Source organism: Serratia sp. JSRIV004 (assembly GCF_019968705.1).
Classification (GTDB): Bacteria; Pseudomonadota; Gammaproteobacteria; order Enterobacterales; family Enterobacteriaceae; genus Chania; species Chania fonticola_B.
Map to the genome: position 1 here is coordinate 3,275,230 of NZ_CP074140.1, position 57,671 is coordinate 3,332,900.

Genomic DNA, 57,671 nt, shown 5'->3' on the forward strand with positions numbered 1-57,671 from the left:
GATGAAGTGGCGATCCACACCACCACTCACGTCGCCGAGCTGAATGACGGCGAAATTGAAAGTTATCAGCTGACACCTAAATCTTTTGGCTTGGACAGCTACCCGCTGGGCTCCCTGCTGGGAGGGTCGCCGGAAGAAAACCGTGACATTCTGGCAAGGTTGTTACAAGGTAAAGGTGAGCCAGCGCACGCCGCGGCGGTCGCCGCCAACGTCGCACTGTTGCTGAAACTATTCGGACAGGAAGACCTGCGCCAGAACGCGCAGCAGGCATTGGAAATGATCCACAGTGGGCAGGCTTACCAGCGTGTCACTGCTTTGGCAGCAAGAGGATAAATGATGCAGGAAACCGTGCTCAACAAGATTGTTCGTGACAAGGCGCAGTGGGTCGCGGCACGTAAGCAACAACAGCCATTAGCCAGCTTTCAAAACGAAATCGTGCCAAGCGAGCGTAGCTTTTATCATGCGCTACAAGGCGCCAGAACGGCATTTATTCTCGAATGCAAAAAAGCCTCTCCTTCCAAGGGGCTGATCCGCGAGAATTTTGACCCGGTGGAAATCGCCTCGGTGTATAAGGACTTCGCCTCGGCGATCTCGGTGCTGACCGATGAGCAATACTTCCAGGGCAGCTTCGATTTTCTGCCGCTGGTGAGTAAAACCGTGACCCAGCCGGTGCTGTGTAAGGACTTTATGATCGACCCTTACCAAATCTATCTGGCACGTCACTACCAGGCCGACGCCATTCTGTTGATGCTGTCAGTGCTCGATGACGAACAGTACCGCCAACTTGCTGCGGTGGCACACAGCCTGAATATGGGCGTGCTGACCGAGGTGATAAGCGAAGAAGAATTACAGCGTGCGGTACAGCTGGAAGCCAAAGTGATTGGCATCAACAACCGCGATCTGCGCGATCTGTCTATCGATCTGGATCGCACCCGCACCCTGGCTCCAAAAGTGCCACATGGCGTGACGGTGATCAGCGAGTCCGGCATCAATAACTATCGCCAGATCCGTGAACTCAGCCGCTATGCCAACGGTTTTCTGATCGGTAGCGCATTGATGTCGGAGGCCAACCTGCGCAGCGCGGTACGCCGCGTGATCCTCGGTGACAACAAAGTCTGTGGCCTGACCCGGCCGCAAGATGCCGCCGCCGCTTATCAGGCAGGTGCCAACTACGGCGGTCTGATCTTCGTTGGCCGTTCCCCACGTAACGTGGACATTGCCCGCGCCAGGGAAGTGATCGCCGGAGCGCCGTTGAAATACGTGGGTGTTTTCTGTGATGCGCCCATCGCTACGGTAGCGCAAACTGCTGAGCGCCTTGGTCTGTATGCGGTGCAACTGCACGGAGCGGAAGACCAAGCTTATATTAACGCCCTGCGCGCCGAGCTGCCTGCCACCTGTCAGATCTGGAAAGCCTTGAGCGTAAAAGACAGCCTGCCCGCTCGCGATCTGCAACAGGTCGATCGTTACCTGCTGGATAACGGCGCTGGCGGTACCGGAGTTCGCTTTGACTGGTCGGTGTTGCAGGGCCAAACGCTGGACAACGTGATGCTGGCTGGCGGCCTGAGTGCAGACAACTGCCTAGATGCGGCCCAACTGGGCTGTGCGGGCCTCGATTTCAACTCTGGCGTAGAGAGCCAACCCGGCATCAAAGATGCCGGGCGTCTGGCAGCGGTGTTCCAAACCCTGCGCGCCTACTGATTGCGAACCTCATTTAACGGATAATAACGGGAAAAATAATGACGCTGCTTAACCCTTACTTCGGCGAATTTGGCGGTCAGTACGTGCCGCAAATTTTGATGCCAGCCCTGAAACAACTGGAAGAAGCCTTCGTCAGCGCCCAGCGTGACCCTGAGTTCCAGGCAGAGTTTATCGATCTGCTGAAAAACTATGCGGGCCGCCCAACGGCACTGACGCTGTGCAAAAACCTGACTGCCGGTAGCAAAACCAAACTCTACCTAAAGCGTGAAGATCTGCTGCACGGCGGTGCCCATAAGACCAACCAGGTATTGGGCCAGGCGCTGCTTGCCAAACGCATGGGCAAAACCGAGATCATCGCGGAAACCGGCGCTGGCCAACACGGTGTGGCCTCTGCGCTGGCATGCGCCCTGCTCGGTCTGAAATGCCGCATCTACATGGGTGCCAAGGACATTGAACGCCAGTCACCTAATGTATTCCGTATGCGCCTGATGGGGGCTGAAGTGATCCCGGTGCACAGCGGTTCTTCCACGCTGAAAGATGCCTGTAACGAAGCGCTGCGCGACTGGTCTGGCTCTTACGATAAGGCCCACTACATGCTGGGCACTGCCGCAGGCCCACACCCGTTCCCGACCATAGTGCGTGAATTCCAACGCATGATCGGTGAAGAAACCAAAGCTCAGGTGCTGGAGCGTGAAGGCCGTCTGCCGGATGCCGTATTGGCCTGCGTTGGCGGTGGTTCCAACGCCATCGGCATGTTTGCCGACTTTATCGATGATGACAGCGTTGGCCTGATCGGCGTTGAACCCGCTGGCCTGGGGATCGAAACCGGCCAGCATGGTGCGCCGCTGAAACATGGCAAGGTGGGGATTTACTTCGGGATGAAATCGCCGATGATGCAAACCTCTGAAGGCCAGATCGAGGAGTCTTACTCGATTTCCGCCGGTTTGGACTTCCCTTCCGTTGGCCCGCAACACGCCTATCTGAACAGCATCGGCCGCGCAGAATACGTGTCTATCAGCGATGATGAAGCGCTGGAGGCTTTCAAAGCGCTTTCCCGCCACGAAGGAATTATCCCGGCGTTGGAGTCTTCCCATGCCCTCGCACACGCGCTGAAAATGATCCGTGAAGAGCCGCAGAAAGAACAGATCCTGGTGGTTAACCTGTCCGGCCGCGGCGACAAAGACATATTTACCGTTCACGACATTCTGAAAGCACGGGGAGAAATCTGATGGAACGTTATCAGCAACTGTTCAAACGGTTGGAAAATAATAAAGAAGGCGCCTTCGTGCCGTTTGTCACCCTCGGCGACCCAAACCCGACGCTATCGTTACAGATTATCGATACGCTGGTGGAGAACGGTGCAGATGGCTTGGAGTTAGGGATCCCCTTCTCGGATCCGTTGGCCGATGGCCCAACCATTCAAAGTGCAGCACTGCGTGCTTTCGCTTCTGGCGTTACGCCAACGCACTGTTTTGAAATGCTGACGGCAATCCGCCAGAAGCACCCTGATATTCCGATTGGCCTGCTGATGTACGCCAACCTGGTGTTCCACGGCGGCATTGACGCATTTTATCAGCGCTGTGCGCAGGCCGGTGTTGATTCGGTGTTGATCGCGGACGTACCTTTCGAGGAGTCCGCACCTTTCCGCGCGGCAGCAACTCGCCACGGCATCGCGCCAATCTATATCTGCCCACCAAATGCGGATGAGGATTTACTGCGTGAAATCTCGTCCCACGGCCGGGGTTACACTTACCTGCTGTCACGCGCCGGGGTAACCGGGACGGAAAGCCGGGCGCAGTTACCGCTGCACCACCTGGTCAATAAGCTGCGCGAGTATCATGCGGCGCCACCGCTGCAAGGCTTTGGCATCTCTGAACCTTCACAGGTCAAGGATGCGTTGCAAGCCGGGGCCGCCGGGGCAATCTCCGGTTCGGCAATTGTTAAGATCATCGAACAGAATCAGGCACAACCGGCAGAAATGCTGGCCAAGCTGGGCAAATTTGTACGTGAAATGAAAGCCGCTACCCGCGTTTAATCTCCCGCTCTCAATCACCGGATACTACGAAAGTATCCGGTGATAACACATTGTTTAGCCTCATTCTTGCCAAAGATATTTTTGCAAACAATTTGAACAAACCAGCAACCTGCCCCACAATCATATTTGCCGCTAAATATTCAGTGGCTCAGTGCATACGATTTCGTTAGCTGATTGAAATCAGCATTTAATTTCAACAATAACATTTGCAAGGAGAGTCATTTATGAAGCTATTTAAAACCCTTTCGGCGCTGTGCATGGCAGCTATTTTGGCGATGGCAGTTTCTGCCTGTGCTCCAACGGCAAAATCAGAGGGGACTGGCGGTTATATTGACGATACGGTCATCACTACCAAGGTGAAGTCAGCACTGCTGGCGGATAAAACCATCAAATCCACCGAGATTAGCGTCGAGACCTTTAAAGGCAAGGTTCAGTTAAGCGGTTTCGTCAGCTCTAGCGCCGATGCCAATCGCGCCGTTCAGGTGACTCGCGGCGTGGCAGGGGTTAAATCTGTCGAAAACGATATGCGCATTAAATAACTGAAGAGGGAGGCGCCGAACAGCGCCTCCTTTACTGCTGGCTTAGAAGCGGTAGCCTGCACCAAACATAAAGACAAATGGGTCCAGACGAGTGTCAATACTCTGATGTTGATCGCCAGCGTCGAAGCGTACCTTGGTTTCGATATTCATCCACCAAAGCGACATGTTCAACATCCAGTGCTCATCCAGGTTGTAATCCAGACCCGCCTGCCCGGCTACGCCCCAGGAATTTTTCAGATCCAGGTTGCTTAAACCCGCATCCTTGCCGTTGTCGTTGAATTTCTCGTCGAAGAACATGGTGTAGTTCACACCGATGCCCAGGTATGGACGCAGCTTGTCTTGCTTGTCGCCAAAGTAGTACTGCGCCATCAGCGTTGGTGGCAGTTGACGAACGGTTGCAATATCCCCGTTGACCGCTGGGCCACCCAGAGAAACTTTATGGCGGAACGGCGTTGCAGCCAGTAACTCGACGCCGATATTGTCCGTCACCATATAGCCAAAAGTCAGACCCAATTGGGTGTTGTTATTGGCGTTGAACGATCCTTGGCCTAAAACGTTGTCCGAACCTGCATTAGGACGAACTGTTGCAGTCCCTGCACGGAACAGGAAATCACCCGCTTGATGCGCGCTTGCTACCATAGGAGCCATCAGAGCCCCTAACACCACCAGAGTTGTCTTTTTCATTATCCATTCCATTTGTGTGGTTTACAGTCCCGATGAATATACCTATTAACAGGTATTTATGATCCCATCGAGATCACATCTTAAGTGTAAAAATTTAAAATCCCACCAAAAACAAAGCCACCTAAGGTGTTAATAAATCGATAATTGATCTGAATCAATAAACGCCTTTTGTTGCAAATATGATGCATGTTTGAATTTCTGTTACCGAAAAAAAGTTGCTAAAAAAAATGCCACTGCGTAATTTCATTATTCCTGTTGGTTTTGGTTGGGCCGGTAAGGAGTCGGTGGCAATCAAGATGAGCGAAATTCAAAATCCCTGCACCAGCTGCGGCGCCTGCTGCGGTTATTTTCGAGTATCATTCTATTGGGCCGAAGCGGAAGATGGCGGCGGCGTGGTACCTATATCCTTAACTGAACCCTTGAGCCCCTTTCTGCGCTGTATGCAAGGGACCAACAGCAAGTCACCACGCTGCACCTCGCTGGTAGGTGAGATTGGTCAGGCGGTTTCCTGTTCGATCTACCTCAATCGCCCCAGCCCCTGCCGCGAATTCGATCAATCCGGGGAAAACGGCCTACGCAATGAAGCCTGCGATCGGGCCCGTGAGCGCTACGGCCTGCCGCCCTTGCCGGTTCCCCTGCCATTATCATTGTCAGAGACCATAATCGCCCAAGAAATCAGCACAGTGCCATTCGCGGGGTGCCACAGCGGCGCGGAACAGGGTACAATCGCCCACTGATTTAACTACGTTCCCGACGCCAAGGAGTCTGCATGCCAAGCATGCCAATTACGGCCAACACGTTGTACCGTGACAGTTTTAACTTTTTCCGTAATCAGGTTGCCAGCATTGTGCTGTTGGCACTGCTGACCGCATTCATTTCTGTGCTGCTTAATCAGGCGTTTAGCCCCGATATTGAGCAGTTGAAGATCCTGACCGCGACGGAAAGTGATCTGGCCTCCAACGCCGGTGCCGGCATGGGGATCCAGGAAATCATTCAGCAAATGACGCCTGAACAGCAGATGGTGCTGTTGAAAGTGTCCGCCGCCGCGACGATTTCCGCTTTAGTGGGTAACGTGCTGCTGGTGGGGGGCATGTTGACGCTGATCCGCCTGGTTTCTGAAGGCCAGCGTACCAGTGCGCTGCGGGCTATCGGGATATCTGCCCCGCTATTGCCGCGTTTACTGCTGCTGCTGTTTGTCTGCACCTTGCTGACCCAGCTTGGCCTGACGCTGTTTGTCGTGCCCGGTGTGATCATGGCGATCTCGTTCTCGTTGGCCCCGGTGATTTCCGTGGCCGATGGGAAAGGCATGTTTGCCTCACTGAAACTGAGCTGCAAGCTGGCCTTTGCTAACGCGCGGGTGATCGTACCGGCGATGATGCTGTGGTTGGCGGCCAAACTACTGGTGCTGTTTATGGTCAGCCACTTGTCGGTGTTGACGCCACACGTTGCCAGCATCGTTCTGACTGCATTAAGCAACCTGGTTTCTGCCTTACTGCTGATTTATCTGTTCCGGCTGTATATGCTGCTGCGGGACACAGCGCCCACTTCTGGCGTGTCCTTAGATAAAAGATAAATAGGGTCGGTTGACGTTTAAGGGCACGCTTTTAGCGTGCCCTTTTTATTTACTGTGCCGTGCCCGGTTCGGCCTGTTCCTTACTTTGTATCAGCTTGAGTGCCAGATAAAGGTCGGGCACCAGGATCAAATCCTTATCACGCCCCACCTGATTGATACGGAACCAGCGCGTTAACTCGGTGCGCCGTCCGGCCAACACCAGCTTAACGTTACGCTGTAACAAGTCACGCTTTAACTCGTCAATGGCCGCCAGCACGCTGATATCCGCATGGGTAAAACTGGCCACCGCATCCACTACCACCCAACGTGGTTGGAACGGCGTACTGTCGACCAGATTGAGGATGCGCCGTTTGAAGTAAGCCACGTTAAAATAGGTCAGCGGGGAGTTAAAGCGGTACATCATCACGCCCTGCACCGCCTTCACCCCGTTGTTGTTGCCCATTGAGTGGATCATGCCTTCCTCATTGACCCCCAGCAGTTGCTCCGTGGGGCGGAACACGGTGCGCAGAAACTGCATCAGGCCAAGCAATACCGCTAAGCCAATGCCGCTGATCACCCCCACCAGCAGCACGCTGACGAAGGTGAAGGCTGCCAGCCTGAACGCCTGGGCATTGCGCTTGCGCAGGATCCAGATGCCGCGAATGTCGATCAACGACCAGGCGGCGTACATCAGCACCACGCCTAATCCGGCCACCGGAATAAATTGCAGCGGTGAAGTCAGGAACAGCAGCACAATGCCAATGACGATGGCGGCAATAATTGATACCAATTGGCTCTTGCCGCCGTTGGCATCGTTTACCGCCGTACGCGAATCGGCTCCGCTGATGGCAAACCCTTGCGACAGCGCAGAAACAATGTTGACCAGCCCCAGCGCACGGAACTCCGCATCGGCATTGACCTCGTAGCCATTTTTCGCCGCAAAGCTGCGCGCCGTTAGCATCATGCTGACAAAGCTGACCACCGCCAGGTTGAGCGCCGGTATCACCATGTCACGCAGTAAGCCCGGCTGAAAATCCGGCCACTGAACGATAGGCAGCATGCCGCTGAAGCCCCCTACGGTAATAATACCGTGCTGCTGCAAATTAGCCGCCCAGGTGATGAAGGCGACCAGCACGATGGCAAACAACGGCGCAGGCCAGTTAGGCCGCAATTTTTTAACCCCCACCAGCATTGTCAGCGTAAGCAATGAAATGCCCATCGTCGGCCAATCGCTATGCAGAATGTTACCGGGCAAGGCATAAATACGTTCAATCAGCTGCGCCGGTGGCGTACCGAACCCCAGCACTTTGCCGATCTGATCGACAATGATGGTCACCGCTACGCCATTCAGCAATCCGCTGAGGATCGGGCGCGAAAGCAGGTCTGCCAAGGCCCCGAGCCGGAAGCGGCTAGCCAGCAGACACCAAGCCCCCGTCATGGCGGTCATCATGATGGTGAGCTGCCAGTGCAGCTCCATACTTCCTGCGGCCAGCGGAGTCACCACGGCGGCGATCACCGCACAGGTGGCCGCATCCGGCCCAACAATCAGCTGCCGCGACGAGCCAAAAATGGCATAGGCGATCATCGGTAAAATACAGGAGTAAAGCCCGACCACCGGGCTGACACCGGCCAATTCGGCATAGGCGATCGCCACCGGTAAAGCTACCGCTGCGACCGATAACCCCGCACGAATATCCGGCTTCAACCAACTGCGTTCATATCCTAACAAATGCGTCAAACCGGGCGTCCACGCCCGCAGAGACTTCCACTGCATAGCTATTTTCCAGGGTAAATTATGCGGCTATTATTATGCTTAATATGCGTGGTACACCCAGCGCTTGCAAATAACCGAGGGTAACAATCGTAAGTTTATGCAAATTCTGGCGTTTACAGCAGCAATCTACCGGACGAACACCGATAATCTGCCCTTTAGTGCGATACACAGAGCGCGCCAAATCCGGTATAGTCGCCCGATGAACCTATGATGGATTGATTTATGAAGCAGTTTCTTGATTTTTTACCCCTGATTGTCTTTTTTGCCTTTTATAAGCTTTACGATATCTACGTCGCCTCGGGTGCCTTGATCGTCGCCACCGCCCTGGCACTGGTCTTTACCTGGCTGAAATATCGCAAGGTTGAGAAGATGACGCTGATCACCTTTGCCATGGTCGCCGTATTCGGCACCTTGACTCTGGTGTTTCACAACGACCTGTTTATCAAATGGAAGGTCACTGTCATCTACACCCTGTTCGCCCTGGCGCTGCTGATCAGCCAGCTGATCCTGAAAAAGCCGCTGATCCAACGCATGCTGGGTAAAGAGCTGACCCTGCCGGACAGCGTCTGGAACCACCTTAACATTGCCTGGGCCCTGTTCTTCCTGGCCTGCGGCTTGGCCAATATCTATGTGGCATTCTGGATGCCGCAGGACGTTTGGGTTAACTTCAAGGTATTCGGCCTGACCGTGCTGACGCTGGTCTTCACCCTGTTGAGCGGTATCTATATTTACCGTCATATGCCAGAAGAGCAGAAGAAATAATGACCGAACAACGACCTTTGCCTAGCGGTGAGCTGGTGCTGCGCACGCTGGCCATGCCGGCAGATACCAATGCCAACGGCGATATCTTTGGCGGCTGGCTGATGTCGCAAATGGACATCGGCGGCGCGATCCTGGCCAAAGAGATTGCCGAAGGGCGCGTGGTTACCGTGCGGGTAGACGGCATGACCTTTCTCAAGCCGGTCGCGGTGGGTGACGTGGTGTGCTGCTATGCCAACTGTATCCGCAGTGGCCGCAGCTCCATTACCATCAATGTGGAAGTTTGGGTCAAGAAGGTGTCTTCTGCCCCGATCGGCCAGCGCTACCGTGCCACGGAAGCGGTCTTTACCTATGTAGCGGTAGATGACGCAGGCAGCCCTCGCGCCCTGCCAGACGGTAAGATGAACTTCCGCGTTGGCGAATAAGCCTACGCCAGATAGCAAAAAGGTCGCAAATGCGACCTTTTTTATTGCTTACTCAACTGTCGAGCCTTCCATTTTGAAGACGATGGTCTTCGTCAGGTTCTGCGCGGTTTTGGCTTCATAGCGCCATTTACGCATTGCCTGCTTCACTTCACGTTCGAACATATTACGTGGTTCCGCAGACAGAATACGCACGTTAGTAACCCGCCCGTCGCTATCGACATCGAACTGAACCTTGACATTGCCTTCAATCTGCAATGCCCGGGCGCGCGGTGGATACATCGGCTTGCCGATACTCAGAGCTTTCGGCCCCAACTCACGGGAAGTTCCCGGCGCGGGTGCTGATGGTGCCTGTTTAACCGGTGCCTTGTCGATCGGCTTGGCTTCGGATTGATTGTCGAACGGCGAAGGTTCACGCGGCTCGGTCTTCTTCACTTCACGCTTGACCGGCTTCTCTACCTTCGGCTTAGGTTTTGGCTTCGGCTTGGGTTTCTCCGGCTCCGGTTTAGGGATGGCTACCGGTACCGGCGGTGGCGGCTCTGGCTCCGGGATTGGTTCTGGCTCAGGCTCAGGTTCTACCTGTGGCTCCGGTTCCGCCGCAGCCGGCGGTGGCGGTTCTGCCAACGCGGTCATATTCACCATCATGACGCTGATAGGGGCATCTTCCTGCTTCGGCAGCTCCAACACTTCGTTGACGGAAGCGTAGAGCAAGGCGGCCACCAGGGCACTGTGCAAACCAACGGAGAGGACAATTGGCACGGAAATTCGGCGAATAAGGAACATTTTGTTTAGCGGCATAATGATTCTGTTTCCTCTGGTGCGCCAAGTTTAAATGCAAATAGCAATCATATTCAATAACGAAAGACAAACTATCGCTTTAATCGGCATCATTAGGCGCTAAAACCAGCAAACTCATAGGGATATTAACGTTTAATTAGCCTTTTATTGCGCTTTGCATACGGATTGTTAACCAATGTGTTCCCTCACTCGTCAATCGCAGCACACGCAGCTATCCTCAACACGGTAATGAATTTTTATCTGGATTGGCATTCCCTTGTCACAGGTTTTGCGCTACTTTGTGATTACCGTTGTATGGCAATGATTTTAAAGGTGAAATATGCTTTATCTGATCTACGCACAAGACGTACCTGGCACGCTGGAACAGCGTATGGCGGTTCGCCCCGCCCATCTGGCTCGCCTGCAGGCACTGCGTGATGAAGGCCGGTTGGTGGTCGCTGGCCCTAACCCGGCTATCGATAGCAACGATCCTGGCCAGGCTGGATTTACCGGTTCTACCGTGATCGCCGAGTTCCCTTCGCTGGAGGCGGCAAAATCCTGGGCAGCACAAGACCCGTACGTGGACGCTGGAGTATACGGCGAAGTCACGGTGAAACCCTTCAAGCAGGTATTTTAAGCAAAAAAAAAGCCAGCACGGAGGTGGCTGGCTAAAAGTGGGTTCTTCGAGGGAATATCTTTATTCGCTAAACATACTCGCCACCCGGAGCGATCGCCATCTATCAGTGTGATAGGTCAACCATTGCGAGCCGTATCGTTAAGAACCCACTTTTGCAGATCGGTAAACATCGCTTCCCATTCCTGCTGAGTGATATCCATAAAGCCGAAGAAGCGCAGCATGAAGGCACCCTCGGTGGCCAGGAAGGCCAATCGCGCCTTTCTCCCCGCCTCAGTAGTCAGATCCAAACCTGCTATGCGGCTGCGATACCATTCTCGCGTACTGTCCAGGTGTTCTGGCGTCTGAATTAACGTCGCCATCAACCCGGCCGCCTTGGCGCTGGAAGCCTGATCGGAACTGCGGGTAGCCTGCATATGCGCCTGGACAATGGTTAATGGGTCCGGATCGCTGCCTGCGATATCGTCAAAAACCTGCTCATAAACCTTACCCCAACGGTCAAACATCGCATCGATGAGCGCATCTTTGCTACCAAAGCAATATTGTACTCCCCCCTTGGAGATCCCCATGGCTTTAGCCACCGAATCGATGGTCAACCCTGCCGCACCTTGGGTCGCCACAATCTCTTCTGCGGTATCCAGCACCTTGTCACGATCGATACTCCGTTGACGCCCCATTGAGAAAGCCCCTTTTCAATACGTACGTATGGATTTATATTATAGCAGTATACCACCGGTACTACCGGGTGGTTACCGTAAGGTGACGCAGCCGCGTCATCGGTTTACTAGGATACTCTTTATGCACGCCCAAAACCGCTGGCTGATCCTGGCAATGATCTCCAGTGCGCTATTTTTAATCATTACCGATATGACGGTGCTTTACACCGCGTTGCCGCGCCTGACCCAGGCATTGGATGCCACAGCCTCACAAAAGCTATGGATCGTTAACGCCTACCCGTTGGTGGTTGCTGGCCTGCTGCCCGGCGCTGGCATGTTAAGCGACCGTCTTGGCCACAAGAAAATGTTTATCGCCGGTTTGCCGGTCTTTGCCTTGGCCTCACTGTGCGCCGCGTTCTCCCCCAGTGCCGAGCTGCTCATTGCGTCACGGGCTTTCCTGGCCATCGGGGCTGCGATGATGATGCCAGCCACGCTATCCATTGTGCGCCACGTCTTTACCGATGAGCGTGAACGTGCGCTGGCGATTGGCATCTGGGCCGCCGTGGCCTCCGGCGCCGCCGCACTTGGCCCGGTGGTAGGCGGCGTTCTGCTGTCCTATTTCTGGTGGGGCTCGGTATTTCTGATCAACGTGCCGGTGGTGATGCTGGTTCTGCCGCTGGCGGTCTATCTGATCCCTCGTTGCGGTGGAGACAGTCAACGCCCCTGCGACTTTATCAGTTCGCTACAGATCATGTTCGGCCTGGTGGCGTCGATCTATGCGCTGAAAGAGCTGAGCAAACCCGCGTTCTCCCTGAGTGACTTCGCCATTGCGGCGGCGCTCGGTACGCTGTTCCTGACGCTGTTTGTCCGCCGTCAGCAGCGGTCGCAATACCCCATGATCGATTTCTCACTGTTCCGCAATCGGCTGTTTGCCAGCGGTGTCGGTGTGGCGATCGTTTCAATGATCGCGCTGATAGGGGTCGAGCTGGTGTTAAGCCAGCGGTTACAGTTGGTGCTAGGGATGACGCCGCTGCTGGCCGCGTTGTTTATTTTACCCATTCCAGTAGCCTCGGCTCTGGCTGGCCCGTTGGCTGGGGCCTTGCTACCGCGTTATGGCGAGCGCTCCATGTTGGTAGGCGGCTTTATTCTCACCGCCTTAGGCATTGCGGGTGTCGCGCTGTGGTATCAAGGCAACGTCATTATGCAGTTGGTCTGCCTGTTTGTGGTGGGCTTTGGCCTCGGCGGTGCCATCACAGCCGCCTCAACGGCCATTATGCTCAACGCCCCGGAAGACAAGGCGGGCATGGTCGCCGCCATTGAAGACGTCTCGTGGGAGTTGGGTGGCGTGTTAGGCGTCACGCTGCTGGGCGGGTTGATGACGGCGGTCTATAGCCACAGCCTGATATTGCCTGCCAATCTTCCTGCAGGCGATCTCGCATATGACAGCATTGATGAGGCGCTACGGTTAGCCGGAAATATGGGCGCAGACAGCGCAGAAAGGCTGATCCAGCTGGCTAGAGGCGCCTTTGATCAGGCCTTTATTGCCGTGCTGATCGCCGCCGCATTGCTCACCAGCCTGAGCGCCGGTGTGCTAAAATTTGCTTTGCGCAAAAGGGCGCAGGTGTAATTTAATCGATGAGGTTAAGTGGGCGCAGCATGCAGCGCCCCTACCCGATTAGCCAATTGATGAATGTAAGCAGCTTGAAAGATGGCGGGTAAATTGGTTTGAACGATTGAATTGATGCTTAGTAGCAACTTTAACCTTATGATAGATGCGGTTAACCTGTTTTGTATGGATATCAATCTAGATAATCGAAACAAATAATCAGGAGAAGATTATTATGGCAACGGCAAAGAAAGCGACCAAGACTCATATCGGCCTGGACACCAAACAATCAGCAAAACTCTCTGAAGCACTGAACGCCCTACTGGCTAACTACCAGGTGCTGTACATGAACGTGCGCGGCTACCATTGGAATATTTCCGGCCCGCACTTCTTTGAACTGCACGTCAAGTTTGAAGAAACCTACAATGACCTGCTGACCAAGGTGGATGAACTGGCAGAGCGTATTCTGACTCTGGGTTCACAGCCTCGCCACGCCTTCAGTGACTATCTGAAAACGGCGGATATCAAGGAAGACACCAATGTCACCGACGATAAAGGCACCCTGCGCGGCTTGCTGGAAGGTTACGCCATTTTGTTGCAACAGCAGCGCGAACTGCTGACGCTGGCCGCAGAGGCCGGTGACGAGGGTACCTCTTCTCTGATGAGCGATTACATCAAAGAGCAGGAAAAACAGGTGTGGATGTTGAACGCCTATCTGGGTAAATAACCCAGGTCCAGCCAATAGCAGAACAGCCCATAACGGGCTGTTCTTGTTTTACCACTCGTAAGCCACAACGAACAATAAGGCTCTGCGGTGTTGATCGTCCAAACGACGGCGAACACGAATGATATGCCGATTACTGCACGACTGGCGCTCTAACCAACGGTGCCTGCGCCGCTGGCTCTGCCGTAACATCCTCCAGCGGCCCACTTCATTTCTACTGCGTCTCATTTTACGTTACCCATCAATGCCAACCGCGGGCATTATATCCCTTTCAACGTACGATCCAAGTCGCCCTTTCACCACATTAGCTCTATCAGAGACGACAAAAAGTACGGTTTTTATTTTCAGCAAGTTCCTTTGGTCAATCATTTTTATGTAACTTAACTACCGAGAAAAGGTTTCACCTTTGTTGTTCTGTGCGTACACTCATTATTGGTGGCTTACCAACGGAAATTTTTGCCTTTATGACAACCTTTTATACCGTAATTAGTTGGCTTTTGGTGTTTGGCTACTGGCTGCTTATCGCCGGGGTCACATTGCGTATTCTGATGAAACGACGCACCGTGCCTTCGGCCATGGCCTGGCTGCTGGTGATCTATATTCTGCCCTTGGTCGGTATCGTCGCTTATTTATCCTTTGGCGAACTGCACCTGGGCAAGCGCCGCGCAGAGAGAGCCAAAGCCATGTGGCCCTCAACCGCTCGCTGGCTGAATGAGCTTAAAGGAAGCAGCCGGATTTTTGCTACCGAGTACAGTGAAGTGGCCCGCCCGCTGTTCCAGCTTTGCCACCACCGCCAAGGGATTGATGGCGTCAAAGGCAACCAGCTTCAGTTGCTGACGACCACCGATTCAACGATGAATGCCCTGGTGCGGGATATCGAACTGGCACGCCATAATATCGAGATGGTGTTTTACATCTGGCAGCCAGGTGGGCTGGTCGATCAGGTCGCCGAATCATTGATGGCCGCCGCACGCCGTGGCGTACATTGCCGTTTGATGCTGGACTCGGCTGGCAGCGTACAGTTCTTCCGCAGCCCTTATCCCAGCATGATGCGTAACGCCGGTATTGAGGTGGTTGAGTCACTCAAGGTGAACCTGTTCCGCGTATTCCTGCGGCGTATGGACCTGAGGCAACATCGCAAAGTGGTGCTGATCGACAATTACATCGCCTACACCGGCAGTATGAATATGGTCGATCCACGCTTCTTCAAGCAAGATGCCGGGGTTGGTCAATGGATCGACCTGATGGCCCGCATGGAAGGCCCGGTAGCAACCACGATGGGTATCGTTTACGCCTGTGACTGGGAGATTGAGACCGGCAAACGCATTTTGCCACCGCCACCAGACGTGAATATCATGCCGTTTGAGCAGGAAAGCGGTCACACCATCCAGGTTATTGCCTCTGGCCCGGGATTCCCGGAAGAGATGATCCATCAGGCGCTGTTGACGGCGGTCTATTCCGCGCGTGAGCAGTTGATCATGACCACTCCCTACCTGGTACCAAGCGACGATCTGCTGCATGCCATCTGCACGGCTGCGCTGCGTGGCGTTGACGTCAGCATTATCGTTCCACGCGACAACGATTCAATGATGGTGCGCTGGGCCAGCCGTGCCTTCTTCTCGGAGCTGCTGGAAGCGGGCGTGAAGATTTATCAGTTTGAAGGCGGGCTGTTGCACACCAAGAGCGTGTTGGTCGATGGCCAGCTCAGCCTGGTCGGCACGGTCAATCTGGATATGCGCAGCCTGTGGCTGAACTTTGAGATCACCCTGGTGATTGACGACAGCGGCTTTGGTGCCGATCTGGCCTGTGTGCAAGATGATTACATCGCCCGCTCGCAACTGCTGGATGCCGAGCAATGGTTGAAGCGCCCGTACTGGCACCGCCTGGTCGAACGCCTGTTTTACTTTTTCAGCCCGTTGCTGTAAAAGCGGCAACGAGCATGGTTTAATAGCCTCAAATCATTTGTTATCAGGATTTTTATATGGACTTGAATAATCGCCTTACCGAAGATGAAACGCTGGAACAAGCCTACGACATCTTCCTTGAGCTGGCAGGCGACAATCTGGATCCCGCGGATATTCTGCTGTTCAATTTACAGTTTGAAGAGCGCGGCGGTGCCGAGCTGTACGATCCGGCAGAAGACTGGCAGGAACACGTGGATTACGATCTGAATCCGGACTTCTTTGCCGAGGTGGTGATCGGCCTGGCGGACAGCGATGGCGAGCCTATCAACGATGTCTTTGCCCGCGTGCTGATCTGCCGCGAGAAAGATAACAAGCTGTGCCACATTTTGTGGAAAGAATAAGCCGGTGAACGGTACAAAAAAACCTGCCAAATGGCAGGTTTTTTATTATTAATCAATGCATTACAACGGATCGACTTTCAAGCATGATACCGCATGACGGAAGCTGCCTTCCAGCAATGGGCGAGTTTTAGCGCACTCCGGCCCGGCAATCGGACAACGGGTGCGGAACACACAGCCCGAAGGCGGATTGATCGGTGATGGCAGTTCCCCTTCCAGCAGTTGGATCTGCTTTTCCTTCTCCTTGTCAGGATCCGGCACCGGAACCGCCGACATCAGCGCCTTGGTGTAAGGATGCTGCGGGTTATGATAGACCTCATCATAGGTTCCCAGCTCCACCGCATGGCCCAGATACATCACCAGCACCCGATCGGAAATGTGTTTAACCACCGCCAGATCGTGGGCGATAAAGATTAGCGATAACCCCATCTCACGCTGCAACTGCTGCAGCAGATTCACTACCTGTGCCTGGATAGACACGTCCAGGGCGGAGACCGGCTCATCACAAATCACCAGTTTCGGCTCCAGGATCAAGGCGCGGGCGATGCCAATACGCTGGCACTGCCCGCCGGAGAATTCATGCGGATAACGGTTGATCAGGTTCGGCAGCAGGCCCACCTTCAACATCATCGCTTTGACCTTATCCTTCACTTCCTGACGCGGCATTTTCGGATTATAGGTACGCAGCGGTTCGGCGATGATCTCACCGATGGTCATACGCGGGTTCAGCGAGGCCAACGGATCCTGGAAAATCATCTGAATATCGCTGCGCGTCTTGCGCCAGTCGGCATCGCTCATGCCCAGCAGATCTTTGCCCAACCAGGCAACGCGGCCACTGGTCGCCTTCACCAGGCCGATAATTGCCCGTGCGAAGGTGGATTTACCGCAGCCTGACTCCCCTACCACCCCTAGCGTTTCGCCTTCAAACAGGCGCACGGTTACACCGTCAACCGCCTTCAGGGTTTTCGGTGCCTGCCAGAACCACTGCTTGTCATCATGAATATCGAAGTGAACTTTCAGGTCTGCGACTTCCAGCAGCACTCTTTTATCGGTTGCGGTCATACCAACGCCTCCACCGGCTTGAAACAGGCGCGCAGGCGCCCCTCACCAAACTGCTCCAATGGCGGAGCACTCGCGCACTGCTCCATCGCATGCGGACAACGCGGCTGGAACGGACAGCCTTTCGGCAAACGCAGCAGGTTCGGCGGATTACCGGGAATGGTCATCAACGCTTCACCTTCAGCATCCAGACGCGGCACCGCGTTAAGCAGCCCGATAGAATATGGGTGGCTCGGATGATAAAACACATCGCGGGCGCTACCGTATTCCATGGTGCGGCCAGCATACATCACCAAAACCTTGTTACAGATCCCGGCAACCACGCCCAAATCATGGGTGATCATGATGATCGCCGTATTGAACTCACGCTTCAGTTCGTTAAGCAGCGTCATGATCTGTGCCTGCACGGTAACGTCCAGCGCGGTGGTTGGCTCATCGGCAATCAGCAGTTTTGGCCGACACAGTAACGCCATGGCGATCATCACGCGCTGGCGCATCCCGCCGGAGAACTCATGCGGATACATCCGCATACGCTTACGGGCTTCCGGCATTTTGACCGCATCCAGCATGCGTACCGATTCTTCAAACGCCTCGCTTTTGCTCATTTTTTTATGCAGCATCAACACTTCCATCAGCTGCTCACCAACCCGCATATAAGGGTTCAATGAAGTCATCGGGTCCTGGAAGATCATCGAGATCTCTTCGGCCCGCAGCTTGTTGAGCTGGCTTTCTGGCAGATTGAGAATTTCACGGCCGTTGAATTTTGCCGAGCCACCGATGCGGCCATTGCTGGCCAGCAGGCCCATCAACGCAAATGCCGTCTGTGACTTGCCGGAACCCGACTCCCCGACGATGCCCAGGGTTTCACCCGCGCGCAGATCGAAATTGAGATCGTTCACCGCGGTAACATCGCCGTCTGGCGTACCGAACGTTACACGCAGATCTTTGACGTCCAGCAGCAGTCCGTCTTGTGGTTGAGAATTAATGCTCATGGTTGCACTCCTTAACGATCTTTCGGGTCGAGGGCATCACGCAGGCCATCGCCGATAAAGTTGAAACAAAACAGAGTGATAACCAGGAAACAGGCTGGGAACAGCAGCAACCACGGTGATACTTCCATTGAGTTGGCGCCATCGCTCAACAATGCGCCCCAACTGCTCAACGGCTCCTGAGTACCTAGCCCCAGGAAGCTGAGGAAGGATTCAAACAGGATCATGCTCGGCACCAGCAGCGAGGCGTATACCACCACCACGCCCAGTACATTTGGCACGATATGCCGCAGGACGATATTGCGAGTCGATACGCCGCACACCAGCGCTGCTTCGATAAACTCTTTACGTTTCAGGCTGAGCGTCTGCCCGCGCACAATACGCGCCATATCCAGCCACGACACCATGCCGATCGCCACAAAGATCAGCAGGATGTTTTGCCCAAAGAAGGTCACCAGCAGGATCACAAAGAACATAAACGGGAAGGAGTTCAGGATCTCCAGCAAACGCATCATCACCGAGTCGGTCTTGCCGCCCAGATAGCCAGAAAGTGAACCGTACAAGGTGCCCAATACCACGGCCACCAGCGCCGCAGCAACCCCCACCATCAGCGAGATACGCCCACCAATGGCCACGCGCACCAGCAGGTCACGCCCTGAGGAATCGGTACCGAAATAGTGCCCGGACTCCAGGTTAGGCGCGGCAGACATCATGGCCCAATCGGTGTCATCATAAGCAAACTGCGACAGCCAGGGGGCACAGATCACAAACAGGGTGATCAGCGCTAACACAAACAGGCTGGTCACCGCCGCACGGTTGTGCATAAAGCGGCGGCGAGCGTCCTGCCAAAGACTGCGCCCTTCAACTTCCAGCTGTTCGCTGAAGTTTTCCAGAGCTTCGCTGTTCTTTTTCGTCAACATCTTGCGTGCTCCAGCTTAGTAACGGATTTTCGGATCGATCACGGCATATAGCACGTCGACGATCGCGTTAAACAGGATGGTCAAGCCGCCGACCAGAATGGTCAGGCTCAACACCAGCGAATAGTCACGGTTCAATGCACCGTTAACGAACAGTTGACCAATTCCTGGCAGGCCGTAAATAGTCTCAATCACCATCGAACCGGTGATAATCCCAACAAACGCTGGCCCCATATACGACAGCACCGGCAGCAGCGCAGGTTTTAATGCGTGACGCAGAATGATGCGGCGCATCGGCAAACCTTTGGCACGGGCGGTACGGATAAAGTTGGAGTGCAGCACCTCAATCATCGAGCCACGGGTGATACGCGCGATGCTGGCGATATAGGCCAAAGACAGCGCCACCATCGGCAGGATCATGAACTTCAGCGCCCCACCGTTCCAGCCTCCACCGGGCAACCACTTCAAGGTAATGGCGAAAATCAGCACCAGTAAAGGGGCCACGACAAAGCTGGGGATCACCACACCGGTCATGGCGAACCCCATCACCGTATAGTCCCACTTGGTATTCTGATTCAACGCGGCAATAACCCCAGCGCTCACCCCCAGCACCACCGCCAGAACAAAAGCGGCAAAACCCAGTTTGGCTGAAACGGGAAACGAAGCCTTGACCAGGTCATTAACCGAATAATCTTTGTATTTGAATGAAGGGCCAAAATCGCCCTGCGACAGCTGCACCAAATAGTGTCCGTATTGTTTCCAGATCGGATCGTTAAGGTGATATTTGGCTTCAATGTTGGCCAACACTTCGGGTGGCAGCTCACGCTCACCGGTAAACGGGCTGCCGGGTGCGAGGCGCATCATAAAGAAAGAGATGGTAATAAGTATAAATAGTGTCGGGATCGCCTCTAACAGGCGACGAAAGATAAATTTAAGCATTGCCCTAGCCCTGTGCTTCAGCCTGATAACGGCTTATTGTCTTGAAATGGGCCGGCGACCTGTGCCGCCAGCCCTTGCCGCATCAATGTTTGATGATGTACAGGTTTTTGTCGTAAACGTTATCCAGTGGATCTTTGCCTGAGTAACCACCCACGTAAGGTTTCACCAGGCGAGCATTCACATAGTAATAAAGCGGAACGATGGCAGAGTCTTTATCCAGCTGAACTTCGGCTTTCTGATACAGATCGGCACGCTCTTCTTTGGTTTTCGCCGTCAAGACGTTGCCCATCAGCTTGTCGAATTCTGCGCTCTTATAGTGCGGGGTGTTACTGCTGCTGTCGGACAGCATCATGTTCAGGAAGGAGCTTGGTTCGTTGTAGTCCGCACACCAGCCAGCACGTGACACGTCATAGGTGCCCTGATGGCGGGTATCCAGGAAGGTTTTCCACTCCTGGTTCACCAACTTCACGTCCACGCCCAGGTTTTTCTTCCAGATAGACGCAGCGGCAATGGCCAGTTTCTTGTGCAGATCGGAGGTGTTGTACAACAGTGAGAAGGTCAGCGGTTTACCAGGGCCATAACCGGCTTCGGCCAGCAGCTTCTTGGCTTCTTCGTTACGCTTTTCCTGCGTCCAGCCAAACCATTCTGGCGGGGTCAACTTGGCACCGTCGGTGTAAGGAGGAGTAAAGCTGTAAGCTGGCAGGTCGCCCTGGTTCTTCACCTTGTTGACGATGATATCGCGATCCATCCCCAGCTTCAGCGCTTCACGTACGCGAGCATCGGTGAACGGGGCTTTCTGGTTGTTGATTTCGTAGTAATAAGTACACAGGTAAGGATCGACGTGCACTTCGTTCGGGATCTCTTTCTTCAGCTTCTGGAACAGTTCGATCGGCATGTTGTTATAGGTCATGTCGATTTCGCCGGTGCGATAGCGGTTGACGTCGGTGACTTCTGACGCGATCGGCAAGAAGGTGACTTTATTAATGACGGTTTTGGCGTTATCCCAGTATTGCGGGTTACGTTCCAGCACGATACGTTCGTTAACTACCCAGTCTTTCAGCTTGTACGCGCCGTTGCTGACGTAGTTCTGTGGCAAGGTCCACTTCTCACCAAACTTCTCTACCGCTTCTTTATTCACCGGCTTCATGGCGTAGTGCGGAGTCATTTCTACCAGATACGGCACCGGCTCGGTCAGCGTCACCTGGAAGGTATGATCGTCGATGGCCTTGACGCCCAACGTCGATTTGTCTTTCTTACCCGCGATGATGTCATCCACGTTTTCTACATGAGCATATTGCAGATAGCTGGCATAAGGTGAGGCGGTTTTCGGGTCAACCAAACGCTGCCAGCTATACACGAAATCTTGTGCCGTTACCGGCTCACCGTTCGACCATTTGGCGTCTTTACGCAGATGGAAGGTCCACACTTTAAAATCTTTGTTATCCCAGCTTTCTGCGACACCCGGCACCACTGAACCGTCCAGGCTGTTATTTGCCAGACCTTCAATCAGATCGCGAGTGACGTTGTTTTCAGGCACGCCTTCGATCTTGTGCGGGTCAAGGGATTGTACTTCGGAACCGTTGTTCTTAACGATTTCCTGCTTGTCTGCCAGCTGAACGCCCGCTGGCACATCGGCCGCAAAAGCAGTTCCTGCCACCGTCAAGCCTAGCGCCGCAATAATGCCTGCTGCCAGCAGGGACTTCTTCGTGATGTTGGTCATGTGGTTAAACTCCAGTTTTTATTATCACAACTCCGTCGTGGGAGCTGCGTTGCCCGTTAACCGGGGGTTGCTTTGGCTGGACGTCGTGGAACGAAACGACGCTGCCTTTCCTGTGTATTACCGGCTGCTATCACCGCCGGTAACACCCTTCATTACTGTTTGATGATGTAAAAGTTTTTCAGATCGATATAGTCTTGCGGATCTTTGCCGGTGAAACCGCCAACCGTAGGTTTGACCAGCCGCGCACTGACCCGATAATAAACCGGGACCAACGCAGAATCTTTGTCCAGCAAGGTCTCCGCCTGCTGATAAATGGCCCCTCGTGCAGCGGCGTCCGGTGCTTGCAGGGTGCTGGCCATCAGCGCATCGAACGCCGGGCTTTTATAGAAGAAGGTGTTATTGCTGCTGTTGGAAAGCAGCATATTCAGAAACGCGCTCGGTTCGTTGTAATCGCCGCACCAGGTGGCACGGGCCACATCAAACTGCCCTTCATGGCGGCTCTGCAGCGAGGTTTTCCATTCCTGATTTTGCAATGTGACCTGTGCGCCGAGGTTCTTCTTCCACATTGAGGCAGCAGCGATGGCCTGCTGTTTATTTTGATCGGAGGTGTTGTACAACAAGGTAAACTTGAGCGGTTTCTCAGCGGTGAACCCGGCCTGCGCCAGCAGTTTCTTCGCTTCTTCGTTGCGTTTTTCCTGCGTCCACCCAGCCCATTCTGGCTGGCTGAAGTTGCCCCCCTCGGTAAAGGTTGGCGTAAAGCTGTAGGCCGGGATTTGGCCCTGGCCCATGATCTTGTTGGCAATAATGTCGCGATCCAGCGTCAACTTGACTGCCGCACGTACGCGCTCGTCGGTAAACGGCGCACGCTGATTGTTGATCTCGTAATAGAAGGTGCACAGGTAAGGGTTAACGTGCAACTGTTCCGGGATCTCACGCTTCATTTTGGCATACAGATTCGGCGGGATGGCACTATTGGTAATATCGATTTCACCGCTGCGGTAGCGGTTAATATCGCTGACTTCTGAAGACAACGGCAGGAACGTGGCCTGCTCGATTACCGTCTTGCTGTTATTCCAGTAGCTCGGGCTGCGTTCGAGCATGATGTGTTCATTGACGACCCACTCGGATAAGCGATATGCCCCGTTGCCCACGTAGTTTTGTGGCAGTGTCCACTTATCGCCAAATTTCTCAACCACGGACTGTTTCACCGGTTTCATTGAGGTATGGGACAGCATGCTGACAAAATAGGGCACCGGCTCGCTGAGCGTCACCCTCAACGTTTTATCATCAATGGCGCTTACGCCAAGCGATTCAGGCGGTTTTTTACCGGCAAGAATAGCGTCAATATTCTCAATTCGGGCGTATTGCAGATAGCTGGCATAAGGGGAACCGGTCTTGGGATCCGCCAGCCGCTGCCAGCTGTATACGAAGTCCTGCGCGGTGACCGGAGAGCCATCACTCCATACCGCCCCTGGACGCAGGTGGAAGGTCCACGTCTGGTAATCGGTATTTTCCCAGTTTTCCGCCACTGCAGGGGCCAGATGACCATTGGCATCGGTGCTGACCAACCCTTCAAGCAGGTTGAGGATAATATTGCTTTCAGGCGTTCCTTCGACCTTATGCGGATCCAATGAAGCGACTTCTGAACCGTTGTTGATCACCATGCGCTGCAGTGGTGCCAATTGCACCCCGGCCGGAACCTCAACGGCCTGCAGGTTTTGGCTGGCGCTCATCCCCAACACGGCGGCGATGATAACGGCCAACGGTTGATGCTTCGTGGTTTGCGGCATACTACAGGCTCCTTTTCACGGCTAAGCAATAATTGTGAAATAGTTATCAAGCGGGCTAAATATACGGATACCAGCAAAAATCATTCCTACTTGGCGCACCAAAGATAAGATTTTTCTTTCCAACGAGTTGCTCGGAAATTAGCAGAAGCAAAAATTCATAGCTAATAATTTTTACAGAAATGTTAAGCATTTCTCTTTTATTATCCCATGGCCCTACAGACACCTAGCCTTCCCACCTGCCCGCAAACCGATTAACACCATGATTTTACTGGATAAGTAACAGCTTCATTTTTAACCTTTTCTTCACGGATGAAAAAAACCACCCAAAAGAAACATTCAGTTAACAAAAATGCCGTTCAGAGAATAAACACCTGCCTATCCGTGCTTAATCACTAATAACACCTGTGTGAAACGGAGACAAGCCCTACAGAATGATGTGATTAAATTAACAACAATTTTACCCATAGGGAGACAAAAACCCCCGTCACGCGGTTTTTAAAAGTGGAGAAAATAACATCTTGGTGCTTTATCAACCGATAAAGTGAGATTTGTGCCACAGGGTGGGGCAATAGAATAAAAAGCAGGCAGGTTATGCACTTTAATAATGCATCAGCTGGGATAATTTGAAAAATTAAAAATTACTTAAGCCGCAAACAGGATTATCCGCGGCTTTAATAAGGTTATAACAACCCAGGAAAAATGGCTTTGATGCCGGTGACAATAAATTCGATCCCCAGCGCCATCAACAACAACCCCATGATACGGGTAATGACGTTGATGCCGGTTTGCCCCAGCAGACGCACCAGCAGCGGAGCTGCCCGGAACAATAGCCAACAACAGAAAGCGAACAAGGCGATTGCCACGGTAAAACCTAACAGGTTCTGCCAGCTGTGGTAACGAGAGCTCCAGACTATGGTGGAACTGATGGCTCCCGGCCCGGCCATCAGCGGCAGCGCCAAGGGAACGACCCCGATGCTTTCACGGATCGCACTCTCTGACTTTTCCTGCTTGTTCTGTTTGTCTTCACCCAGCTTGCCGCTGATCATCGACATGGCGATGGTCACCACCAGAATGCCGCCAGCAATACGGAAAGAATCGATGGAGATACCAAACATACGCAATATGCCCTCGCCCAGAAACAGCGAGGTCCACAAAATAATCGCCACCGACAGGTTAGCCGTCAGGTTGGTTTTGTTACGCCCGACCTCGGCCTGATAGCTGGTCATGCTGATAAACACCGGCAGAATACCTACCGGGTTGACCAGCGCAAACAGGCCGACAAAGAACTTGATGTAGCCGGAAAAATCCAACAGAGATTGGCCCACGAAAAACTCCGCATAAATAGCTGTATAAAGAGACACTGCCGATGCGCGCTAATGTAATGGAATTGCGCCAGCTAATCCATCCACTCGACCAGCATTTTTCCCTACCTCAACAGAATGTTACAAAACAATTCGCTATTGTTAATGCTTTGTGTGTTGCATGCTGTTATCAAGTATCATCGCGTCATCGTCAAGCACCTTGTTGATAATTACTCTCAACAAACACTAGCTGAAAGGTGTCAGCTTGCGATTTTTATGATGTACATCACAAAATATCTACTCAGGAATAGTTAAGCTCTTAGTCGTAGTCAAAAGGGAGTACGAGGTATGGATACCGATTTCTATCTCGCTTGCCTACTACCAACTTGCACTTGGTAAAGCTCTTTAAGTAAATCAGCAGTATGGGTCGCTAACTGCGGGAAAAGTCTCATGATCTAACAGACGCCTTCCTGACAGATGTCTATACTAGTTCCTCGAACGGCTTATTTACTGAAAGAGTTTAACATTTATCAGGAGAGCATCATGGCTGTAACGAATGTCGCTGAATTGAACGAGCTAGTTGCACGTGTCAAAAAAGCCCAGCGCGAGTATGCCAACTTCTCACAAGAGCAAGTTGATAAGATCTTCCGCGCCGCTGCCCTCGCCGCCGCAGATGCCCGTATTCCTCTGGCTAAAATGGCCGTTGAAGAATCAGGCATGGGTATCGTTGAAGACAAAGTCATCAAAAACCACTTCGCTTCCGAATACATCTATAACGCCTATAAAGACGAAAAAACCTGCGGGATCCTCTCCGAAGACGACACTTTCGGTACCATCACCATTGCAGAGCCAATTGGCCTGATTTGCGGTATCGTGCCAACCACCAACCCAACTTCTACCGCGATCTTCAAAGCGCTGATCAGCCTGAAAACCCGTAACGGCATTATCTTCTCTCCGCACCCACGTGCCAAGAACGCCACCAACAAAGCCGCAGATATCGTGTTGCAGGCTGCCATTGCTGCTGGCGCGCCGAAAGACATCGTCGGTTGGATCGACCAGCCAACGGTGGAACTGTCCAATCAGTTGATGCATCACCCAGACATCAACCTGATCCTGGCAACCGGTGGCCCAGGCATGGTTAAAGCTGCTTACAGCTCTGGTAAACCCGCTATCGGTGTTGGTGCCGGTAACACTCCAGTTGTCGTCGATGAAACTGCCGACATCAAACGCGTTGTTGCTTCTATCCTGATGTCAAAAACCTTTGACAGCGGTGTGATCTGTGCGTCTGAACAGTCCGTGATTGTGGTAGATTCCGCATACGATGCAGTGCGCGCACGCTTCGCTTCCCACGGCGGCTACATGCTGCAGGGCAAAGAGCTGAAAGCCGTTCAGGACATCATCCTGAAAAACGGTGGTCTGAACGCCGCTATCGTTGGCCAGTCTGCACCAAAAATCGCTGAAATGGCCGGTATCAAAGTGCCAGCCAACACCAAAATCCTGATTGGTGAAGTGAAGCTGGTTGACGAATCTGAGCCGTTTGCTCACGAAAAACTGTCGCCTACCCTGGCGATGTACCGGGCCAAAGACTTTGAAGACGCCGTCAGCAAAGCCGAGAAACTGGTCGCCATGGGCGGTATCGGTCACACCTCTTGTCTGTACACCGATCAAGACAACCAGACTGCACGCGTGGAATATTTTGGCGACAAAATGAAAACCGCACGTATTCTGATCAACACCCCGGCTTCTCAGGGGGGTATCGGTGACCTGTACAACTTTAAACTCGCTCCGTCACTGACGTTGGGCTGCGGTTCCTGGGGTGGTAACTCCATCTCTGAAAACGTCGGTCCAAAACATTTGATCAACAAGAAAACTGTAGCGAAGCGAGCAGAAAACATGTTGTGGCACAAACTTCCGAAATCAATCTACTTCCGCCGTGGCTCACTGCCAATCGCGCTGGAAGAAGTGGCTACCGACGGGGCAAAACGTGCCTTCATCGTTACCGACCGCTACCTGTTCAATAACGGCTATGCCGATCAGATCACCAAGGTTCTGAAATCGCACGGTATTGAAACTGAAGTGTTCTTTGAGGTTGAAGCTGACCCAACGCTGAGCATCGTACGTAAAGGTGCCGAGCAGATGAACTCCTTCAAACCAGACGTGATCATCGCGCTGGGTGGTGGTTCACCAATGGACGCCGCGAAAATCATGTGGGTGCTGTACGAACATCCTGAAACCCACTTCGAAGATCTGGCGCTGCGCTTTATGGACATCCGTAAGCGTATCTACAAGTTCCCGAAAATGGGCGTGAAAGCGAAAATGATCGCCGTCACCACCACTTCAGGTACCGGTTCAGAAGTCACGCCGTTTGCGGTAGTAACCGATGACGCCACCGGCCAGAAATACCCACTGGCTGACTATGCTCTGACCCCGGACATGGCGATTGTCGATGCCAACCTGGTGATGAACATGCCTAAATCCCTGTGCGCCTTCGGCGGGCTGGATGCGGTCACTCACGCCCTGGAAGCCTACGTTTCCGTACTGGCTAACGAATATTCCGACGGCCAGGCGCTGCAAGCGCTGAAACTGCTGAAAGAATATCTGCCAGCCAGCTATCACGAAGGGGCGAAAAACCCGGTTGCTCGTGAGCGTGTACACAACGCCGCTACCATCGCCGGTATCGCGTTTGCCAACGCCTTCCTGGGTGTCTGTCACTCAATGGCCCACAAACTGGGTTCTGAGTTCCACATCCCGCACGGCCTGGCTAACGCCATGTTGATCTCTAACGTTATTCGTTATAACGCCAACGACAACCCGACCAAGCAGACCGCCTTCAGCCAGTATGACCGCCCTCAGGCTCGTCGTCGCTACGCGGAAATCGCAGACCACCTCGGCCTGAGCGCTGCCGGTGACCGTACCGCGCAGAAGATCGAAAAACTGCTGAAATGGCTGGACGAAATCAAGGCAGAGCTGGGTATTCCAACCTCGATCCGCGAAGCTGGCGTACAGGAAGCCGACTTCCTGGCCAAGGTCGACAAACTGTCTGAAGATGCGTTCGATGACCAATGTACCGGTGCTAACCCACGTTATCCGCTGATTGCCGAACTCAAGCAAATCTTGATGGATACCTTCTACGGTCGCGAATTCAGCGAAGCGACTGAAGAAGAGGCGGTAGTTGCGGCACCAGTTGCAGCCAAAGCGGAAAAAAAGTCCAAGAAATAACCGTTCTCTGAATGGTCAAAACCCGCCGAAAGGCGGGTTTTTTTATGCGTGAGACAAATTGTTCCCAATGAGCACCACACGATTTTGACAACGATACTACCCTACCCCACAGGTCGGCATTCAAAAACGCCGCATAGGCCTTCTGCGGCGCTTCTGGCGCAATATCACACTGGGGTCTTGATCGCTTCCTTGTAGTGTTTGCGGCATACCGAAACATAGCTTTCGTTACCCCCGATCACCACCTGCTCCCCCATATGCATCGCCTTGCCATCGTCCCCCAGGCGTAGCACCATATTGGCCTTACGCCCGCAATGACAAATGGTCTTCAGTTCGACCAGTTTATCGGCCCAGGCCAGCAGATGATGGCTGCCAACAAACAGTTCCCCAAGAAAATCCGTACGTAAGCCATAACACAGCACAGGAATATCCAGTTGGTCGACCACCTCGCAAAGTTCTTCAACCTGCTCTTTAGTTAGAAACTGGCTCTCATCCACCAGCACGCAATGTACGGGCTGCTGCTGATGCTCCTGATTAATCATGGCATACAGCTGAGTGGCGTTATTATAAAGCTGTGCCTGCGACGACAACCCAATCCGCGAACTCACTTTGCCCACGCCGAAGCGGTGGTCGATTTCCGCGGTGAACACCAGCGTGCGCATACCACGTTCTTGATAATTATATGAAGATTGTAACAGTGCCGTCGATTTCCCCGCGTTCATAGCGGAATAATAAAAATAAAGCTGAGCCATGTGGCCGCGACTCCAATGGTTTAAAATATATACCCTAAGACTTTCTGGTCGTAGCTGAGCCCCCCGCTGACTCATCATCTGGTCTAGCTGGCGCGCTTCACTGCGCCCCTGCCAATAAGGGAGAATATATTCGCCCCCGGTTGATGAGTCTGTTGCGGTTAACAACGCTGCGGCCTGAAAGACGACGGGTATATACTGTCGGAAGGTGCAGGTTGACAGTGTAGCATAGACCCTGGTCAGACTCAGCAAGCGGGCTGACATTATCTTGACCTAAGAAAATAGCCATAAGCCAAGTTTCATGTGAAACATTTTACACGCGCAACGGACACTTTTACATCTATTTACAGATTACTGTGGTTTATCAAGCACAATTAATTTTTGTTAATGATTAACTAAATTCATTAATGCTCAAACGGATATGTCCTGCCAGCGAGCAAACAGCCTGCCCAGCCCCTCCCGCCAACAATGCAATTAAATGTGTTTTGAGCGATGACTACCCGGTTAATTGGAACGCTTAACAACTTACTCTCTCCTGTCAGGCTGTTTACCGCTATACCCCCATTCTTTACAGTACTAGTCCTTTTGGGGAAGTGATTATGGACACAAATCCTTCCCGATACTGTTATAGAGCATAATTATGACGAGAGGACCAAAATGACTTTAAGCTCGGCGATTATGCCATCCGGTTGGACAATTTGGCATAAAAACCAGGGGGGATTAAAGCCTGATCCCCCTATGTTATTAGTCGGACAGTTCTCAATATCGGTTTTTTAAAGATAAATTTAGTCACTCTTTCAATTTGGCTATTGCAGAAAAGAAAGGAGCACTCTATTATTATCGTCACGCCCCCCACCAATATAATTTGAGAGCTAGAACAATGAGCGAAGCATTGAAGATTTTGAACAACATCCGTACTCTACGTGCACAGGCAAGAGAATGCAGCCTGGAAACACTTGAAGAGATGCTGGAGAAGCTGGAAGTTGTTGTTAACGAACGCCGCGAAGAAGACAGCCAGGCTCAAGCAGAAATTGAAGAGCGCACTCGTAAACTGCAACAATACCGCGAAATGCTGATTGCAGACGGTATTGATCCAAACGAACTGCTGCAAACTATGGCTGCTACCAAAGCCGCTGGTAAAGCAAAGCGTGCTGCACGCCCAGCTAAATACCAGTATAAAGACGAAAACGGCGAAATGAAAACCTGGACTGGCCAGGGCCGTACTCCAGCCGTGATTAAAAAAGCTATCGAAGAGCAAGGCAAATCTCTGGACGATTTCCTGCTGTAATAGCATTTTAGTTACCTTCAAAAGGCTCCCTATGGGAGCCTTTTTGCTTTGCAGCCACGGTAATCCCCCTGACCTTCACACGCGTTATTCCGGTTGACTAGCAAAATTCTCATGTACAGGAAAAGAAAAAGGGGCCAAAGCCCCTTTATTCTACCCTTCTATCGTTCGGTTACTGAACGTTATAAAACGCCCGATACCAATCAACAAACCGTTTAACCCCTTCATCAACGCTAGTCTCAGGTTTAAACGCGATAGTCTGGTACAGCTCCTCGGTATCCGCGCTGGTATCCAAAACGTCACCAGGCTGCATCGGCAGCATATTTTTGCGCGCCGTGATACCTAACGCAGCCTCCAGGGCATGAATATATTCCATTAACTTAATAGGGCTACTATTGCCGATATTATAGACATGGTAAGGCGCAGAACTGCTGGCTGGAGACCCTTGTTCCACCGTCCAATTGGCATTGGGTTGAGGAACAATGGCCTGCAAGCGCACTACCGCCTCGGCAATATCATCAATGTAAGTAAAATCACGATGCATCTCACCGTGGTTATATACATCAATGCTCTGACCGGCCAATATCGCCTTGGTGAATTTAAACAGCGCCATGTCAGGACGCCCCCAAGGGCCATATACGGTGAAAAAGCGCAGGCCAGTGGTTGGCAGACCATATAAATGCGAATAGCTGTGCGACATAAGCTCATTGGCTTTTTTCGTCGCAGCATACAGGGATATTGGGTGATCGACAGAGTCATCCGTCGAAAACGGTAGCTTGCGATTCAGGCCATAAACCGAGCTGGAGGACGCGTACAGCAAATGCCCAACCTTATTATGCCGACACCCTTCAAGAATGTTCAAATGGCCAATCAGGTTAGAATCCGCATAAGCCAAGGGGTGATCCAGCGAATAACGCACCCCGGCCTGGGCGCCGAGGTGAATGACCCGCTCAAACTGATGTTCAGCGAACAGCTCGGCAATTCCATTGCGATCGGCCAAATCCAGTTTGATAAACTGAAATGCTGGCTGATTAGCCAGCATGTCGAGCCGTGCCTGTTTCAGGCTGACAGCGTAATAATCATTCAGGTTGTCGATACCGACAACCTGATACCCCATGGCTAGCAGGCGCTCCGTTACGTGATAACCAATAAACCCTGCAGCGCCTGTAACCAGGAATTTCATGCTCACCTCTTAAATGACCGGCTTAATCGATGCGCCACGACCAATACCATAATAAGTAAAACCGCGAGCTTGCAGTCGTTCTGGATCATACAGGTTACGGCCATCAAAAATGACAGGCTGCTTCAAGGCTGACTTAATCGCATCAAAATCCGGAGCACGGAAATTCTGCCATTCGGTACAGATCACCAACGCATCGGCTCCCTGTAACGCCGCCTCCTTGGTACCCATCAGTTTCAGATCGGCACGTTGCCCATAGATACGCTGCGCTTCAGCCATGGCTTCAGGGTCATAGGCTTGCACGCTGGCGCCTAACTCCCACAAGGTTTCCATCAGCACGCGGCTGGAAGCTTCACGCATATCGTCAGTATTAGGTTTAAACGCCAGGCCCCACAGCGCGAAGGTTTTCCCTTTTATATCATCAGCAAAATGATGCTTGATGAACTGGGTCAGCTTATATTTCTGCTGGTTGTTCACCTGCTCTACCGCCTGCAACAGTTTCGGTTGATAACCGATATGTTCTGCGGTGCGGATTAACGCCTGAACGTCTTTCGGGAAGCAGGAGCCGCCGTAGCCACAGCCTGGATAAATGAAGTGATAGCCAATACGTGAATCCGAACCGATCCCCTGACGCACTTTTTCAATGTCCGCACCCAGCATCTCTGCCAGATTGGAGATTTCGTTCATAAAGCTGATTTTGGTCGCCAGCATGCAGTTGGCGGCATATTTGGTCAGCTCTGCGCTGCGGATATCCATCAGGATCATGCGGTCGTGATTACGGTTGAACGGCTCATACAGCTCACGCAACGGCTCAATGACGTCTTTGTTGTCTGTGCCCAACACAATACGCTCAGGGCGCATACAATCGGCAACAGCGGCCCCTTCCTTGAGGAACTCTGGGTTGGAGACGACATCAAACGCCAAGTCGCTGCCGCGCTTGCGCAGCGTTTCGGTCATCACTTCACGAACTTTATCAGCGGTACCTACCGGTACGGTTGACTTATCGATCACCACTTTGCGGTCTGTCATATGTTCGGCGATGGTGCGTGCCACGGCGGTGACATATTTCAGATCGGCAGAACCATCTTCGTCCGGTGGCGTTCCCACGGCGATAAACTGGATAGCGCCATGAGCAACACCGGCTTTTGCATCGGTAGTGAAATGTAGACGACCGGCTTCATAGTTTTGCTGTACCAACGAGGTCAGGCCCGGTTCAAAGATCGGAATATTGCCTTTTTTGAGGTTTTCGACCTTCTGTTCATCGATGTCGATACACATGACATCATGACCCACGTCAGCCAACACGGCTGCCTGTACCAGGCCAACATAGCCAATACCGAAAACGGTTACTTTCATCGGGAAGTCCTAATTTTCAAATTTAACAAAAAGTTATCAAGCTACTTCTGTTTGTCCGCCGCCCTAGGCCGCAGCCAAACCAACAATTCTTTACCCGTGTTGGGTGGTCTTTTCGTCTCGACACGCTATGGGTCAAAGAGCTCACCAACGAGCTTATCACCCGCAAATGGCTACTGAAGTCCTGACGATCTTTCTAAGTAGCTCTCTTTTCGCTCTCAAATTGCGCACTTACTCCGCCATACGAAAAACCCGCAAAGTATACCAGCTTAAATCCGCTGAGTATTACCCCAAGCTCAAATAGCAATAAATTAAGACAACTACCTATGGAAACGACGTTAATGGAGAATAGGCAGAGGCAATTGCTGGAGTTCCATTGATGATTTATTCAGCACTCAGCATCAGACGTAACCGACCGCCGCGCCCCCAGACTTGGCACTGCCAGGCATCACAGCGTTGGCTTATTTGATTCATGTAAGTGGTGCCAAGCGTGCCCAAGGGGACGCCATTACTTAATTGAATCAGGTTATCCCCTGTATTTACATTGGCATGCAAACCGGCAGAGGCCAGCACCAGATTCTTATATTCGGCATGATAATAGCCCACCAACAGCGGAAATTGGCCTTCCAACTTGCCTTGGCGCAATAATTGGTTAACTTGTTTTAACAATGCAGACATTTGCGGCAGGCGATGCTGTTGATTGGCTAAATGATCTTGTAGTAAGCCGTTGAATAAAGCACGCAACAGCAAGGCAGCCATCACGCCATTATCTCCCGCACGGGTGACATCCAGGCAATAAAACGCCAGGTCTTTATCCGATAGCGCCGCGATATCCAGCACCAACCCCGGATTTTCGCTGGTGGTTAATTGCCGATAATTAATACGGCAACCGGCAATAGACTGCTGCACGGGTGGCTGTAACTGCTTGAGTAATCTCACGGCCTCGGAGGGGTTTTGGCTTAATGCCTGCCAATCCTGAAACAGCTCAGCCTCTTCGATCGCCTGCGAAGTAAACATATTAGGATAGAGGCAAGCCAGTACCGCTTCGCGCAGCCGATTGAGATCGCTCAACGGTTTCAGCAGCACATCCTGAACGCCGAGCCGCAGCACCTTGGCGATATCCGCCATTTTATCGGTCGCCGAGATCACCAATACCGGGATCTTTATCCCTTGCAAGCGCAGATGCTCAACAAACTCGATGCCGTCCATTTCCGGCATGGCGAGATCGCACAGGATGAGATCGGGAGCGAACTCTTCAACCGCACTCAACGCCACAAGGCCATTGGCCGCCTCGCTGGTTTGTGCTCCCAAGGATGCAAGATAACCTACAAGCACAGAACGGAAAACCTGTTCGTCCTCAACGATTAAGATGCGCTTGCTTATCAGTGGTAATGCCATCGACCCAGCCTCTTCCCTTTTGATGTTGTAATAGTGGCTCATAATGAGCACTTGCGCCTGTCGAAAACACGCCCAATAGCATCATTCCACCCTAACAAATGGTAATCATTTATTTTTTATCAATGGTGCCAAAACATCTATCTGTTTTTCGACTGCCAAGCGGCCCGCCTCTATCGCCTCGCTGGCGCGATGGAAATCCAAGGTAGATATCTGTGGGCAATACGGCTGGATCAGCACGTCCGGCGGGTCACTGGCCATACGGGTTCGCTTCACTCGATTCTCCAGCATCTGAATCGAGGTGCTCATGATTTCCATCGCCGTGGGGGTGAAGGTGGTTTTCTTCAGCATCATTTTATTCATGCGTTCCCGCAGGCGGTCGCGCCAGTTATTGGCATCGCTAATGCTTGTTTCACTCTGCTCGCCAGCATCATTGCGTACCGAAAATAGATCCTGCTGCATCAGGTGCGCGTCATGTTGCAAATCCACGGCAATCACGATGTCTGCCCCCATCGCCCTAGCCAATGAAATAGGAACCGGGTTGACCAAGGCACCATCCACCAACCAATATCCGTCAAACCAGACCGGTGCCAACAAACCCGGCATGCTACAGGAGGCACGAATGGCCTGGTGGATATCCCCTTTGGTCATCCACAGCTCACGGCCGGTACTGAGGTTGGTGGTCACCGCACCGAATTTCAATGAGCAGTCGGTAAAGTCGTTAATTTTCAGTATTTGGCCAACGACGTTAAATACGCGTTCACCGCGTAATAAACCACCGCGCTGCCAGGACAGATCCATCAGTCTGATTACGTCCCAGTAGCTGAATGATCGTACCCACTTCTCCATCGCTGGCAACCGATGGCTGGCAAACGCCGCCCCAACCAGTGCTCCCACGGAACATCCTGCAACAATATCGGCTTCGATACCCAGCTTACGCAGTGCGTTAATCACGCCGATATGCGCCCACCCCTTGGCGGCACCGGCCCCTAATGCCAACCCGATTTTAACTTTCCGCATGCTTTGCCTATCCTTTGCTCGGTGAATTCACTCAACCCAATCGCAGGGTACATTGTCATCAACGAATGATGTTAGGTAACATATGCGTTAAATTGATTTTAGCCGCGGCTATACATCGTGCGAGCTAACTACTGAGAGGCGTTATTTTGACTGAGCTATGCCCCTGCGGCAGCGGGCAGGACTACAGCGCTTGCTGTGCGCCCTATATAACAGGTACTCAATACGCTATGTCGCCGGGCATATTAATGCGTTCGAGATATTCCGCCTATGTAAAACGGGATGTGGATTATCTAATTGCGACCTGGCACCCAGACTGCAACCCCGAAGAGTGGCGCAGCGCCATCAGCAGCAGCTTTGGCGATACCGAATGGCTTGGGCTGACGGTGGTAGCGGAAACCGCTGGCAATAGCGCCGATGAAGGGTTCGTGGAATTCATCGCCCGTTCGCGCGATGGAGAAAGCGAGAGTGCCATGCATGAGCGTTCCCGCTTCCTTCGCCTTGAACAACGCTGGTACTATATCGACGGAACCAAACCTCAACCGGGCAGAAATGCCGTTTGCCCCTGCGGTTCAGGCAAAAAATATAAAAAGTGCTGCGGGCAATAAGCCTGCGGGTTCAGAATCAGACGGAATCGACACACTCATGCCACAGCAAAACGTACAAAGAAAAATTTTACGCACCATCTGCCCCGATGCCAAAGGGCTGATCGCCAAGATCACCAACATTTGTTACAAGCACGAATTGAACATTGTGCAGAACAATGAGTTTGTCGATCACCTCACCGGTCGCTTCTTTATGCGTACCGAGCTGGAAGGGATCTTCAATGATACGACGCTGTTGGCCGATCTGGACGGCGCGTTACCAGAGGGTTCGGAGCGCGAACTGCACAGCGCAGGCCGCCGCCGTATTGTGGTGCTGGTCACCAAAGAAGCCCACTGCCTGGGCGATCTGCTGATGAAAAGCGCCTATGGCGGCCTGGACGTTGAGATTGCCGCCGTCATTGGCAACCACACCACGTTGCAGACGCTGGTTGAACGCTTTGACATTCCGTTCCATCTGGTCAGCCACGAAGGGCTGACGCGTGAGCAGCATGATCAACAGATGATCGCGCAGATCGACCAATATCAGCCTGATTACGTAGTCTTGGCCAAGTATATGCGCGTGCTGACCCCGGCTTTTGTTCAGCATTACCCGAACCAGGTGATCAATATTCACCATTCGTTCCTGCCAGCCTTTATCGGTGCACGCCCTTATCACCAGGCTTATGAGCGTGGCGTGAAGATCATCGGGGCAACGGCGCACTATGTGAACGACAGCCTGGATGAAGGCCCAATCATTATGCAGGACGTTATTCATGTCGATCACACCTATTCGGCAGAAGATATGATGCGTGCCGGGCGTGACGTGGAGAAAAACGTGCTTAGCCGCGCACTGTATCGTGTACTGGCTCAACGCGTGTTCGTCTACGGTAACCGCACGGTGATCTTGTAATTGGTTAACAAAGCGGTGTCTTTCGTTCACGGAAGCACCGCTGAGAATAAAAAAGCGACAAACAATTCATTTTCTGCATTTCAATGCTTTACACAAGCGCTTCATTTGATATGATGCGCCCCGCTTACCGAGACAGACGTTTCGCAAGCAATGATGTAGTACAAAGGGATCTAGCCGATTCCCAGTAAATAGTAGTGAACCATGAGCATCATGGTGGGGTTCCCGAGCGGCCAAAGGGAGCAGACTGTAAATCTGCCGTCACAGACTTCGAAGGTTCGAATCCTTCCCCCACCACCATTATTTTATGGCAATGAGCAAACAGAGAAATCTGAAGCCTCATGAATCACTCAAAGTAAAGTTGTTTCAGTAGTACCAGAGAGAATTTGCCAACTTTCTGTTCAAAATTAGCAACCATGAATACCATGGTGGGGTTCCCGAGCGGCCAAAGGGAGCAGACTGTAAATCTGCCGTCACAGACTTCGAAGGTTCGAATCCTTCCCCCACCACCATCTCTTTATATACCTCCCCAGTTTTAAATCATCATCTCATTACCATACAGCCCTGAGCAGGGAAGGATGAGAAGCTTCGACCAAGGTTCGAGTCCACGCAGTGGACAACGCGCTTGCGCGGTCATCCTCCCCACCACCATCTCTTATATACCTCCCCAGTTTTAAATCATCATCTCATTCCCATACAGCACTGAGCAGGGGAGGATGAGAAGCTTCGACCAAGGTTCGAGTCCACGCAGTGGACAACGCGCTTGCGCGGTCATCCTCCCCACCACCATCCTTGTATACCCCTCACAGACTAAATATTTCCGTCAAATCATCATGTACCACCGAACCAAATAGCTGCTCCTTATTGTGCTACAGGTGGAAGTCATGCAGAACGCCGACACGCCGTAAACCCGTCCCTGGGGGCTCGCAATCGCGCATCCATGCGCTCAACGGTCGGCTAACCTGCAATGACTCCCACCTGTCTCAAGCCTGGGTGTAGCGGTATAAAACACTACCTAGTTTCATCCCTACGAAGTTATCCTTCCCACCACCATCGCAATACCAATTCCCCTTGAACTAAACCCTACAATTCGCTATACCACTGGCTTCGTTAAAAGCAGCAAGGGAAAGTCATGCGTAACAACATTTGTATCTTTTGTGGTGCCAGCGAGGGTAATAATCCAGCCTATGTCGAACATGCCCGCCAATTAGGTCATCTGCTTGCCACCCAAGGGCGGCGTCTGGTGTATGGCGGTGGTAAAAAAGGGTTAATGGGTGTGGTAGCGGACGCGGTGCTAGAGGCCGGTGGCGAAGCAATAGGCATCATTCCCCAGCGATTGGTCGAGGCCGAAACGGCACACCGTGGCCTGACCGAATTGGAAATCGTCCCTGACATGCACACCCGTAAAGCGCGGATGGCTGAACTGGCCGACGGCTTTATTGCCCTGCCTGGCGGTATCGGTACGCTGGAAGAGCTGTTCGAAATCTGGACCTGGGGGCAAATCGGTTACCACAGCAAGCCGGTCGGGCTGCTGGATGTTAACGGTTTTTACCACCCGCTAAGCCAGTTTTTACAGCACGTCGCCGATCAAGGCTTTATGCGACATGATTATCTCAAGACCCTGCATATCAGCGATTCTCCGGCAGCCTTAATCCAGCAGTTTGATGACTATCAACCGCAGAATTACGACCGCTGGGCGAAATAATCCCTGGCCACCAGCGGCATACCGCCGCTGGTCCGCGTTACATTTTCGGCCAAACTCTGCTACTATCTGAACACATTTTTTCGGATAAAAACGGCAGCGCTCATGAAGTTTGTTTCTTTTAATATCAATGGACTGCGTGCACGTCCGCATCAGTTGGCAGCAATTATCGAGCAGCATCAGCCGGATGTGATCGGCCTGCAGGAAACCAAAGTCCACGACGATATGTTCCCGCTGGAAGAAGTCAGCCAACACGGCTATCACGTGTTCTATCATGGGCAGAAAGGCCATTACGGCGTGGCGTTGCTGACTAAAGATGAACCTCTTGCCGTACGCCGTGGTTTTCCTACTGATGAAGAAGATGCGCAGCGTCGTATCATCATGGCCGACCTGGCAACGCCACAAGGCACATTGACGGTGATTAATGGTTACTTCCCGCAGGGAGAAAGCCGCGACCACCCGATCAAATTCCCAGCCAAAACCCGCTTTTATCAAGATCTGCAAAATTATCTGCAACAACTGCCGGCAGAGTCGCAGGTATTGATCATGGGTGATATGAACATCAGTCCAAGCGATCTGGACATCGGTATTGGTGAAGAGAGCCGCAAACGTTGGTTGCGCACCGGCAAATGCTCCTTCCTGCCGGAAGAGCGTGAGTGGATGGGCCGCCTGCTGGACTGGGGTCTGGTAGATACCTACCGGCATGCCAACCCTGAGCGTAACGATGAGTTCTCGTGGTTTGACTATCGTTCGCGAGGTTTCGATGAAAACCGTGGTCTGCGTATCGATCTACTGTTGGCTAACACCTCATTGGCTGCGCGCTGTACCGCCACCGGCATTGATTATCAGATCCGTGGTATGGAAAAACCCTCAGACCATGCTCCTGTCTGGGCCGAGTTTGCACTGTAATCCCCCTGCCCCGATGCACGTCGGGGCGATATAGAATCCAAGCTATGAAAATCATTGATGTCGTTGCCGCCATTATCGAACAAGACGGCAAGATCCTGCTCGCTCAACGCGATAGCAGCAGCGATCAGGCTGGCCTATGGGAGTTTCCCGGCGGTAAGGTCGAAATGGCTGAGAGCCAGCCCCAGGCGCTCTCCCGTGAACTGAGGGAAGAGCTGGGCATTATCGCCAAAGTGGGGAGTTTTGTGGCCAGCAATCAGTGGCCGCAAAAGGAGAGGATTATTCGGCTACATGCTTGGCAGGTTGTCTCCTTTAGCGGGGAATTACAGCTACATTGCCATAGCGCATTTGCTTGGGTTACTCCCGAACAGGCCAGAAACTACCCGCTAGCCCCCGCCGATATTCCCTTGGTGGAAAGCTATATCCGCTTACTATCCGACTAGGGGCAGCCAGTGCCCCTACACACTCTGCAATCACCGCTTGAGGCGGATCCAGATTAACGGATTGGTGCCCGTGACGTTAGGGTCACGCGCGCACTGCATCATCTCGTCGCCCACTTTCAGCAGCGCACCTTCAGAATAGTTTTGATTCTGATAAATGCAGCAACGGTTGCAGGGCGGCGGCGTTGTCGTGGTACGTGCGGTACCCCATATTTCTGGAGACACCGGTACGACGACATCGACGTTACCGCGATTGGCCAATACGCCGGTGGAAAACAATGCCAAACAACCGATCAACAAGGATATGCGGCTCATTCACTTTTCTCCCGTGCCTTTCCGGCACTTTTTTTACGCTTTTTCGCCCCGGCTGACGGTGCAGGCGACAAGCCACGAAACGCTATACTGGCCCGGCTCTGCTTAGCCTGATAGATCAGCTGTTGCAGCGCGCCTTCCAGCGGTTGCATAAAGTCCTGATAACGGCAGGATTTTTCGCTGATTTGCGTCAACGTAGACTCCCACTGCGCCGTCATATCAGGGCGTGCCGCCAGGTCTGGCAATGAATGGATCAGTGCCCGCCCGGTTTCGCTGGAGTGAATATAGCGCCCTTTCTTGTAGAGGAACGCCCGCTTGAAGAGCAGCTCGATAATGCCTGCGCGCGTTGCCTCTGTCCCTAAACCATCGGTCGCTCGCAGGATTTTCTTTAGCGCTTTATCCTGCACAAAACGCGCAATCCCGGTCATGGCCGACAACAGGCTGGCATCCGTAAAAGGCCGTGGCGGTTGAGTCTGGCGTTCTACCACTTCGCCACGCTCGCACAGTAATTCATCGTCTTTGGCGACAACAGGCAGCGGTGCACCTTCGTTTTCCTCATCACGCTCTTTACTGCCCAGCAAGGTGCGCCAGCCCGCTTCGGCCAGGAAACGTGCCTTGGCGATAAACTTGCCGCCAGCGATATCCAGCTCGATGACGCACTTGCGGAACATCGCATCCGGGCAAAACTGCATCAGATACTGCCGGGCCACCAAACTGTAAACGTTTTGTTCATCCTGGCTCAGGCTGGCCTTGCTGGCACGCGCCGTGGGAATAATCGCGTGGTGCGCATCAACCTTTTTATCGTCCCAACAGCGGTTACGGCGTTCACTATCGATTATTTCCTGTGGATAGAGATCCGGCTGATGTACGCTGATGGCGTTCAACACGGCATGACGCCCTGCAAAGTGTTCCTCTGGCAGATAACGGCAGTCAGAACGCGGGTAAGTGATCAGCTTGTGGGTTTCATACAGCCGTTGGCAAACGTCCAACACCTGCTGGGCGCTGAGGTTAAAGCGTTTCGACGCTTCAATCTGCAGCGTTGAAAGGGAAAACGGCAGCGGAGCGGTATCTGATTCCCGTTTATCATTATACGAGGTGACCAGCGCCGGTGCGCCTTCGATGCGTTTAACCACGTGTTCGGCCAACGGCCGGTGCAGTAAACGCCCCTCCTCATCCTGGTAAGGCTCACAAGATTCACTCGGCTGCCACAGGGCGACAAAGCGTTCTTCCTTCGGCGTGACGATATGCGCTTTCACCTCAAAGAAGTCTTTCGAAACGAAGTTTTCGATCTCTTCATCGCGACGCACCACCAGCCCCAGTACCGGCGTCTGTACCCGCCCAACCGACAGCACGCCGTCGTAGCCCGCGTTACGCCCTAGCAGCGTATAAGCCCGGGTCATGTTGATGCCGTAAAGCCAGTCGGCACGCGCACGCGCCAACGCGGAAACGCACAGCGGGATAAAGTCACGGTTATCACGCAGACGCTGTACTGCACGCTCCACCGCCTGTGGGTTGAGATCGTTGATCAGGCAACGCCGCACGTTCTGGCGCTTCTCCTGAGTCAATGCCAGATAATCCAGCACCTCATCCACCAGCAACTGCCCTTCCCGATCCGGGTCACCCGCGTGGATCACTTCGTCGGCTTCTGCCAGCAGCTTTTTGATCGCGTTCAGCTGCTTGCTGACCGAAGGGCGCGGCTGCAACAACCACTTCTGCGGGATTATCGGTAAGTCGGCCAACGACCAGCGCGCGTAACGGCTGTCGTAAGCATCCGGCTGGGCCTGTTCTAACAGGTGCCCAACGCACCAGGTCACCACATCGTTGCTGCCACAGGCAATAAAGCCGTCACCCCGACGATGGGGCTTGGGTAAGACATCAGCAATGGCGCGGGCCAAACTCGGTTTTTCGGCTATAAACAGTCGCATTATTCACCGTTATTCTGGCTATACGTCATCAGGAACTCTCTGACTTGCGCGTAATTACCGCGAAAGATCACACGTTGGGTTTTCTTCTCTAATTGGTAGCGATACATCGGATCGTAATAGTGTTGCAGCAGCGGCACCAGCCATTGTTGATGCGCTTCGCTTTGGCCAGTGAGCCGTTGTACCTGCAGCGCCGATTCGAGACGCAGCGTCAACTGCTGGAACAGTTCCAGTCCCAGGCGGCGGCGGATGGCAAACAGGCCATGGTGCAAATATTCATCATATTGCCGCCAGCCGTCTTGCTCGCCATAGGCTTGCTCAAAGGCAATGCGCATCCGGTCGATATACTCATCTTGCAGGCGTGCCACTCTCACATCAAACGGATCGTCAATCACCACCAGGGCAGCCTGTTGCATACCATTGAACAGCCCTAATGGGAGATTATTCGAACCGATGATCCGGCTTTCATCCTCCAGCACCCAATGGCGGCAGCCACCGTGCTGTTTCTTCAACATGCACGTAGCCAGCTGATTCTCAAAATTGATTTGGGTGGGCTGTTTCACCAGCGTACGGCCAAAAGACGAACCGCGATGATGAGCGATCCCTTCCAGATCGATACCGGCCGCCAATTCATTAATCAGCAGCGTCTTGCCACAACCGGTGTTACCGCCAACGATCAGCATAGGCAACGCAGCGGCGGCCTCAAGCGCACCGAGCAAAAAATTGCGCAGCGCCTTGTAACCGCCTACCACGCGTGGATAGTCAACACCAGCCTCTCTCAGCCACTGTTGCACCAATTGCGAACGTAGACCACCGCGGAAACAGTAGATATAACCTTCTGGCTGCCGGGCACACTGTTCGATCCAGGCCTGCGTGCGCTGCTCACGCAGTTTACCATTGACCAGGCTGTGCCCAAGAGCGATCGCAGCTTGTTGACCATGCTGCTTGTAGCAGGTGCCCACCGCCTGACGTTCACTGTCGCTCATCAACGGCAGATTAACTGAACAGGGGAATGCCCCCTGCGTAAACTCTATCGGCGCGCGCACGTCAATCAGCGGCACATCCTGTAGAAAAAGGCGCTGGTAGTCTTGCGTATCCTGTCGAGTCTGCACCGTTGACACTAGACAACCTCGATCAGTGGTTTACCCGCCTGTGCGGCCTGCAATTCACCAATCGCGTTCAGCGTGATGCCATGACGGGCCGCTATCGCCTGCACTTCGGCTTCGGCTTCCGGCAATACCGCCAGCAGCAAACCGCCGGAGGTTTGCGGATCGCACAGCAATTGACGTTGCAGATCGCTCATGGCGCCAACCAGGTGACCATAGCTTTCAAAGTTACGCCCGGTACCGCCCGGTACGCAGCCTTCGCTGATATAACGTTCGACATCCGGTAGTTTCGGCACGCATTCGAACCATACGGTTGCCTGCAGATCGGAACCCTGGCACATCTCGCTAAGGTGGCCAAGCAGGCCAAAGCCGGTAACATCGGTCATCGCCGTTACGCCTGCCACTTCGGCAAAGTCTGCCCCAGGCTTGTTCAACTGGCACATGACCTCAGTAGCCAAGCCTTGGTGTTCGGCCAGCAGTTTGCTTTTCTTTTCTGCGGTGGTCAGTACGCCAATGCCCAGCGGTTTGGTCAGGAATAGCTTGGTGCCTGCCTGCGCCGCACTGTTTTTCTTCACCAGCTCGGTTTTGACGATGCCGGTTACCGCCAAGCCAAAAATCGGCTCTGGGGCATCAATAGAATGGCCACCCGCCAATGCAATCCCCGCCTGCTGGCAAGCATAGCGGCCACCGTCGATCACCTGTTGGGCAACCTCTGCGGGCAGCTTGGCAATCGGCCAGCCAAGAATAGCGATGGCCATGATCGGTTTACCGCCCATGGCATACACGTCGCTGATGGCGTTGGCTGCCGCAATACGGCCAAAATCAAACGGATCGTCGACGATCGGCATAAAGAAATCAGTGGTGCTGATAATGCCCACGCCGTTACCGATGTCATACACTGCGGCATCATCACGCGTTTCATTACCCACCAGCAGATGGGGATCGATAAACTTTTCCTGCTCGCTGTGCAGTATCGTTTCAAGCACTTTGGGTGAGATTTTACAGCCGCAGCCAGCGCCGTGGCTGTACTGGGTCAAACGAATGGCCGGCGATGTCATAGTCCACTCCCTCTGGGTAACAAACGAACGTAAGGATATCACAATGGGATATAGGGTAGCGCTTGCCGAGGGGATTGATAAGAGCAGGTTGGCATTATGCGTGCGACCTGCTCAGAAACAGTACAAAACTGCGGGTTATCGCGCATTCTCGGCGAGCTCCCGCATGGCGGATCAGAAGTAGCGGACGAAAGGCGTACTGTCCGGAGCGACCACTTTAGTGGCACCTTTTAACTGCGGCGTGCCTAGATAGAGGAAACCGACGATCTCGTCCTGCTCGCGGCAGGCGAAGGCTTCGCGCACCAACGGATGCTCTGTCCAGGCACCGCTGCGCCAGATGCCATTAAAGCCCTGCGCCAAGGCGGCCATTTGCATCGCCTGCACCGCGCAACCGGCAGAGACAACCTGCTCCCAGCGCGGCACTTTCGGATTTTCACTGCAATGAGCAACCACCGTGATAATCAATGGCGCACGAAAAGGTGCCTGTTTGGCCTTTTCTACCGCACTCTCATCCAGTTCATCTTGTCTGGCGGCGGCTTGCAGCAATTCACTGAAACGTTGCAGACCCTGATCCTCGATCAGGATAAAACGCCAAGGCTGTAACGTACCGTGATCCGGCGCGCGCAGCCCGGCGTTGATGATATTCTGACGCACTTCACCTGCGGGTGCCGGTGCGGTCAGGCGTGACGCAGAACGGCGATTGAGTAAAAGATCCAGAGCATCCATCATTAACTCCTGATAACAATTTTCGTTTAAATCACGTTAACATAGCTCTACATAGAGTTACAGCCTCTGTAATACTGTCTATACCCGTTGCCACTCAGGCTGCAGGGGGATAAATGGCAGATGATTTAAAGCTGACATTTCTTCGGCCGCTCATTAGGATAGCGGAACATTCTAGACTCTTGTTGGAGAGCACATGCGCACATTGGGGCGAATTATTGCTGGTATTTTCAGATGGACATGGCGTCTGCTGAATTTCGTCAGGGAACTTATCCTGAACTTGTTCCTGATTTTCTTGATCCTGGTCGGGGTCGGTATTTATCTTTCACTCCAAGGCAATTCTTCGGCAGTAACACCGCATGGCGCACTGCTGGTCGATCTCAGCGGCGTGGTGGTCGATCAACCTTCGGTAAACAACCGGGTTCGTCAGTGGGGACGCGAACTGTTGGGCGCCTCCAGCAACCGTCTGCAGGAAAACTCACTGTTTGACGTGGTGGATACCATTCGCAAGGCCAAAGAGGATAAAAACATCACCGGTATGGTGTTGCAGCTGAATGATTTTGCCGGGGCGGATCAGCCTTCCCTGCAATACATCGGCAAGGCACTGCGTGAGTTCCGCGACAGTGGTAAACCGATCTTTGCCATCGGCGACAGTTATAACCAAACGCAATACTATCTGGCCAGCTACGCCAACAAGATCTACCTGTCACCTCAGGGTGCCGTCGATCTGCATGGTTTCGCCACCAACAACCTTTATTACAAATCCCTGTTGGAGAAGCTGAAGGTCACCACCAATATTTTCCGCGTGGGCACCTATAAATCTGCCGTAGAACCGCTGATCCGTGATGATATGTCACCGGCTGCGCGGGAAGCCGATAGCCGTTGGGTTGGCGGGCTGTGGCAAAACTATCTGGATACGGTGGCGGCTAACCGTCAACTTACGCCAGATCAGTTGTTCCCAGGCGCAGCAGATATTCTCAGTGGTTTAAAGGCGACGGGTGGCGACACCGCGCAGTTCGCCCTGAACAGCAAACTGGTCGATGAGCTGGCCTCTCGCACTGCGATAGAAACACAGTTGGTGAAAACCTTCGGTTGGGACAAACAGAGCAATGATTTCAATGCGGTCAGCATCTACGATTACCAGCCGCAGCCGTCACCGGATCAGGGCGGTGAGATCGCCGTCATCTTTGTCAATGGCGCGATCATGGATGGCCCGCAGACGCCAGGATCGGTCGGTGGCGACACCACGGCCTCACAACTGCGTCAGGCGCGTCTGGATCCGAAAATCAAAGCCGTTATCCTACGCGTCAATAGCCCTGGCGGTAGCGTCAGCGCTTCAGAAGTGATCCGTTCCGAGTTGGCAGCGGTTCGCGCCGCAGGTAAACCCGTAGTGGTTTCCATGGGTGGAATGGCCGCGTCTGGCGGTTACTGGGTGTCGACCCCGGCAGATTACATCATTGCCAGCCCGAGCACCCTCACCGGCTCCATCGGTATCTTCGGTGTGATCAACACCTATGAGAACACCTTGGACAGCGTTGGGGTACATACCGACGGCGTCGCGACGTCACCACTGGCCGACCTGGCCGTGACGAAAGCATTGCCGCCAGAGTTCTCGCAGATGATGCAGTTGAACATCGAGAACGGTTATAAAAACTTCATCGACCTGGTGGCAACCGCCCGGAAGATGACGCCAGAGCAGGTCGATCAAATTGCTCAAGGTCACGTCTGGATCGGTAGCGACGCCAAGAAAAATGGCCTGATCGACCAACTGGGCGACTTTGACGACGCCGTGAAGAAGGCGGCAGAGCTGGCCAAGCTGCCACAGTGGCAACTCAACTGGTTTATCGATGCCCCTAGTATGACGGATATGCTGCTCAGCCAGTTTGGCGTTTCTATCCACGCCATGCTGCCTGAGGCGATCCAGTCAATGCTGCCAGCCCCGTTGGCATCGGTGGCGCTGGCGGTGAAAGAACAGCCTGGCCTGTTTAATAACCTGAACGATCCGCAGCATCGTTATGCCATATGCCTGACTTGCGGAGAGGTCCGTTAACAAATAAATCTCTAGCCCGGCATCCGCCGGGCTTTTTTTCTCCTGCTATCTCCCTATAATTCAGCCTATCTGACAGCCACAAGATCGAAGCCATGCAAAAGAAATCCATTTACGTCGCCTATACCGGCGGCACTATCGGTATGCAGCGTTCCGAACAGGGATACATCCCGGTTTCCGGCCACCTACAGCGCCAGTTGGCACTGATGCCCGAGTTCCATCGCCCAGAGATGCCGGATTTCACCATTCATGAATATGCCCCGTTGATCGACTCTTCTGATATGACCCCCGAAGACTGGCAGCATATCGCCGACGACATCAAACAGAATTACTCTCGCTATGACGGCTTTGTTATTCTGCACGGCACCGACACCATGGCGTTTACCGCTTCAGCCCTATCTTTCATGCTGGAGAACCTGGATAAGCCGGTGATCGTCACCGGCTCGCAAATCCCGCTGGCAGAATTGCGCTCCGACGGCCAAACCAATCTGTTGAATGCCCTCTATCTGGCCGCCAATCACCCGGTGAACGAGGTCAGCCTGTTTTTCAACAACAAGCTGTTTCGTGGCAACCGCACCACCAAAGCACATGCCGACGGCTTTGATGCTTTTGCCTCCCCCAATCTGCCCCCCTTGCTGGAAGCAGGTATCCACATACGTCGCCAGACCGGCATCGCCTCTCCGGTGTGCAACGGGGAATTGATCGTGCATAACATCACGCCACAGCCCATCGGCGTGGTGACGATTTATCCGGGAATTTCCGGTGCCGTGGTGCGTAACTTCCTGCTGCAACCGGTCAAAGCCTTGATCCTGCGCTCTTACGGCGTCGGTAACGCGCCGCAAAAGGCCGAACTGGTGGATGAATTGCGTGATGCCTCCGAGCGTGGCATCGTAGTGGTCAACCTGACACAATGCATCTCTGGCCGGGTCAATATGGAGGGCTATGCGACCGGTAATGCCCTGGCTCATGCCGGCGTCATCAGCGGTTTTGATATGACGGTGGAAGCCGCGCTGACCAAGCTGCATTACCTGTTGAGCCAGCCGTTAACCCCAGAAGAGATCCGCAGCCTGATGCAACAAGACCTGCGTGGCGAATTAAGCGCTGCGGGCTAATCCGAAGTGGGAACTCTGATGAAAACTGCTCTGTTGCTGATTGATTTACAAAACGACTTTTGCCCCGGCGGCGCCTTAGGCGTGGCAGAAGGTGATGCCACCATTGACGTCGCCAATCAGGCTATCGCAGCCAGCCTGGCCCGTAACGAAACGGTGATTGCCAGCCAGGACTGGCACCCGGCGGATCATCGCAGTTTTGCGATTAACTCCAACGCACAGATTGGTACGCTTGGAGAACTGGAAGGCCTGCCTCAGGTTTGGTGGCCGGAGCACTGCGTTCAGGGTACCCCTGGCGCAGAACTTCATCCTCAGCTTGATAAGCAACCCATCGCAGCGATATTCCGTAAGGGCGAGAACCCGGATATCGATAGCTATAGTGCTTTCTTTGATAATGGCCACCGGGCACAAACGGCGCTCGATGGCTGGCTGAAGGAACGAGGCATCACTCATCTCGCCGTGATGGGGCTGGCCACCGATTATTGCGTCAAGTTCAGCGTGTTAGATGCCTTGCGTTTAGGTTATCAGACCCAGGTCATCATCGATGGCTGCCGCGGTGTCAATTTAAGCCCCGATGACAGCGAGCAGGCGTTGGCAGAAATGCAGTCGGCTGGCGCACAGTTAGTTACACTGTCACAGTTTACTCAACGCTAACGATTTTTGGGGCTGCTTGACCTCAGCGCCCCATATCCTCTGCCAACCGCTTTATTTTCGACGCTGCTCACATTCTCACCATTCTTCTGCGCGCTCACCTTGTCCCCTCCCGTCTCTTTTGCTGTTATGGCTTCTGATGCATAGGCATCAATAAGTTATACGCATCCGGGGCCTACCGAGCCCGGCTTTATTGATACCGCCCCAGGCGGTTCAGGTCGGCCTTGCTGACCAAAGGAGACAACATGGCTTTAACCCGTAAACTGCTACCCTTGCTGGTATTACCCGTATTGCGCCAGCAAAATCCGGCGCTGAAGGTTTTGCTGTCCGTTGGCGGATGGGGAGCTCGTGGGTTCTCCGGCGCGGCAGCCACACCGGAAAGCCGGGCGGTGTTTATTCGTTCGGTGCAGGAGGTGATTGCCAAGTATCAGCTAGATGGTATCGATCTGGATTGGGAATACCCGGTTAACGGTGCCTGGGGATTGGTGGAAAGCCAGCCCACTGACAGAGCCAATTTCACCGCCCTACTGAGCGAACTGCATCAGGCGTTGGGTAAAGAAAAACTGCTGACCATCGCCGTCGGGGCTAACGTCAAAAGTCCGCAGGAATGGGTAGACGTTAAGGCTATCGCGCCCTATCTGAACTACATCAATCTGATGACCTACGACATGGCGTACGGTACCCAGTATTTCAACTCCAATCTCTATGACTCCAAACAATGGCCAACCGTGGCCGCCGCCGACAAGTACAGCGCCGACTTTGTGGTCAACAACTATCTGGTCGCCGGGCTGAAGCCAACTCAGCTCAATCTGGGGATCGGTTTCTATGGCCGGGTACCTAAACGCGCCACCGAGCCGGGTATTGATTGGGATGTGGCAGATGCGGCCAAGCATCCCGTCACCCAGCCCTATTTCACCACACGTGAAAAAGACGTCTTCAAGTCGCTGGGCGTGGATTTGGATAAAGACAGTTACATCAAGTACAACGATATTGTGAACAAGATGCTGAAAGACCCGCAACGGCGCTTCACCGCGCATTGGGATAGCGAGGCCAAGGTGCCCTATCTGATGATGAAGTCATCCGCAGGCAAACCGCTGTTCGCGATAAGCTATGAAAACCCGCGCTCGGTAGCCATCAAGGCCGAGTACATCAAGAGCAAAGGATTGGGAGGGGCGATGTTCTGGGAGTATGGCGCGGACGATAACAACCGCCTGGCCCACCAGTTAGCCGAAAGCTTAGGCTTGAGCCAGCAGAAGCAGTAAAACCTTCAGGGCGATGGCAACATCGCCCTGCCAGCAACAGATTACTGCGGCTTCAGCTTGGCCAACGGCTCGGCCATAAACTGCTGCTTCAGCTCCTGTTTGCTTTTCATCACGATTTGCCCGTCGGTGCCAATGCTCATATGTTGCGGGTCCGCATTGTTCATCGACTGCCACAGCATCACCGCCTGCAAGCTGTGTTCTTTCTGCTCTGGCGTCAGTGCCACACCATCAGGCCATTTGCCCAGTTCCACAGCCAGCACCAGCCGCTGGTAGATTTCCGGCGTCATGGCCGCAATCAGATCTTTTACTTCCATCAGAGCATGTCCTCACCCGGGAATGAATAATTAGCTGAATCGATTTTGTTGGTTTAGTTACAGCTTAACCTGCCGTCTGCTCGCCATTCTCGTCGTCGGTGAAATTCAGTGACGCGGAGTTAACACAGTAGCGTTCGCCAGTCGGCTGCGGACCATCGGGGAATACGTGCCCCAAATGCGCGTCGCAGTTACCACAGCGGATCTCGACTCGATGCATATTATGTGAATTATCATCAAGATAACGAATAGCATCGTCCGAAACGGGCTGATAGAAGCTGGGCCAGCCGCAGCCAGAATCAAACTTGCTGGCGGAGAAGAACAGCGGCGCGTTACAGCACAGGCAGTGGTACACGCCCTCACGCTGGTTATGCAGTAATTTACCGCTATAGGGGGCTTCGGTGCCACGCTCTTGCGTCACATAACGTTGGATTTCATTCAGTTCCGTGAGCGGTGTCTTAGGGGTTGTCTCTTTAGCCATTTGTGCTATTCCCGCAATGTGGATAATGTCAACGAAAACAATGAGTAATAATAACAAAAAATTAACAACGCTGCAGGCCTTTTTAGCCTAAACTGTACGGCATAAAGGTTACGCTGCCACCATATGTGACTTCGATCACATATCTTGCACGTACTGACTTTATACTTGGCGGTTTGCCCCCATATCGATGGAAGGACAAACGTAAATGGAATGTGCGATTTGTGTGCAAAACCGGGCCTCTGGTTTGACTTGCAGCAAGAATTGACACGATTCCGCTTGACGCTCGGTAAGGTTTTTGTAATTTTACAACCAACCTTTTATTCACTAACAAATAGCTGGTGGAATATATGACTATCAAAGTAGGTATCAACGGTTTTGGCCGTATCGGTCGCATTGTTTTCCGTGCTGCTCAGGAACGTTCTGACATCGAAATCGTTGCAATCAACGACCTGTTAGACGCAGAGTACATGGCTTACATGCTGAAGTATGACTCTACTCACGGCCGTTTCGACGGTACTGTAGAAGTTAAAGACGGCCACCTGGTTGTTAACGGCAAAACCATCCGTTGTACCTCAGAAAGAGATCCGGCTAACCTGAAGTGGAACGAAGTCAACGTTGACGTCGTTGCTGAAGCAACTGGCCTGTTCCTGACTGACGAAACTGCACGTAAACACATCGCTGCAGGTGCTAAGAAAGTTGTTCTGACTGGCCCATCTAAAGATGACACCCCAATGTTCGTTATGGGCGTGAACCACAAGTCTTACGCTGGCCAAGAAATCGTTTCCAACGCTTCTTGTACCACCAACTGCCTGGCACCACTGGCTAAAGTAATCAACGACAAGTTCGGCATCGTTGAAGCTCTGATGACCACCGTGCATGCGACTACCGCAACTCAGAAAACCGTTGATGGCCCGTCTCACAAAGACTGGCGCGGCGGCCGCGGCGCATCCCAGAACATCATTCCTTCTTCTACCGGTGCTGCTAAAGCTGTAGGTAAAGTCATCCCAGAACTGAACGGCAAACTGACCGGTATGGCGTTCCGCGTTCCTACTCCGAACGTGTCTGTGGTTGACCTGACTGCCCGTCTGGCAAAACCAGCTTCTTACAAAGAAATCTGTGCTGCTATCAAAGCCGCTTCAGAAGGCGAGCTGAAAGGCGTGCTGGGCTATACCGAAGACGAAGTGGTTTCTACCGATTTCAACGGCGAGAAACTGACTTCTGTATTCGATGCTAAAGCCGGTATCGCGCTGAGCGACACCTTTGTGAAACTGGTTTCTTGGTACGATAACGAAACTGGCTACTCAAACAAAGTACTGGACCTGATCGCTCACATCTCCAAGTAATGGCTTGATGCGCAGTTGATTATCAAGGGCGACACTAGTGTCGCCCTTTTTATTTGTTTTTTGCGGCGAAAAGAAGGCAACAACATGAACGAAAAAATCTTCACCCTACCCGTTAGCGAACAAATCACCCCTTTTATCAGCCAACGCCAACTGGACGAACTGCCCGTGGTGGTGGTTTCTCACCCGAAAGTCCGTGCGGCCATTACTCTGCAAGGGGCTCACCTGCTGGCCTGGCAGCCAAGCGGTGATAAACCGGTGCTTTGGCTGAGCAACAATACGCCATTCAAAAACGGCGTGGCGATCCGCGGCGGCGTACCGATCTGCTGGCCTTGGTTTGGCCCGGCAGGTAGCCCATCCCACGGCTTTGCCCGTAATCAGCCGTGGCAGCTTACCGCGCACGATGAAGATGAAAACGGCGTGATCCTGACCTTCACGCTGCAAGATAACGAACAAACCCGCAAATTGTGGCCACATGCTTTCACCCTGATCGCCCGCTTCAAGCTGGGTGAAGAGTGCGAGATGGAGCTGGAATCACACGGTGACTACCAGGCTACCGCCGCTCTGCACAGCTATTTCCAGATCGGCGACATCGACAAGGTGAAAGTTGCCGGTTTGGGCGAGCATTACATCGATAAGGTGGCGAAGGGGATCGAGGCACGTCAGGTTGGCGAGCTGGAGTTTACCGGGCAAACCGATCGCGTTTACACGCAGGCCACGCCTTGCAGTCTGATCAAAGACCCGGTATTGCAACGCACCATCGAGGTCAATCATCACTATATGAGTGATGTGATCGCCTGGAACCCAGGCGTCGAGCTTTCCTGCAGCATGGCCGACATGCCAAACGACGGTTACAAAACCATGGTGTGTGTGGAAACCGGGCGCGTAAGCAAGCCGCTGATCGCCTCTGGGGAGCAACCAGCCCGCTTGGCGATGAAAATCCGCAGCATTAAAAATAGCTGATCAAACTGGGGCGAATCATTTCGCCCCTCTTCTCTTCATCCACCGCTCTACAGATGTGCAAAAGGAGCGTTTCCGCCCCTTTTCGATGCACCTAATGCACCATGATAGTGCAACCAGCCATTAGAAGGTGTAAGTCACACCCGTCCACAACATGCCGGTATAAGATTTATCAACCATTGGGCTGTCTTTAACTTCGCTGTCCAGGCGCGTATAACGCCCCGTGAAGAAGGCATTCCAGTTGGCGTTGATATTATAGTTGGTGCTCAATTCGACGTATGGCGACCAGCTATCGCTCGGCTTATAGGTGTTGAAGGTACTACGGCGGGACTCATCACCATTGATGCCATAGTAATATTGGTTCTGGTTTGAGCTGTTCCAGTTTACCCCGATGCCAGGAGCAAAGCTCCAGGAGTCCACCTGGAACTTATAGAGATAGGCAATATCGCCCACCAGGCCGTTACTGTTGTCCAGCATATCGCCAGAGAAGGCCGTACGGATCGAGCCCCACTCGGCATTATGTGTAAAGGCAACACCGGCCATCATGGTGCTACGGCGCTTGTCCAACTGCTTCATGCGGTCGTCGTCACTGTCGCCTGGCTTATAGTGCAACGGTGAATAATAGGCGATCAGGCTCAGCTGATTTTGCTGATCTTTCCACAGGTTGTAACCGGCCAACAGCGTATGGAAGTAAAAATCATCGCCATCGTAATTGATGATAGGAACGGGATAGACACGATCCTGATAACCACGATAAGGATCTGGGCTGACCAGCGCTGAAGCACCGAGTGACCAGCTTCCTGCCTGAGCACTGTGCGCACAAACCATTGCGGAAGCGATAATTGCTAGCGTTTTGAGTTTAGATATCTTCACTGGCTTTTTCCATAGATAACAAGATGTAATTAACGGCTATAGTTTATGTGAAAACCGACGGGCCTGCCGGATCTTTACAATAGAAAACAACCAAGATCGAATAACTTAGAACCCAAAGATGAATTATTGATGGCAAAAAGATGACGTTTTTTGCCGCAACCCGCGCCAGACAAGGCATTTGCCGCCCCTCGCCCTAACTGAGTCATTGAAATGACTTAAAAAAGACCCTTTCTCTTGCAGGAAATTTTCCAGTATGCAACTAAGCTTAAAATCAGAAGGTGAATTTAGGCTGAGCCCAGTGGCAATACAGCGCAACTCGCGAGAATAAGCGCACCAAGTTGGCATACGGGTTGCTGTACTCAGTCATAGCTTCACGCTTTCGGGAGCCAGAATACCAACACCAGCTCCTTTTTTAACCTGTGCTAATAACGAAAGGACGGGCATCGCCATGAACATATTTGACCACTATCGCCAGCGCTACGAAGCTGCCAAGGACGAAGAGTTCACACTGCAGGAATTTCTTTCCATCTGCCGGCAAGATCGCAGTGCCTATGCCAATGCGGCAGAACGTCTACTCATGGCTATCGGTGAACCAGTGATGGTCGATACCGCGCTTGAGTCGCGTATGTCTCGCCTGTTCTCCAACCGCGTGATCGCACGCTATCCGGCATTCGAGGAGTTCTACGGCATGGAAGAAGCTATCGAACAGATAGTTTCTTACCTGAAACACGCTGCCCAGGGCCTCGAAGAGAAGAAACAAATCCTTTATCTGTTGGGCCCGGTGGGTGGCGGTAAATCCTCACTGGCAGAACGGCTGAAAGCCTTGATGCAGCGTGTACCGATTTACACCCTGAGCGCCAACGGCGAGCGCAGCCCGGTCAATGACCATCCGCTGTGCCTGTTCAACCCGCAGGAGGATGCCACTATTCTGGAAAAAGAATACAACATCCCGACGCGCTATCTTGGCACCATTATGTCGCCGTGGGCCGCTAAACGCCTGCATGAGTTCGGCGGGGACATCACCAAATTCAAAGTGGTGAAGGTTCGTCCTTCAATACTTGAACAAATTGCCATCGCCAAAACCGAACCGGGCGATGAGAACAACCAGGATATTTCTGCGTTGGTCGGTAAAGTGGATATCCGTAAGTTGGAAAATCACGCGCAGAACGATCCGGATGCCTATGGCTACTCCGGCGCACTGTGCCGCGCCAACCAGGGGATCATGGAGTTTGTGGAGATGTTCAAAGCGCCGATCAAGGTGCTACATCCTCTGTTGACCGCCACCCAGGAAGGTAACTACAACGGTACCGAGGGGATCTCTGCCCTGCCGTTCAGCGGGATTATCCTGGCGCACTCTAACGAATCGGAATGGGTGACCTTCCGCAACAACAAAAATAACGAGGCCTTCCTCGACCGTGTTTACATCGTCAAGGTGCCTTACTGCTTGCGGGTGTCGGAAGAGATTAAAATCTACGACAAACTGCTCGATAACAGCGAACTGACCCACGCGCCTTGCGCCCCTGGCACGTTGGAAACGCTGGCTCGCTTTACCGTACTGTCGCGTATGAAAGAGCCAGACAACTCCAGCATCTATTCGAAGATGCGTGTCTACGATGGTGAAAGCCTGAAAGACACCGATCCGAAGGCCAAGTCGTATCAGGAGTATCGTGACTATGCCGGGGTGGATGAAGGTATGAACGGCCTTTCGACCCGTTTCGCCTTCAAAATTCTGTCTCGGGTGTTCAACTTTGACCATGCCGAAGTTGCGGCTAACCCGGTACACCTGTTCTATATCCTGGAACAGCAGATCGAGCGTGAGCAGTTCCCGCAGGATCTGGCGGAGAAATACCTGGAGCACCTGAAAGGCTACCTGATCCCGAAATACGCCGAGTTTATCGGCAAAGAGATCCAGACCGCCTATCTGGAATCCTACTCCGAATACGGTCAGAACATTTTTGACCGCTACGTGACCTATGCAGACTTCTGGATCCAGGATCAGGAGTACCGTGATCCAGATACCGGCCAGCTGTTTGACCGTGAGTCCTTGAACGCTGAACTGGAGAAAATCGAGAAGCCAGCGGGTATCAGCAACCCGAAAGATTTCCGCAACGAAATCGTCAACTTTGTCCTGCGTGCCCGTGCCAATAACAGCGGCCGGAACCCGAACTGGACCAGTTACGAGAAGCTGCGTACGGTTATCGAGAAGAAAATGTTCTCGAACACCGAAGAGCTGCTGCCAGTCATTTCCTTTAATGCTAAAACCTCAACGGATGAGCAGAAAAAACACGATGACTTCGTCGACCGGATGATGGAGAAAGGCTACACCCGCAAGCAGGTTCGTCTACTGTGCGAATGGTATCTGCGGGTGAGAAAATCTTCATAAACCGACGACCGCTGACGTCATAGATAGCCTATACCTGAGGATTTCGGGTTGTAGCCTAACGGCTACAGCCTGAAACACCCAAGGTAGAGAAAGTTGGCAACGTTGTTTGGGGGATGTATGGCGTATTTCATTGACCGACGGCTGAATGGCAAAAACAAGAGCATGGTGAACCGCCAGCGCTTCTTGCGTCGCTATAAGTCGCAAATCAAACAGTCGATTGCCGAAGCCATCAACAAGCGTTCGGTTACCGACGTGGACAGCGGGGAATCGGTATCGATCCCCGGTGGCGATATCAACGAGCCAATGTTCCATCAAGGGCGCGGCGGTAAACGCCATCGCGTTCATCCCGGTAACGATCACTTCGTACAAAATGACCGCGTTGAACGCCCACAAGGCGGCGGCGGTGGTGGTGGTGGCCAGGGCAATGCCAGCCAGGATGGGGATGGCCAGGATGAGTTTGTCTTCCAGATCTCCAAAGATGAGTATCTCGACCTGTTGTTCGAGGATCTGGCGCTGCCCAACCTGAAGAAAAATCAGTACAAACAGCTGACCGAATATAAAACCCACCGTGCAGGCTACACCGCCAACGGCGTACCGGCCAATATCAGCGTGGTGCGTTCGCTGCAAAACTCGCTGGCGCGTCGAACCGCGATGACCGCCGGTAAGCGGCGTGCTTTGCATGAGTTTGAAGACAGCCTTGCCCAGTTGGAGAACACCGAACCGGTGCAACTGCTGGAAGAAGAGCGCATGCGTAAGGAGATTGCCGAGTTGCGCAAGAAAATCGACAGCGTGCCGTTTATTGACACCTTCGACCTGCGCTACAAGAACTACGAACGTCGGCCTGAACCCTCCAGCCAGGCGGTCATGTTCTGCCTGATGGACGTATCAGGCTCGATGGATCAGGCAACCAAAGACATGGCCAAACGCTTTTATATTCTGCTGTATCTGTTCCTCAGCCGAACCTATAAGAACGTTGAGGTGGTCTATATTCGTCACCATACCCAGGCTAAAGAAGTGGATGAGCAGGAGTTCTTCTACTCACAGGAAACCGGCGGCACCATCGTTTCCAGCGCCCTCAAGCTGATGAACGAAGTGGTCGAGGAGCGTTACGATCCTGCACAGTGGAATATCTATGCCGCTCAGGCTTCGGACGGGGATAACTGGGCTGATGATTCGCCACTGTGCCATGAACTGTTGGCAAAAAACATTCTGCCGATGGTGCGTTACTACAGCTATATCGAAATTACCCGCCGTGCTCACCAGACGCTGTGGCGTGAATATGAACATCTGCAGGCGACGTTTGAAAACTTTGCCATGCAGCATATCCGCGAGCCGGATGATATCTATCCGGTATTCAGGGAACTGTTTCATAAGCAAACGGCGTGATCTAATAGAAAACGGCCAGTAACGAGAGTTAGCTGGCCGTTTTTTTTGCTATTGAATGATAGTGATGGTAACCAACATCGCAGAACACTTCTATTTTTGCGGACCACGTTTATCATAATGTTGATGAATGATTGTATAA

Annotated in this window: 53 protein-coding genes, 2 tRNA genes and 1 pseudogene (1 of these 56 running past the window's edge); 31 read left to right on the top strand and 25 right to left on the bottom strand. The window is 53.0% G+C overall.

Annotated elements, in window-relative coordinates; genetic code table 11:
- The 5 genes from trpD to KGP21_RS15620 form a co-directional block, all read left to right on the top strand.
- Positions 1-333, top strand: partial view of an anthranilate phosphoribosyltransferase gene (trpD, locus tag KGP21_RS15600; RefSeq protein WP_021181251.1) — the end only. The gene continues 666 nt to the left of window position 1, outside the view; 333 of the gene's 999 nt are visible here — the last part of the coding sequence; its start codon lies beyond the left edge, outside the window; its stop codon occupies positions 331-333.
- Positions 334-336: 3 nt separating this feature from the next.
- Positions 337-1,698, top strand: coding sequence for a bifunctional indole-3-glycerol-phosphate synthase TrpC/phosphoribosylanthranilate isomerase TrpF (gene trpCF, locus KGP21_RS15605; RefSeq protein ID WP_223538530.1), 1,362 nt, complete (start codon positions 337-339; stop codon positions 1,696-1,698).
- A gap of 38 nt (positions 1,699-1,736) precedes the next feature.
- Positions 1,737-2,927, top strand: coding sequence for a tryptophan synthase subunit beta (trpB, locus tag KGP21_RS15610; RefSeq protein ID WP_223535615.1), 1,191 nt, complete (start codon positions 1,737-1,739; stop codon positions 2,925-2,927).
- Positions 2,927-3,733, top strand: a complete 807-nt coding sequence (gene trpA, locus KGP21_RS15615) for a tryptophan synthase subunit alpha (RefSeq protein ID WP_223535618.1) — start codon at positions 2,927-2,929, stop codon at positions 3,731-3,733. The genes trpB and trpA overlap by 1 nt, the downstream gene beginning before the upstream one ends.
- A gap of 224 nt (positions 3,734-3,957) precedes the next feature.
- Positions 3,958-4,272: a BON domain-containing protein gene (locus tag KGP21_RS15620; RefSeq protein WP_021806585.1), complete on the top strand. Its 315-nt coding sequence runs from the start codon at positions 3,958-3,960 to the stop codon at positions 4,270-4,272.
- 42 nt (positions 4,273-4,314) lie between these two features.
- Here the strand turns inward: KGP21_RS15620 and ompW are convergent, their stop codons facing one another.
- Positions 4,315-4,956, bottom strand: a complete 642-nt coding sequence (ompW, locus tag KGP21_RS15625) for an outer membrane protein OmpW (RefSeq protein WP_021806586.1) — start codon at positions 4,954-4,956, stop codon at positions 4,315-4,317.
- Positions 4,957-5,252: 296 nt separating this feature from the next.
- On the opposite strand from ompW, the gene KGP21_RS15630 reads away from it, so the two are divergent.
- The gene (locus KGP21_RS15630; RefSeq protein ID WP_223538531.1) at positions 5,253-5,693 is read left to right on the top strand and encodes a YkgJ family cysteine cluster protein; all 441 of its coding nucleotides are present in this window, start codon (positions 5,253-5,255) and stop codon (positions 5,691-5,693) included.
- A gap of 41 nt (positions 5,694-5,734) precedes the next feature.
- Positions 5,735-6,529, top strand: coding sequence for a YciC family protein (locus tag KGP21_RS15635; RefSeq protein ID WP_039996069.1), 795 nt, complete (start codon positions 5,735-5,737; stop codon positions 6,527-6,529).
- A gap of 49 nt (positions 6,530-6,578) precedes the next feature.
- Here KGP21_RS15635 and KGP21_RS15640 read toward each other — a convergent pair whose 3' ends face one another.
- Positions 6,579-8,282 (bottom strand): SulP family inorganic anion transporter, encoded by a 1,704-nt coding sequence (locus KGP21_RS15640; RefSeq protein WP_059200958.1) that lies wholly within the window; start codon positions 8,280-8,282, stop codon positions 6,579-6,581.
- A gap of 222 nt (positions 8,283-8,504) precedes the next feature.
- Between KGP21_RS15640 and KGP21_RS15645 the strand changes: the two genes are divergently transcribed.
- Together KGP21_RS15645 and yciA are read left to right on the top strand one after the other, a co-directional pair.
- Positions 8,505-9,044, top strand: coding sequence for a septation protein A (locus KGP21_RS15645; protein WP_021181242.1), 540 nt, complete (start codon positions 8,505-8,507; stop codon positions 9,042-9,044).
- On the top strand, positions 9,044-9,466 hold the full coding sequence (gene yciA / locus KGP21_RS15650) for an acyl-CoA thioester hydrolase YciA (protein WP_223535621.1): 423 nt from the start codon (positions 9,044-9,046) through the stop codon (positions 9,464-9,466). Before KGP21_RS15645 ends, yciA begins: the two co-directional genes overlap by 1 nt.
- Positions 9,467-9,514: 48 nt before the next feature.
- Here yciA and tonB read toward each other — a convergent pair whose 3' ends face one another.
- Entirely contained in the window at positions 9,515-10,261 is a 747-nt protein-coding gene (tonB, locus tag KGP21_RS15655) for a TonB system transport protein TonB (protein WP_021806590.1), read from the bottom strand.
- Between the two features lie 319 nt (positions 10,262-10,580).
- Between tonB and KGP21_RS15660 the strand changes: the two genes are divergently transcribed.
- Positions 10,581-10,877 carry a YciI family protein gene (locus tag KGP21_RS15660; RefSeq protein ID WP_021806591.1) on the top strand — a complete coding sequence of 99 codons (297 nt, stop codon included), beginning with the start codon at positions 10,581-10,583 and terminating at the stop codon, positions 10,875-10,877.
- Between the two features lie 116 nt (positions 10,878-10,993).
- On the opposite strand, the gene KGP21_RS15665 is transcribed toward KGP21_RS15660, so the two are convergent.
- Positions 10,994-11,551, bottom strand: a complete 558-nt coding sequence (locus KGP21_RS15665; RefSeq protein WP_021806592.1) for a TetR/AcrR family transcriptional regulator — start codon at positions 11,549-11,551, stop codon at positions 10,994-10,996.
- 121 nt (positions 11,552-11,672) lie between these two features.
- Here KGP21_RS15665 and KGP21_RS15670 point away from each other — a divergent pair, with 121 nt between their 5' ends.
- Together KGP21_RS15670 and KGP21_RS15675 are read left to right on the top strand one after the other, a co-directional pair.
- Complete coding sequence (locus KGP21_RS15670; protein WP_021806593.1) at positions 11,673-13,157, top strand: MFS transporter; 1,485 nt, start codon at positions 11,673-11,675, stop codon at positions 13,155-13,157.
- 214 nt (positions 13,158-13,371) lie between these two features.
- Entirely contained in the window at positions 13,372-13,863 is a 492-nt protein-coding gene (locus KGP21_RS15675; RefSeq protein ID WP_021181236.1) for a Dps family protein, read from the top strand.
- A gap of 48 nt (positions 13,864-13,911) precedes the next feature.
- Here KGP21_RS15675 and KGP21_RS15680 read toward each other — a convergent pair whose 3' ends face one another.
- A complete protein-coding gene (locus KGP21_RS15680; RefSeq protein ID WP_004945296.1) occupies positions 13,912-14,088 on the bottom strand; it encodes a YciY family protein in 177 nt (58 codons plus the stop codon).
- A 236-nt stretch (positions 14,089-14,324) separates the two neighbouring features.
- Here KGP21_RS15680 and cls point away from each other — a divergent pair, with 236 nt between their 5' ends.
- Together cls and KGP21_RS15690 are read left to right on the top strand one after the other, a co-directional pair.
- A complete protein-coding gene (gene cls / locus KGP21_RS15685) occupies positions 14,325-15,785 on the top strand; it encodes a cardiolipin synthase (protein ID WP_021806594.1) in 1,461 nt (486 codons plus the stop codon).
- 56 nt (positions 15,786-15,841) lie between these two features.
- Positions 15,842-16,165: an HI1450 family dsDNA-mimic protein gene (locus tag KGP21_RS15690; protein ID WP_021181235.1), complete on the top strand. Its 324-nt coding sequence runs from the start codon at positions 15,842-15,844 to the stop codon at positions 16,163-16,165.
- A 60-nt stretch (positions 16,166-16,225) separates the two neighbouring features.
- On the opposite strand, the gene oppF is transcribed toward KGP21_RS15690, so the two are convergent.
- The 7 genes from oppF to KGP21_RS15725 form a co-directional block, all read right to left on the bottom strand.
- The gene (gene oppF, locus KGP21_RS15695) at positions 16,226-17,224 is read right to left on the bottom strand and encodes a murein tripeptide/oligopeptide ABC transporter ATP binding protein OppF (protein WP_021181234.1); all 999 of its coding nucleotides are present in this window, start codon (positions 17,222-17,224) and stop codon (positions 16,226-16,228) included.
- Positions 17,221-18,213 (bottom strand): ABC transporter ATP-binding protein, encoded by a 993-nt coding sequence (locus KGP21_RS15700; protein WP_021806595.1) that lies wholly within the window; start codon positions 18,211-18,213, stop codon positions 17,221-17,223. Before KGP21_RS15700 ends, oppF begins: the two co-directional genes overlap by 4 nt.
- 11 nt (positions 18,214-18,224) lie before the next feature.
- The gene (oppC, locus tag KGP21_RS15705) at positions 18,225-19,130 is read right to left on the bottom strand and encodes an oligopeptide ABC transporter permease OppC (RefSeq protein ID WP_021181232.1); all 906 of its coding nucleotides are present in this window, start codon (positions 19,128-19,130) and stop codon (positions 18,225-18,227) included.
- A gap of 15 nt (positions 19,131-19,145) precedes the next feature.
- Positions 19,146-20,066, bottom strand: coding sequence for an oligopeptide ABC transporter permease OppB (oppB, locus tag KGP21_RS15710; RefSeq protein WP_223535624.1), 921 nt, complete (start codon positions 20,064-20,066; stop codon positions 19,146-19,148).
- A gap of 82 nt (positions 20,067-20,148) precedes the next feature.
- The gene (gene oppA / locus KGP21_RS15715) at positions 20,149-21,786 is read right to left on the bottom strand and encodes an oligopeptide ABC transporter substrate-binding protein OppA (protein ID WP_094981329.1); all 1,638 of its coding nucleotides are present in this window, start codon (positions 21,784-21,786) and stop codon (positions 20,149-20,151) included.
- Between the two features lie 152 nt (positions 21,787-21,938).
- Positions 21,939-23,576, bottom strand: a complete 1,638-nt coding sequence (locus KGP21_RS15720; protein ID WP_223499883.1) for an ABC transporter substrate-binding protein — start codon at positions 23,574-23,576, stop codon at positions 21,939-21,941.
- Between the two features lie 680 nt (positions 23,577-24,256).
- Positions 24,257-24,901, bottom strand: a complete 645-nt coding sequence (locus KGP21_RS15725; protein ID WP_021181228.1) for a YchE family NAAT transporter — start codon at positions 24,899-24,901, stop codon at positions 24,257-24,259.
- A gap of 519 nt (positions 24,902-25,420) precedes the next feature.
- On the opposite strand from KGP21_RS15725, the gene adhE reads away from it, so the two are divergent.
- Positions 25,421-28,096 carry a bifunctional acetaldehyde-CoA/alcohol dehydrogenase gene (gene adhE / locus KGP21_RS15730; RefSeq protein ID WP_021806599.1) on the top strand — a complete coding sequence of 892 codons (2,676 nt, stop codon included), beginning with the start codon at positions 25,421-25,423 and terminating at the stop codon, positions 28,094-28,096.
- A 164-nt stretch (positions 28,097-28,260) separates the two neighbouring features.
- Here the strand turns inward: adhE and KGP21_RS15735 are convergent, their stop codons facing one another.
- Positions 28,261-28,845 (bottom strand): thymidine kinase, encoded by a 585-nt coding sequence (locus KGP21_RS15735; protein ID WP_223535625.1) that lies wholly within the window; start codon positions 28,843-28,845, stop codon positions 28,261-28,263.
- A gap of 877 nt (positions 28,846-29,722) precedes the next feature.
- Here KGP21_RS15735 and hns point away from each other — a divergent pair.
- The gene (gene hns / locus KGP21_RS15740; RefSeq protein WP_021181225.1) at positions 29,723-30,130 is read left to right on the top strand and encodes a histone-like nucleoid-structuring protein H-NS; all 408 of its coding nucleotides are present in this window, start codon (positions 29,723-29,725) and stop codon (positions 30,128-30,130) included.
- A gap of 169 nt (positions 30,131-30,299) precedes the next feature.
- Here hns and KGP21_RS15745 read toward each other — a convergent pair whose 3' ends face one another.
- From KGP21_RS15745 to rssA, 4 genes are all read right to left on the bottom strand, one after another.
- The gene (locus KGP21_RS15745) at positions 30,300-31,310 is read right to left on the bottom strand and encodes an NAD-dependent epimerase (protein WP_218519276.1); all 1,011 of its coding nucleotides are present in this window, start codon (positions 31,308-31,310) and stop codon (positions 30,300-30,302) included.
- Positions 31,311-31,319: 9 nt separating this feature from the next.
- The gene (locus tag KGP21_RS15750; RefSeq protein ID WP_021806602.1) at positions 31,320-32,663 is read right to left on the bottom strand and encodes a UDP-glucose/GDP-mannose dehydrogenase family protein; all 1,344 of its coding nucleotides are present in this window, start codon (positions 32,661-32,663) and stop codon (positions 31,320-31,322) included.
- A gap of 381 nt (positions 32,664-33,044) precedes the next feature.
- Complete coding sequence (rssB, locus tag KGP21_RS15755; protein WP_223535626.1) at positions 33,045-34,058, bottom strand: two-component system response regulator RssB; 1,014 nt, start codon at positions 34,056-34,058, stop codon at positions 33,045-33,047.
- A gap of 105 nt (positions 34,059-34,163) precedes the next feature.
- A complete protein-coding gene (gene rssA / locus KGP21_RS15760) occupies positions 34,164-35,075 on the bottom strand; it encodes a patatin-like phospholipase RssA (RefSeq protein WP_024486672.1) in 912 nt (303 codons plus the stop codon).
- 146 nt (positions 35,076-35,221) lie between these two features.
- Between rssA and KGP21_RS15765 the strand changes: the two genes are divergently transcribed.
- The 7 genes from KGP21_RS15765 to KGP21_RS15795 all read left to right on the top strand — a co-directional run bounded on the left by KGP21_RS15765 (position 35,222) and on the right by KGP21_RS15795 (position 39,614).
- Positions 35,222-35,680: a YchJ family protein gene (locus tag KGP21_RS15765; RefSeq protein ID WP_059200970.1), complete on the top strand. Its 459-nt coding sequence runs from the start codon at positions 35,222-35,224 to the stop codon at positions 35,678-35,680.
- Between the two features lie 37 nt (positions 35,681-35,717).
- Positions 35,718-36,566, top strand: coding sequence for a formyltetrahydrofolate deformylase (gene purU / locus KGP21_RS15770; protein ID WP_021181219.1), 849 nt, complete (start codon positions 35,718-35,720; stop codon positions 36,564-36,566).
- Between the two features lie 212 nt (positions 36,567-36,778).
- Positions 36,779-36,863, top strand: a tRNA-Tyr gene (locus tag KGP21_RS15775).
- A gap of 127 nt (positions 36,864-36,990) precedes the next feature.
- Positions 36,991-37,075: transfer RNA gene (locus KGP21_RS15780), tRNA-Tyr, on the top strand.
- Between the two features lie 620 nt (positions 37,076-37,695).
- Positions 37,696-38,268: a TIGR00730 family Rossman fold protein gene (locus tag KGP21_RS15785; protein ID WP_179247562.1), complete on the top strand. Its 573-nt coding sequence runs from the start codon at positions 37,696-37,698 to the stop codon at positions 38,266-38,268.
- A gap of 102 nt (positions 38,269-38,370) precedes the next feature.
- A complete protein-coding gene (gene xthA / locus KGP21_RS15790) occupies positions 38,371-39,174 on the top strand; it encodes an exodeoxyribonuclease III (protein WP_071683395.1) in 804 nt (267 codons plus the stop codon).
- Between the two features lie 44 nt (positions 39,175-39,218).
- Positions 39,219-39,614 carry a pyrimidine (deoxy)nucleoside triphosphate diphosphatase gene (locus KGP21_RS15795; protein WP_223535627.1) on the top strand — a complete coding sequence of 132 codons (396 nt, stop codon included), beginning with the start codon at positions 39,219-39,221 and terminating at the stop codon, positions 39,612-39,614.
- Between the two features lie 30 nt (positions 39,615-39,644).
- Here the strand turns inward: KGP21_RS15795 and KGP21_RS15800 are convergent, their stop codons facing one another.
- The 5 genes from KGP21_RS15800 to KGP21_RS15820 all read right to left on the bottom strand — a co-directional run bounded on the left by KGP21_RS15800 (position 39,645) and on the right by KGP21_RS15820 (position 44,732).
- Entirely contained in the window at positions 39,645-39,926 is a 282-nt protein-coding gene (locus KGP21_RS15800; RefSeq protein ID WP_021181215.1) for a DUF1496 domain-containing protein, read from the bottom strand.
- On the bottom strand, positions 39,923-41,848 hold the full coding sequence (locus KGP21_RS15805; protein ID WP_223535628.1) for a DNA topoisomerase III: 1,926 nt from the start codon (positions 41,846-41,848) through the stop codon (positions 39,923-39,925). The genes KGP21_RS15800 and KGP21_RS15805 overlap by 4 nt, the downstream gene beginning before the upstream one ends.
- Positions 41,848-42,966, bottom strand: a complete 1,119-nt coding sequence (gene mnmH, locus KGP21_RS15810; RefSeq protein ID WP_115158853.1) for a tRNA 2-selenouridine(34) synthase MnmH — start codon at positions 42,964-42,966, stop codon at positions 41,848-41,850. Before mnmH ends, KGP21_RS15805 begins: the two co-directional genes overlap by 1 nt.
- Positions 42,966-44,009 (bottom strand): selenide, water dikinase SelD, encoded by a 1,044-nt coding sequence (gene selD / locus KGP21_RS15815; RefSeq protein WP_021806611.1) that lies wholly within the window; start codon positions 44,007-44,009, stop codon positions 42,966-42,968. Before selD ends, mnmH begins: the two co-directional genes overlap by 1 nt.
- 171 nt (positions 44,010-44,180) lie before the next feature.
- Positions 44,181-44,732, bottom strand: a complete 552-nt coding sequence (locus tag KGP21_RS15820) for an NAD(P)H nitroreductase (RefSeq protein ID WP_094981335.1) — start codon at positions 44,730-44,732, stop codon at positions 44,181-44,183.
- Positions 44,733-44,925: 193 nt separating this feature from the next.
- On the opposite strand from KGP21_RS15820, the gene sppA reads away from it, so the two are divergent.
- The 4 genes and pseudogenes from sppA to KGP21_RS15840 form a co-directional block, all read left to right on the top strand.
- Entirely contained in the window at positions 44,926-46,779 is a 1,854-nt protein-coding gene (sppA, locus tag KGP21_RS15825) for a signal peptide peptidase SppA (RefSeq protein ID WP_094981336.1), read from the top strand.
- A gap of 92 nt (positions 46,780-46,871) precedes the next feature.
- Positions 46,872-47,888, top strand: coding sequence for an asparaginase (gene ansA / locus KGP21_RS15830; protein ID WP_021806614.1), 1,017 nt, complete (start codon positions 46,872-46,874; stop codon positions 47,886-47,888).
- A gap of 18 nt (positions 47,889-47,906) precedes the next feature.
- Entirely contained in the window at positions 47,907-48,539 is a 633-nt protein-coding gene (pncA, locus tag KGP21_RS15835; protein ID WP_021806615.1) for a bifunctional nicotinamidase/pyrazinamidase, read from the top strand.
- A gap of 269 nt (positions 48,540-48,808) precedes the next feature.
- Positions 48,809-49,798 (top strand): annotated as a pseudogene (locus tag KGP21_RS15840) (glycoside hydrolase family 18 protein); the annotation flags it as partial.
- 41 nt (positions 49,799-49,839) lie between these two features.
- On the opposite strand, the gene KGP21_RS15845 reads toward KGP21_RS15840, so the two are convergent.
- Both KGP21_RS15845 and msrB read right to left on the bottom strand, forming a co-directional pair.
- Positions 49,840-50,112, bottom strand: a complete 273-nt coding sequence (locus KGP21_RS15845) for a YeaC family protein (RefSeq protein WP_021181206.1) — start codon at positions 50,110-50,112, stop codon at positions 49,840-49,842.
- Between the two features lie 64 nt (positions 50,113-50,176).
- Positions 50,177-50,590, bottom strand: a complete 414-nt coding sequence (gene msrB / locus KGP21_RS15850; RefSeq protein ID WP_021181205.1) for a peptide-methionine (R)-S-oxide reductase MsrB — start codon at positions 50,588-50,590, stop codon at positions 50,177-50,179.
- Between the two features lie 347 nt (positions 50,591-50,937).
- On the opposite strand from msrB, the gene gapA reads away from it, so the two are divergent.
- Both gapA and KGP21_RS15860 read left to right on the top strand, forming a co-directional pair.
- Positions 50,938-51,933, top strand: a complete 996-nt coding sequence (gapA, locus tag KGP21_RS15855) for a glyceraldehyde-3-phosphate dehydrogenase (RefSeq protein WP_021181204.1) — start codon at positions 50,938-50,940, stop codon at positions 51,931-51,933.
- 84 nt (positions 51,934-52,017) lie between these two features.
- Positions 52,018-52,893 (top strand): D-hexose-6-phosphate mutarotase, encoded by an 876-nt coding sequence (locus KGP21_RS15860; RefSeq protein WP_046808300.1) that lies wholly within the window; start codon positions 52,018-52,020, stop codon positions 52,891-52,893.
- A 120-nt stretch (positions 52,894-53,013) separates the two neighbouring features.
- Here the strand turns inward: KGP21_RS15860 and KGP21_RS15865 are convergent, their stop codons facing one another.
- A complete protein-coding gene (locus tag KGP21_RS15865) occupies positions 53,014-53,718 on the bottom strand; it encodes a MipA/OmpV family protein (protein ID WP_305801883.1) in 705 nt (234 codons plus the stop codon).
- Positions 53,719-54,211: 493 nt separating this feature from the next.
- Here KGP21_RS15865 and yeaG point away from each other — a divergent pair, with 493 nt between their 5' ends.
- Both yeaG and KGP21_RS15875 read left to right on the top strand, forming a co-directional pair.
- Positions 54,212-56,146 (top strand): protein kinase YeaG, encoded by a 1,935-nt coding sequence (gene yeaG / locus KGP21_RS15870; RefSeq protein WP_021806619.1) that lies wholly within the window; start codon positions 54,212-54,214, stop codon positions 56,144-56,146.
- 117 nt (positions 56,147-56,263) lie between these two features.
- On the top strand, positions 56,264-57,532 hold the full coding sequence (locus KGP21_RS15875) for a YeaH/YhbH family protein (RefSeq protein ID WP_223535629.1): 1,269 nt from the start codon (positions 56,264-56,266) through the stop codon (positions 57,530-57,532).
- Positions 57,533-57,671 lie beyond the last annotated feature (139 nt).

Excerpts from the sequence above, each read along its gene's own strand:
- selD (WP_021806611.1), bottom strand. The coding sequence starts at position 44,009 with ATGACATCGCCGGCCATTCGTTTGACCCAGTACAGCCACGGCGCTGGC.
- KGP21_RS15665 (WP_021806592.1), bottom strand. The coding sequence starts at position 11,551 with ATGGGGCGTCAACGGAGTATCGATCGTGACAAGGTGCTGGATACCGCA.
- trpCF (WP_223538530.1), top strand. The coding sequence starts at position 337 with ATGCAGGAAACCGTGCTCAACAAGATTGTTCGTGACAAGGCGCAGTGG.
- gapA (WP_021181204.1), top strand. The coding sequence starts at position 50,938 with ATGACTATCAAAGTAGGTATCAACGGTTTTGGCCGTATCGGTCGCATT.
- trpB (WP_223535615.1), top strand. The coding sequence starts at position 1,737 with ATGACGCTGCTTAACCCTTACTTCGGCGAATTTGGCGGTCAGTACGTG.
- yciA (WP_223535621.1), top strand. The coding sequence starts at position 9,044 with ATGACCGAACAACGACCTTTGCCTAGCGGTGAGCTGGTGCTGCGCACG.
- KGP21_RS15860 (WP_046808300.1), top strand. The coding sequence starts at position 52,018 with ATGAACGAAAAAATCTTCACCCTACCCGTTAGCGAACAAATCACCCCT.
- KGP21_RS15785 (WP_179247562.1), top strand. The coding sequence starts at position 37,696 with ATGCGTAACAACATTTGTATCTTTTGTGGTGCCAGCGAGGGTAATAAT.
- trpA (WP_223535618.1), top strand. The coding sequence starts at position 2,927 with ATGGAACGTTATCAGCAACTGTTCAAACGGTTGGAAAATAATAAAGAA.
- oppC (WP_021181232.1), bottom strand. The coding sequence starts at position 19,130 with ATGTTGACGAAAAAGAACAGCGAAGCTCTGGAAAACTTCAGCGAACAG.
- sppA (WP_094981336.1), top strand. The coding sequence starts at position 44,926 with ATGCGCACATTGGGGCGAATTATTGCTGGTATTTTCAGATGGACATGG.
- KGP21_RS15635 (WP_039996069.1), top strand. The coding sequence starts at position 5,735 with ATGCCAATTACGGCCAACACGTTGTACCGTGACAGTTTTAACTTTTTC.
- oppF (WP_021181234.1), bottom strand. The coding sequence starts at position 17,224 with ATGACCGCAACCGATAAAAGAGTGCTGCTGGAAGTCGCAGACCTGAAA.
- KGP21_RS15745 (WP_218519276.1), bottom strand. The coding sequence starts at position 31,310 with ATGAAATTCCTGGTTACAGGCGCTGCAGGGTTTATTGGTTATCACGTA.
- purU (WP_021181219.1), top strand. The coding sequence starts at position 35,718 with ATGCCACAGCAAAACGTACAAAGAAAAATTTTACGCACCATCTGCCCC.
- msrB (WP_021181205.1), bottom strand. The coding sequence starts at position 50,590 with ATGGCTAAAGAGACAACCCCTAAGACACCGCTCACGGAACTGAATGAA.
- KGP21_RS15680 (WP_004945296.1), bottom strand. The coding sequence starts at position 14,088 with ATGAGACGCAGTAGAAATGAAGTGGGCCGCTGGAGGATGTTACGGCAG.
- tonB (WP_021806590.1), bottom strand. The coding sequence starts at position 10,261 with ATGCCGCTAAACAAAATGTTCCTTATTCGCCGAATTTCCGTGCCAATT.
- KGP21_RS15865 (WP_305801883.1), bottom strand. The coding sequence starts at position 53,718 with ATGGTTTGTGCGCACAGTGCTCAGGCAGGAAGCTGGTCACTCGGTGCT.
- KGP21_RS15795 (WP_223535627.1), top strand. The coding sequence starts at position 39,219 with ATGAAAATCATTGATGTCGTTGCCGCCATTATCGAACAAGACGGCAAG.
- KGP21_RS15675 (WP_021181236.1), top strand. The coding sequence starts at position 13,372 with ATGGCAACGGCAAAGAAAGCGACCAAGACTCATATCGGCCTGGACACC.
- KGP21_RS15670 (WP_021806593.1), top strand. The coding sequence starts at position 11,673 with ATGCACGCCCAAAACCGCTGGCTGATCCTGGCAATGATCTCCAGTGCG.
- cls (WP_021806594.1), top strand. The coding sequence starts at position 14,325 with ATGACAACCTTTTATACCGTAATTAGTTGGCTTTTGGTGTTTGGCTAC.
- hns (WP_021181225.1), top strand. The coding sequence starts at position 29,723 with ATGAGCGAAGCATTGAAGATTTTGAACAACATCCGTACTCTACGTGCA.
- ompW (WP_021806586.1), bottom strand. The coding sequence starts at position 4,956 with ATGAAAAAGACAACTCTGGTGGTGTTAGGGGCTCTGATGGCTCCTATG.
- KGP21_RS15720 (WP_223499883.1), bottom strand. The coding sequence starts at position 23,576 with ATGCCGCAAACCACGAAGCATCAACCGTTGGCCGTTATCATCGCCGCC.
- KGP21_RS15750 (WP_021806602.1), bottom strand. The coding sequence starts at position 32,663 with ATGAAAGTAACCGTTTTCGGTATTGGCTATGTTGGCCTGGTACAGGCA.
- KGP21_RS15630 (WP_223538531.1), top strand. The coding sequence starts at position 5,253 with ATGAGCGAAATTCAAAATCCCTGCACCAGCTGCGGCGCCTGCTGCGGT.
- KGP21_RS15735 (WP_223535625.1), bottom strand. The coding sequence starts at position 28,845 with ATGGCTCAGCTTTATTTTTATTATTCCGCTATGAACGCGGGGAAATCG.
- rssA (WP_024486672.1), bottom strand. The coding sequence starts at position 35,075 with ATGCGGAAAGTTAAAATCGGGTTGGCATTAGGGGCCGGTGCCGCCAAG.
- KGP21_RS15820 (WP_094981335.1), bottom strand. The coding sequence starts at position 44,732 with ATGGATGCTCTGGATCTTTTACTCAATCGCCGTTCTGCGTCACGCCTG.
- pncA (WP_021806615.1), top strand. The coding sequence starts at position 47,907 with ATGAAAACTGCTCTGTTGCTGATTGATTTACAAAACGACTTTTGCCCC.
- rssB (WP_223535626.1), bottom strand. The coding sequence starts at position 34,058 with ATGGCATTACCACTGATAAGCAAGCGCATCTTAATCGTTGAGGACGAA.
- KGP21_RS15875 (WP_223535629.1), top strand. The coding sequence starts at position 56,264 with ATGGCGTATTTCATTGACCGACGGCTGAATGGCAAAAACAAGAGCATG.
- KGP21_RS15690 (WP_021181235.1), top strand. The coding sequence starts at position 15,842 with ATGGACTTGAATAATCGCCTTACCGAAGATGAAACGCTGGAACAAGCC.
- KGP21_RS15805 (WP_223535628.1), bottom strand. The coding sequence starts at position 41,848 with ATGCGACTGTTTATAGCCGAAAAACCGAGTTTGGCCCGCGCCATTGCT.
- oppA (WP_094981329.1), bottom strand. The coding sequence starts at position 21,786 with ATGACCAACATCACGAAGAAGTCCCTGCTGGCAGCAGGCATTATTGCG.
- KGP21_RS15660 (WP_021806591.1), top strand. The coding sequence starts at position 10,581 with ATGCTTTATCTGATCTACGCACAAGACGTACCTGGCACGCTGGAACAG.
- KGP21_RS15800 (WP_021181215.1), bottom strand. The coding sequence starts at position 39,926 with ATGAGCCGCATATCCTTGTTGATCGGTTGTTTGGCATTGTTTTCCACC.
- oppB (WP_223535624.1), bottom strand. The coding sequence starts at position 20,066 with ATGCTTAAATTTATCTTTCGTCGCCTGTTAGAGGCGATCCCGACACTA.
- yeaG (WP_021806619.1), top strand. The coding sequence starts at position 54,212 with ATGAACATATTTGACCACTATCGCCAGCGCTACGAAGCTGCCAAGGAC.
- KGP21_RS15640 (WP_059200958.1), bottom strand. The coding sequence starts at position 8,282 with ATGCAGTGGAAGTCTCTGCGGGCGTGGACGCCCGGTTTGACGCATTTG.
- KGP21_RS15845 (WP_021181206.1), bottom strand. The coding sequence starts at position 50,112 with ATGGAAGTAAAAGATCTGATTGCGGCCATGACGCCGGAAATCTACCAG.
- adhE (WP_021806599.1), top strand. The coding sequence starts at position 25,421 with ATGGCTGTAACGAATGTCGCTGAATTGAACGAGCTAGTTGCACGTGTC.
- ansA (WP_021806614.1), top strand. The coding sequence starts at position 46,872 with ATGCAAAAGAAATCCATTTACGTCGCCTATACCGGCGGCACTATCGGT.
- KGP21_RS15620 (WP_021806585.1), top strand. The coding sequence starts at position 3,958 with ATGAAGCTATTTAAAACCCTTTCGGCGCTGTGCATGGCAGCTATTTTG.
- KGP21_RS15700 (WP_021806595.1), bottom strand. The coding sequence starts at position 18,213 with ATGAGCATTAATTCTCAACCACAAGACGGACTGCTGCTGGACGTCAAA.
- xthA (WP_071683395.1), top strand. The coding sequence starts at position 38,371 with ATGAAGTTTGTTTCTTTTAATATCAATGGACTGCGTGCACGTCCGCAT.
- KGP21_RS15645 (WP_021181242.1), top strand. The coding sequence starts at position 8,505 with ATGAAGCAGTTTCTTGATTTTTTACCCCTGATTGTCTTTTTTGCCTTT.